The following is a 57,671-nucleotide window of genomic DNA, read 5'->3' as shown; positions in this document are numbered from 1 at the left end:
GTGCAGGATATTGCCACGCGCAAAATTGCCGAGGAGCAGCCCTATATTTTCCGCCTGACCCGATTGGGTCAAGTGGCGGCGCGGCGCGGCAAGAGCCTGGCCTTTTGCGACGAAGTCTCACGGCTCATTTGGGGTGGCGCAGAAAATTGGCATGAGGGCGACCATTTGGCCGGCGCAGCGATGCGTGCGGGGTTAGATTTGGCAGAACTGGATGCCGAAGCGATCAACGATGCAGAAGCGCTTGACGCAGAAATCGCGTCCAACCAAGCGGCACTTGAGGCAGCGGGGCATTGGGGTGTACCAACTCTGGTTTTCGATGGCGAACCCTTTTTTGGGCAGGATCGTATCGATATGGCGCTGTGGCGGATGGAGCAAAAAGGGCTGACAAAGCGCCCCACATAGCGGTCAGTCTGCCATAGTTGCTTCTTGTCCCGGCGCAACTCTGCCCGGTTTCAAAAAGAAAACCAGCGGGCTGACGATGATCAATATGAGCATCATCAGTTTGAAGTTGTCGAGATAGGCAATCATGGCGGCCTGCCGGTTGATCTCCAAGTTAAGCATCTGCATCGCGGTTTCGCCCAGCGCGCCCAACCTGTCCGCCGTTGACGGGTCAATGGCGCTCATTGATGAGGCCGTGACATGTGATGCGAGATCTTCGTGGCTTGTCTGCATGTTGCGGGCGAGCATCGTGGTCATAACAGATATTCCGAAGCTACCGCCTAAGCTTCGGAACAAATATAATAGGCTTGAGCCATCGGTCCGCATCCGCATCGGCAACGTGGAAAATGCGACGCCATTGAGCGGGATGAAAACCAAGCCCATGCCAAAACCTTGGAATAAGCCCGTGTAGACGATCCAATGCCAGTCCATGTTCAAGGACCATCTGGTCATGATCCACATGGATGCAGCGGTCATCAGAAAGCCGATAAAGATCAAGATACGCGGGTCGACCTTTTTTGCCAATTTAGCAGAGATGAACATGGCAAATACTACACCCACTCCGCGCGGCGCGAGCAGCACGCCGGTGTCGTAGACGCTATATCCATATAGATTCTGGAGCATAGGTGGCAGCAGAGCGAAAATGCCGAACATCATCATGCCCACCAACAACATCATGTTCAGCGAAATAAAGAAGTTGCGGTCGGTCACCAACAGCCGCTCAAACATTGGACGACGCGTTGTCATCTGGTGAACGGCAAACATCCAAAGTGCCGTCAATACGATGATCAGCTCGATAATGATTTCCCAACTTTGCAGCCAATCCTCTTTCTGCCCGCGATCAAGCAACAACTGCAGGGTCGCCAAGCCAATCGCCAGCATAGCAAAGCCGAAGCGATCAAGTTCGCGGCGGTTGATCGGGCGAGAAGGTAATAGCCACCACAAGATTGCCAAGGTGGGAATGCCGATGGGTAAGTTGATATAAAATACCCAGCGCCAGTTGTAATTTTCGGTCAGCCACCCGCCAATCATCGGGCCCAAGATAGGCGCTATCATGATCCCCATACCCCAGATCGACATCGCCCGCGGTGCCTCCGACGGCTTGTTAATGTCGAGCATGATAGTTTGGGAAAGCGGACCGATGAACGCGGCGCATACGCCTTGAAGTATTCGAAATGCCACCATTTCGGATAGGCTCGTTGCGATACCACACAGCATAGACGCCAAGATAAATCCAGCCACCGCGCCCAGAAACAGATTTCGCGAACCGACCCGGTCGGCAAGCCAACCCGTGATAGGCATCGCAACGGCGCTAGCCACAATATAGCTGGTCAGGACCCAAGTGATGGTATCCATCGTCGCGCCAAGGCTTGTTTGCATATGGGGTATCGCCACATTGGCGATGGTCGAGTCCAATATCTGGATAATCGTCGCACCCATGACGGCAAGCGTCAGCAGCGCCTTGTGCTTGACCGGATAGGCCGGTTGATCGAGCGGATTACTTATCGGTATCGATGCGGACATGTGCCGACAGCCCCGCAATCATTGCACGCTTTGGCTTGTCGGTAATGGCGATCCGCACAGGCACGCGCTGCGTTACCTTCACCCAATTACCATTGGCGTTCTGCGCAGGCAGCATCGAGAATTCCGACCCGGTCCCGGCACCAATGCTCGATACTTTACCGCGAACTTTCAGCTCCGGATACGCATCGAAGGTTATTTCCGCAGGCTGCCCAACCCGCATATGGGCAAGGTCGGTTTCTTTGAAATTTGCCTCAATCCAGCTTTTATTGCTGGCAACGATGGTCAGCCCGGGCAGGCCCTGAACCATCATCTGGCCAAGCTGTAAACGGTCGGCCTGACTTACCACGCCGGACACAGGCGCGCGCACTTCGGTACGCGCAAGGTTCAACAGCGCTTGTTCGCGTTGCGTCTGACCCGCCTTTATGGCTGGGTTAATTCCAGGTGCGGCAGAACCAGTGGCGAGTGCCGCGCGTGCCTTTGTTGCGATGGCTTGGGCCGATGCAACGCGGCTGCGTGCGTCCGACAATGCGTGTTCAGCCGCCTGCAAACGGGCGCGCGTCGTAAAGCCATTCTGCATCAGCGCGCTTTGCCGCTGATATTCCTTTTCGTAAAATGTAACGTCTTCACGCGCACTTTCGATATCTACGCCAGTGGCCTGATATTCGGTTTTAAGGGACGATACGCGCACTTGTGCGGCCGCAATTGTTGCGTCGGCTTGTTCAATGGCAATGCGGTAGGGCGCAGGGTCAATCCGGAACAAGAGATCACCTGCGTTGACGACATCGTTTTCCTGCACAGCCACATCAATAATGCGCCCGCCGACCTCAGCCGAAATCGAAACCTTGTCCTGTTGAACATAGGCATTGTCGGTCGAAACATAATGGTCGTTCGCAATATAATATGCGGTCGCACTGCCCACTAGCAATATGGGAACCGAACCGAGCAGGGCCAAGCGCGCGAAACGGCGGGGCTTGGCCGGGATGTTTGTTCTGACGTCAATGTGCGGGTCAGCGTCAGCCATGCGACACATCAAGCGGCTTGCGGGTCAAATTCGCCCGAATAATATTCAACATGGCTTCCAATTCCAAACGTTTGGCCGCGTCCAGTCCAGCCAATGCGTCGTCAAACAGGGCAAGGGCGGTTGGACGCAAAGCCTCAATTTTTTCCTCGCCGGCCGGGGTTAGATGCAGCCGCCAACTCCGGCGATCTGCTGGGTCCGCTCGACGCTCCACCAAGCCCGCATCCTGCAGCCGGTCAACCATTCTGCCGAGCGTGATGGGTTCTACATCCAGCATGTCCGCGACGGTTACTTGCGTGCTGCCATCGAAACGCTTCAACAACGCAAGCACGCGCCATTGGGGGCGTGTCACCCCCATGACCCGCGCCCGTTCGTCAAACGACCGGCGCAGCAAGCGTGCGGCATCACCCAAGAGAAAACCAAGATCGTCGCTCATGCTTAGCACATAATAGCTATGCTTATTATATGCAAGGCGATTAGAGGCATAAGGCGCAATCACCGGAAAAAACTTTCCTGACAGAAATGCGCGTGCCAATAGAGCAAGGTCAAATCCGAAAAGGCAAAGCAGTAGCTGATGATTATATCTAACAGTTTCCAAGCCGCTGATGGTGTCGAGATCGCGTGGCGCGAGACGGGGCAGGGGCGGCCATTGTTGCTCATACATGGTTTCATGTCCGAAGCGGATACGAACTGGATAAAATATGGCCATGCCGCTGCGTTGGCCGATGCGGGATACCGCGTCATCATGCCGGACCTGCGCGCGCATGGTTTGAGCGCCAAGCCCCATGACCCGGCGCATTATCCGCGCGATATTTTGGCGGATGACCAATTTGCGTTGCTTGGGTATTTGGATATCACCGATTATGACCTTGGCGGTTATTCGCTTGGTGGGCGGACGGTTTCGCGGATGCTCGCGCGTGGCGCAGCACCTGGTAGGGCCGTTATCTCGGGCATGGGACTAGAGGGCCTCACGCAGACCGGAAATCGGGGCGCGCATTTTCGTAATGTCTTCGACAATTTGGGGCAGCATGAAAAGGGCTCGTCTGCATGGATGGCGGAGGCGTTCCTGAAAACCACGGGCGGTGACCCAGCGGCATTGCGGTATATCTTGGATAGCTTTGTCGATACCGATGCGGCAGTGATTGCGGGTTGGACCCTGCCAGTTGCTGTTGTGTGTGGTGAACAAGATGACGATAATGGCTCCGCAGCCGACCTCGCGGCGCTGTTGCAACATGGGAAACTGTGTACGGTGCCAGGCAATCATATGAGCGCGGTAACTAAGCCAGAGCTAGGGCAAGCCTTTGTTGCGGCACTGACGGGTGACCCATGGTGACGTTGCCGCCTTTCGACATTCAGCCGGTATTGATGGGCGAACGCGTCATGCTGCGGCCTTTGTTGGCGGCGGATTATGACGGGCTCTATGCCGTGGCGTCTGACCCGGAAATTTGGGCGATGCATCCGTTTCGTGATCGGTACAAAAGGGAAGTTTTTGACGGCTTCTTCGCGGATGCCATGGCATCGCGGGGCGCCTTTGCCATTTTGGATCGCGCGACAGATGAAATCATCGGCGGCACGCGCTTTGCCAGTTATGATCCGATAACGGAAGAAATAGAAATCGGCTGGACGTTCTTTGCGACCGCATATTGGCGGACAGGCATCAATCGCGAGGTAAAGGCGCTGATGCTAAGGCATATATTCCAATTTGTGCGCATTGTTGTGTTTCAGGTTGGCGCAGATAATTTCCGGTCACGCACGGCGGTGGAGCGTTTAGGCGGCAAGCTTGTGCTAGAATATAAGCGCCATCATGGCGGGCAAGTGCATGACTATACAAGCTATCATCTAACGCGCGAGGATGCCCTGTCAGGGGCGTTGGCGACCGCTTTGCAGCGTGTGTAGCCATGCGCGGGGAAACTGCTCTGGAAAGGCGTTTTTGGAGGTTCTGGCTGTCCGGCATTTTGTTGCTTGCTGCACAAATTGTTACCAATGTCTGGTTGGTCACTGAAGCCACACCATTGGACATGAGCGACCATCAGGCAGCGGGAAATGCGGTGCGCGTGGAAGCCATTCATGCGGGTTGGACGGCCACAGGTGTCATGGACTTGGCCATCTACAGCATGGAGTTGGACCTCATCTTTATCGCAGTTTATGCATGGGGCGCTTTTGCAGGCGGGCGGATGTTTGCCGCGTCGTCGCACGCCATGCTCGCGCGGCTTGGTAAGGTCATCATGGTCGCAGCCTTAGGCTTTGCCCTTGCCGATTATGCTGAGACCATAAGCCAACTCATTCAGGCGGCCGTTACCGGCGGGCATGATATGCTTGCAACTGTGGCGGCTGCGGCGCGGCCTATAAAAATGATATTGTTTTTGGTGACATTCTTCGGCGTTCTGGTCGCCTTGGCCATTCGAAGCTTGAAAAGCCGTGCGGCTTGACGCGGAAGACCGGAAGTTTCACCATCGCGCCTCATTACCTGTCAGGACCTTAATATGAAAAATCTTGTATCCATTGCCGCTTTGGCATTCGCCACGCTTTCCGTGCCCAGCCTAGCCATGGCGAAGGATGCTCCGGCGACTGCATCTGCACCAACGGTATCTGATGCAGATGCCTTTGTTGCCCGCGCCGAAAAGGATCTGTTTGATTTCTCCGTCGAGGCTGGCCGTGTCGCGTGGATTAATTCCACCTACCTGACCGATGACACAGATGCTGTCGCGGCACGTTACGGCGAGATCGGCACAGAAAAGGCAGTTGGTTATGCGCTTGAAGCTGCTAGATATCAGGGGCTTCCTGGCCTGTCTTATGACACAAAGCGCAAGTTGGATATCTTGCGCGGAGGTATAGTCTTGCCCGCGCCGACGACGCCGAACGCGGCGGCGGAGCTCGCGACCATATCAACTAAGTTGCAGTCCGCTTATGGCAAGGGCCGGGGCACATTGCGTGGCAACGCCATAAATGGTTCGGATATTGAGGCCGAAATGGGTTCGAACCGTAATCCTGAAGAGTTGAAGGAAATGTGGGTAAGCTGGCACGACAATGTCGGCGCCCCCATGGGACCCGAATACACGCGCATGGTAGAAATAGCCAATCAGGGCGCAACCGAACTTGGCTATGCCGATGTGGGCGCCATGTGGCGGTCTGGCTATGATATGCCCGCGGATGACTTTGCCAAGCTGACCGACACATTATGGCTTGAGGTAAAACCGCTCTATGACGAGTTGCACACCTATGTCCGCACGCAGCTGAACAAAAAATATGGCGATGCCGTCCAGTCTAAAACCGGACCAATCCGGGCAGATTTGCTTGGTAATATGTGGGCGCAGGAATGGGGTAATATCTATGACGTTGTTGCGCCTGCAGGGGCTGGCGACATCGGTTATGACATTGGCGAATTACTGGTAGCCAAGGGTTATAAGCAAAGCGACATGGCGGATTTCAGTGCCAGTCGTGGCAAAGCCGAAAAAGACATGGTGAAGGTTGGCGAAGGCTTCTTTTCGTCGCTGGGTTTTGCGCCATTGCCAAAGACCTTTTGGGATCGCGCGCAGTTTATCAAGCCCGCCGATCGCGAAGTTGTTTGCCACGCTTCGGCTTGGAATGTGGATAATGTCGATGATCTGCGGATCAAAATGTGCATCAAGGTGAACACTGGCGATTTTGTGACTATCCACCATGAACTTGGGCATAATTATTATCAGCGTGCTTACAACAAGCAGCCTTATCTATATTTAAATGGTGCCAATGATGGTTTTCACGAGGCGATTGGCGACGCCATCGCTTTGTCGATAACGCCCAATTATCTCGTCCAGATCGGATTGCTGGATCCGGCCAAGGTTCCGGGTGCAGACAAGGACAATGGCCTGTTGTTGCGTCAAGCCATGGACAAGGTCGCGTTTCTGCCATTTGGTTTACTCATCGATAAATGGCGTTGGGACGTGTTCAATGGGGCAATCGCGCCTGCGAACTATAACAAAGGCTGGACTGATTTGCGCCTTAAATATCAGGGTATTATTCCACCTGTTGAACGCCCGGCCGACCGTTTTGATGCGGGGGCCAAATATCATATCCCCGGCAACACGCCATATACGCGCTATTTTCTTGCCCGCATATTGCAGTTCCAGTTTTACAAGGCCGCTTGCGATATTTCCGGATGGAAGGGGCCGCTGCACCGTTGTTCGTTTTACGGCAACAAGGATGTTGGAACACGGTTGAACGCAATGCTCGAAATGGGGGCGTCGAAGCCGTGGCCAGATGCGCTTGTGGCCTTTACCGGCACGCGCGAAATGTCAGGCAAGCCGATGCTTGAATATTTTGCGCCGTTGATGAAATGGCTCAAGACGCAAAATAAGGGTGTTAAAAAGGGCTGGTAGCTAAAAATAGCCCCGCCGCACAGCGCGGGGCCATTTGCATTATTTCTTTTAGGCGGTCGGTTTTGCTGCGGGTTTCGCTGCAGGTTTCGCTGAAGTCGGCTTCTTTACGGCTGGCTTGGCCCGCGTTGCAGACTTTGCAGCAGCGGCAGGCTTTGCAGCGGCAGCAGGCTTCACCGCTGGCTTCTTTACAGCCGTCTTTTTAACAGCAGCTGTTTTCGCCGCGGGCTTCTTTGCCGCAGGCTTTGCATTGCTCGCAGTCTTGCGCGCATATGCTTTCTTGCCAGCAACTGCAGCGGCGGCGGCCGTTGCAATAACAGCGCCAGCCACGGCAACGGACTTGCCCGGATTTTCCTTAATGATTGTGCCTGCGTTGGCGGCGGCAGTAGAGGCGGAATCGACGGCTGACTTGGCGGTGGTAGACGCAGTCTCCGCCGCCGAACGCGCCTTACCGGAAAGGGTATCGGCCAGATCGCGCAAACTGGTCACAATCTTGTTGAACACACCATCTGTTTCGGGCTTGCTTGGCATAAGCCGTTCCTCCTTGGGTTGTAATACAATGATGATAATCGTTTGGAGCCGCGTTCGTTCCTGCGTGCTTATCGGAATGGTGGTTCGTTGAATGCGCGTAACTTGCGGCTGTGTAAGCTATTTCCAGCCTCACGAAGCAACTCACATGTTTGAATGCCGATCTGTAAATGTGCGGCAATCGCCTCTTCGTAAAAACGGTTTGCTTGACCGGGTAACTTAATTTCGCCGTGCAGCGGTTTGTCGGAAACACATAATAATGTGCCATACGGTACGCGGAAACGATAGCCCTGCGCCGCAATCGTTGCGGACTCCATATCGATGGCAATCGCGCGGCTTTGCGAGAAACGAAGCGCCGAGGCGGAATAACGCAATTCCCAATTGCGGTCGTCGGTGGTGACAACGGTGCCCGTGCGCATCCGCCGTTTCAGATCCGCGCCGCTGGCGCCTGATACGTCCTCCGCTGCGCTCGCCAAGGCTTGCTGCACTTCGGCAATGGGCGGGATGGGGATTTCAGGTGGCAGAACTTCGTCCAAGATATGGTCATCGCGCAAATAAGCATGGGCGAGGACATAATCGCCAATCCGCTGAGTTTCACGCAGGCCGCCGCAATGACCAATCATCAACCAAGCTTCGGGCCGAAGCACCGCCAAATGGTCGCAAATCGTTTTGGCATTGGATGGCCCAACGCCAATATTGACCAAGGTTATACCCGAACGGTCCGGCGCGATCAGATGATAGGCCGGCATTTGGTGCCGACGCCATGTGCTGTCGGCGACAAGCTGCGTTGCATTATCCGTTGGCTGATCCACATATAGGCCACCCGCACCAGACAAAGCGGTATAGCGGCCATTACCGACCTGCTTACATGCCCAACTGACAAATTCATCAACATAACGGTGGTAGTTGGTAAACAGGATATAATGCTGCACATGCTCAGCAGGCGCACCCGTATAATGGCGCAAACGGGCCAATGAGAAATCGGTGCGCAGACCATCAAACAAAGCGAGTGGCGAACTACTGTTGCCCTTCACGCGCAAAAGGCCGTCAGCGATTTCGTCGCCAATATCGGCTAGCTCCGTGGTAGGGAAATGACGCGCAAGTTCGTTCGGACTAACGGTCCCAAGATCCAGATCGGCCGAACCATCGAGAACATAAGGGAAGGGTATCTCTTGGCGACTGCGGCCAACTGAAATCTCAAGTTCATATTGCTCATTCAAAAGGTCGAGCTGCACGCCAATATAATCGGCAAAAAGATCGGGCTTGGTAAAGGTCGTCCGGAACGTGCCGATCTTCTCCAGCTTGCCAAATGCGAGGTTCGATTTGGTCTCGCGCGTTTTGCCGGCATAAGTGATGATGAGTTCGGGATAGCAAAAGTCATTGCTGGCGCGCTGATCCGCGCTTGGGGGAACCCTGTCCTTCAAATAAGTCGCAAGCGCGGATTGAAGCCTTTTTACCGAAGATTCATATTCAGTAACGAGTTGATTAATTATGTTTTGAGCATGTTCACTGGGCATATGCTCGCTTCACCGAATTTTACGATTTTGGCAACAAAAAAGGGAGAGTTGCCTCTCCCTTTCAAATGTCGCTTGGGTAAATCTAACCGAGAATTAGGGTCAGGACCTAGATCTGGCCGAGCATATATTCTGCTGAACTTACATTGAAATCGCCCGGTGCCTCGACATTCACATGCTCAACCACACCGTTGTTGACGACGAGCGAGAAGCGCTGCCCGCGCTTGCCCATGCCATATGCGCTGCCGTCCATTTCAAGGCCGAGCGCAGCAGCAAAATCGCCATTTCCGTCGGCGAGCATTGTGATTGCGTCCGAACCACTCGACTTGTTCCAAGCGCCCAAAACAAACGCATCATTGACAGCGGTGCAGGCGATTTCGTCGATGCCCTTGGCAGAGAGTTCCGCAGACTTTTCGACATAGCCAGGAAGGTGGCGTGCCGAGCATGTCGGTGTGAATGCGCCGGGTACGGAGAATAATGCAACGCGCCGCCCAGCGAAATATTCGGCGGACTGAACGGGTTGAGGGCCTTCGGCTGTTGCCTTGACCAGTTTGACGTCAGGGATTTTGTCGCCAACAGAGATGCTCATGAGAAATTTCCTTTAGCAAGAGGGATGCTACTTCATCCGGGACGCGCTTTACCAAGTCAAGTAGCCTATGTTTAACGGCCCATTTTTTGCGGTTAATGGGATGTGAAAGCGTTACGTTTCTGACAGCGCACCTTATTAGAAAAGCATATAAAGCAATCTTTATATTTGATTTCTAAAAAAACCACAGCTATGGGCGGAATTATCTAGAACCTCCCGGAGAATAAGCCTGTGGCTTTTAACGATTATGTCATTGCCGATATAGGCGAGGCCGATTTTGGCCGTAAAGAAATTAACATTGCTGAAACCGAAATGCCCGGCCTGATGGCGTTGCGCGACGAATTTGGGGCGTCACAGCCGTTGAAGGGTGCGCGCATTGTTGGTTCACTGCACATGACGATACAAACCGCAGTGCTTATCGAAACGCTGACGGCGCTTGGCGCGGATGTGCGTTGGGCAACCTGCAACATTTTCTCAACACAAGACCATGCCGCCGCCGCCATTGCGGCGCAGAATATTCCTGTGTTTGCTGTCAAGGGCGAAAGTCTTGCAGATTATTGGGATTATGTCGGCCGCATCTTTGATTGGGGTGACGATACCACTGCGAACATCATCCTCGACGATGGCGGCGACGCAACCATGTTCGCTTTGTGGGGCGCAAAGCTTGAGCGTGGCGAAAGCTTTGGTGAACCAGAGAATGAAGAAGAAGTCGAATTCCAGCGCGCGTTGAAGGCATTTGTCGCCAAAAAGCCGGGTTACCTCACGCAAACGGTCAAGAATTTGAAGGGCGTTTCGGAGGAAACGACCACGGGCGTTCACCGCTTGTACGAAATTGCGAAGAAGGGCGAGCTGCCATTCCCCGCAATCAACGTCAATGATAGCGTTACCAAGTCGAAGTTCGACAATTTGTACGGCTGCAAGGAATCGCTGGTCGACGCCATTCGTCGCGCCACCGACGTCATGCTCGCCGGTAAGGTCGCATGCGTTGCTGGCTTTGGGGACGTTGGCAAGGGCTCGGCGCAGTCGCTCCGCAATGGCGGCGCGCGTGTCATGGTCACGGAAGTAGATCCGATCTGCGCATTGCAGGCCGCTATGGAAGGTTTTGAAGTTGTGACAATGGAAGAGGCCGTGCAACGCGCGGATATCTTCTGCACAGCAACTGGCAATGCCGACGTTATCACGGCTGAGCATATGATGAACATGAAGCCCATGAGCATCGTGTGCAACATCGGTCACTTTGACAGTGAAATTCAAATCGCCGCTTTGTCAAACTATAGCTGGACTGAAGTGAAGCCAGGAACCGATCTCGTTCAGTTCCCAGACGGAAAGCAGATCATCGTCCTTGCAAAGGGCCGCTTGGTGAACTTGGGTTGCGCAACCGGACACCCAAGTTTTGTGATGTCGGCAAGCTTCACCAATCAAGTGCTCGCGCAAATCGAGCTTTGGACAAATGGCGACAATTATAATAACCAAGTCTATGTTCTGCCCAAGCATCTCGACGAGAAAGTCGCGACGCTGCATCTCGAAAAGCTCGGCGTGAAGTTGACCAAGCTGACGGACAAGCAAGCCGGATATATCGGCGTCTCGACCGAGGGGCCATTCAAACCCGACCATTATCGTTATTAATCGCATTTCATTTTGTGATGAACAGAAAGCCTGCTGCGGAAACGTAGCGGGCTTTTTTCGTTGCGTGCGCAGCGCCAGAGTAGGTCGACTTTGCCGATGACGGCATGTTCCAAGTCGCGATTATGCCGCTGCCCGAGGGCAACATGCTGTTCAATATGCTAGAGTTGTCCTAAAGGGCAAAGAGTGATTAAGGGCAGATTTTCGGCGAAATGACGCGCTTGCCGCTGGCACGGTAAATAATTGAATTGCATGGTGGCGCTTTTCATTTTCATTCTGCAAAAGGAAAGGGAACCACAATCACAATGGCGCTACCGAAGAAATGATTATTGCAACAGATGCGGATATGCGCGCCTTTGGTCATGCGCTCGCTCAAGACCTAAAGCCTTCTGATTGGGTCGCGATTAATGGCCCGCTTGGTGCAGGCAAAACCGTATTGTGCGCGGGGATATTATCGGGCCTTGGTTTTGAAGGCGAAGTCGCCAGCCCATCTTACGCCATTGTCCACAGCTATGAACCGCCAGATGTTTTGGTTGCCGTTGCCCATGTCGATTTGTATCGGCTTGATAATGCTGACGAACTGGACGAATTGGGGCTAGCGGACGAACGCAGTGAACGCATCACATTGGTTGAGTGGGCCGAACGCTTTGGTTCCGCTTATGTGGTAGCAAGCCATAGGATCGACATAGCACCACAATCGGACGGAAGCCGAATACTGACTGTGAAAATGGATAATGATGACACAAGCAATTAATATGGCGCCGCCCGCTGGCTTGGACGCATTTCTCAGGTTGCATGGCTGGGAAGGCGCGCAAGTGTCGCCTGTTGCGGGCGACGCGTCTTTTCGCCGCTATTTCCGCGTAGAGTCCGCCGCGCGCGGCAAGGCGATTTTGATGGATGCGCCGCCGCCGCATGAGGATCCGCGCCCATTTATTCATGTTGCACAATATTTGAACGGACATCAATTTCGCGCGCCCGAAATTTTTGCCACTGACCTGACCCGCGGCCTGTTGCTGATGGAGGATTTTGGCGACCGGCGGATGCGGGAGCATTTGGACGCACATCCTGAAGACGAGAACGCCGTCTATCGCGCGGCCATTGATGCTATCATCATGTTGGCGCAGACACCTCCTGTGCAATCGCAAGGCTATGACATGGCGACTTACCTGCGCGAAGTGCAGTTGTTGTCCGAATGGTTTATGCCGGCCATGGGGTTATCATATGATGCGCGCGAATTTGATCGCATCTGGACCGAAGCGCTGGCCCCGCTTGCGGATTATCAGAAAGTCACGGTGTTACGGGATTATCACGCCGAAAACATCATGCTGCTGGACGATGGACAGCAAGGGATTATTGATTTTCAGGACGCTTTGGTCGGCCATCCGGCCTATGATCTGGTGTCCTTGCTGCAAGACGCACGCCGGGACGTTTCGCCCGCGCTTGAGGCGGAGATGCTGGCCTATTATCATGATGCGGCAAAACCCGGAGCTGATTTTGACGCACATTATGCCTTGTTAGGCGCGCAGCGGAATACCAAGATTATCGGTATATTTACTCGGCTATGGAAGCGCGATGGCAAGGAACGTTATTTGTCGTTCCTGCCCCGCATGTGGGAGCTGCTGGAACGCGATTTGGCCCATCCGGACCTTGCGCCGATCAAAATTTGGTTCGACACGCATATTCCTTCGAATATACGCCATAAAATGCTGTCGGATTTAAACGTCGATGGTTAAGCATGTGGACACAGCGATGATCATGGCGGCGGGGAAGGGGACGCGCATGATGCCCCTGACCGCTGACCGACCAAAGCCCCTGATCGAAGTAAGCGGCATTGCCTTACTCGACCATGTGCTTGGCCATTTGCGCGATGCTGGCATCGGCAAGGTCGTCGTCAATGTTCATTATCGCGCAGAGCAAGTAGAGCAACATTTGGCAGCTTCAGCGGCTGACTTGGATGTGCGTATCTCCGACGAACGTGATCTGTTGCGCGACACAGGCGGCGGTTTGGTGCACGCCTTGCCACTCATTTCGGATGACCCCTTCATTTGCGTCAACGCCGATAATTGGTGGACCAATGCGGGCGAGAATGCGATCTCGCAGCTTATGGCGCATTGGGATGATGCCCGCATGGACGTTCTCATGCTCCTCATTCCGTTAGAGGCCGCGTATAACAGCCAAGGCATTGGTGACTTTAACATGGATGCAGACAGACGCCTGTCGCGCCGCGAAGGGGACGCGCCAGCGTCTTATGTGTGGACCGGTATTCAGATGCTGTCAAAGCGCCTCATTGTCGATCCACCTTCGGACGTGTTTTCAACCAACATATTCTGGGACCGCGCTATAGCCCAAGGGCGTTGCATGGGTATCGTGCATGAGGGCCTGTGGTTCGACGTCGGCTATCCAGCCGCAATTGCGGCAACTGAAGCGAAGTTGGCGGAACAATAAGGTGGATAAAGGCTCCGCCCCGCGTGCCCATATCTTCAATGTGCCGCTGGGCAATGACCTATGCGATGTAACCGCGCAATGGATATTGCAGTCGGCGGGCGCAGATCCGCTTGCGATCAGCAACAACTTACTCCTCCTGCCGAATAACCGCGCAATCAAAGCAATGACGGAGGCGTTTGTCCGGCAGGCGGCACCCGGTATGCTTTTGCCGCATATGGTTGCCGTTGGCGACATGCAATTGGACGAAGCTTTGGGACCGATGCTTGATCCTATTGACGCGGACAGCGCAATATGGCCGGCGATTGCTCCGTTTGAGCGGCTGATGCTGTTGGCTAAGCTCGTCAAAGACCAGCAGCGCGGTGACACCCCAGTTTCGCCTGCGGAAGCGTTGCGACTTGCACGCAAATTGGCAGAATTGATCGACGCGCTTGAGGTTGATCTGGTTGATTTTAGCCATTTCGTCGACATCAAAATCGAAGCGGATTTGGCCGGACATTGGCAAAGCGCATATGGCGCGCTTTTGCAGATCTTGCCCGCATATCGGGCGGCATTAATTGCGCGCACATTAATGGGGCCAGCCGAGCGCCGGAACCATTTGTTGGCGGCGCTTGAGCAGCGTTTGGCACAAAATGTGGGTACAGATCCCATCATAGCGGTGGGAATAACGACCTCTGCAAAGGCTGTGGCCCGCTTGCTGCGCCGTGTGGCACTTATGCCGAACGGGCAGGTCATCTTACCGGGGGTTGACCTTAACCTGTCTGACGCGCGTTGGGATGATCTATCACCCTCCACCGACGATGGCGCAGGCCTTTGGCGCCGCCATAATGTCGAGGTCCATCCGCAGTTTCATTTGAAGCATTTGTTAGAACTCATGGGCGTCGACCGCAGCGAGATTGACGTCCTCCCGACCGCCAGAGCAGAGCCAGAAGCTGCGGCGATTTCCGATATTTTCTGCCTGCCGGAACATAGCATCGATTGGCAGCAGTTGTCACCGCAGCGCAAAAGTCTTCCGCAGGCTAAATGGCTTGAGGCAGAAGACAGCGCGCAAGAGGCGAAGGCAATCGCTGTGCGCATCAGGGGCGCGCTGGAAGTTGCCGCAAAGCGCGTTGCCCTCATTACGCCCGATCGCGAATTGGCCGTGCGGGTGGCTGGGCAGCTACGCCGCTGGGGGATCGATGTTGACGACAGCGCAGGCATACCGTTGCTGCAAACACCGCCGGGCACGCTTGCATTGGCGCTGGTGGACGCCATTTGGAGCCGCTTTTCCGCGTCGAGCATATTGGCGATTGCCAAGCACCCTTTAGTGTTTGCTGGTCCACAAAGGCTCGACTGGCTGGACCATGTACGGCAGCTTGATCTTGCATTGCGCGGCACTGCCAGCGGCATTGGGCTTGCGGCGATCACGCGGCGGCTACAGACGGCGCGCAAACCAAATGAAGCGCTTATCGCATGGTGGTCTGGCGTTAATACGCTGTTGTCACCGCTAGAGAACGCGGATGGTCAGCCGTTTGACGATGTTCTTGCCACACTGCGCGATGTTGCGACGGCGCTTACCGATGGTGGCATTTGGCGTGGCGCAAGCGGTCGCGAACTGGGACGAAATTGGGAAGATGTAACCGCGAGCAATCTGTCCACCCTTGGCCGTGTCGATGCAACGGGCTTAGTTGCAACGTTCAAGGAAATTTTCTCCGGCGCGGTTGTTCGCCCCCCTTATGGTGGGCACCCCCGCGTTGCGATTTACGGTTTGTTAGAAGCGCGCCTGCAACAGGCGGACCTGTTGATTTGTGCAGGCTTGAACGAAGGCACATGGCCGCAAATTGCGCAGCCCGATCCTTGGCTGGCCCCTGCCATAAGGCGCCATTTGAAATTACCGACATTGGATCGGAATATTGGCCTTTCGGCGCATGACTTGGCGACGGCGTTGGGCGCGCAAGAGGTGTTGCTGACGCGCGCGCGGCGGGATCGTGGCGGGCCGACGGTCGCCTCGCGCTTTCTGTTGCGGATCAAAGCGTTGATGGGGGAGGCGCTGGCGGTGGACGATCAGCTGTTGGCATGGGCCGACGCGCTGGATCGTCCTGCTGAAAAGGAGCCTTTCGCTTCGCGGCCATTGCCAATGCCGAATGCGGAGCAGCGTTTGGTCTCCTTGTCCGTCACCGATTTCGATCAGTTGAAATCTGACCCTTATTCCTTCTACGCCAAGCGTATCTTGGGACTTCCCGTGCTGGAAAAGGTCGATGCCGAACCCAGCTACGCTTGGCGCGGGAGCCTGGTGCACGACATATTGGAAAAATGGTTTACGCACGACGATTGCGCGGTCGATAAGCTCGTCGCGCGAGCCGATGCGTTGCTGGCGCAGGAGGCGAGCGATCCCTTACTGCGCACATTATGGCAGCCGCGCATTGCCGCCGGTTTACGTTGGGTGGCCGATGAAACCAAACGCCTGATGACGGAAAAAGGCCGCGTCGTGGCGGTTGCCGAGCAACCCGGCACCGTTCATATCAAAGGCATTGCCGTCAGGGGGCGGGTCGACCGTATTGACCGAACCGCAGATGGTGACTTGGTCATCATAGATTATAAAACTGGCGCGCCGCCATCGACCAAGCAGATTAACGCGGGCTTCGCGCTACAACTGGGCCTTATCGGTTATATGGCGGAAGAGTTGGCTATTAAGGGCGTGTCAGGCACGGCGAGTAACTTCGAATATTGGAGCCTTGCCAAGAAAAAGGATGTTTTCGGCCATATTGCTGTGCCTACAAGTAAAAGCGCGGCGGATAACAAGCCGGAGCGCGCGGACTTCGTTGCCTTTGCCGTTGAACAAGCAGAGGTCGCGATCAGCAAATGGATATTGGGTGACGCGCCCTTTACCGCAAAGCTGCACCCTGAATTCGCTTTTTATGGCGATTATGACCAATTGATGCGCTTGCAAGAATGGAATGGGCGTCAGGCAATTTCAGAGGACCCGGTATGAGTGCGGAACCCAAAAAGCTGCACCCGTTGATACCGGCGCAAAGCGACGCCGTTATGCCGCGCGACAATATCTGGCTGAGCGCATCGGCAGGAACAGGCAAAACGCAAGTGCTCACCGCGCGCGTCATTCGGCTGTTGCTGGAAAATGATGTCGAACCAGAAAATCTGCTGTGCATCACCTTTACCAAGGCTGGTGCGTCCGAAATGGCCGACCGCATTAATCAGCTTTTGGCGACTTGGGTGCAGATGGACGGCACGGCGCTTGGCGAGGACCTCAAAGCAATCGGTGCAGATTATAGTCCTGACGCCCGCAAGAAAGCCCGGCAATTGTTCGCGAAGGTTCTGGATGCGCCCGGCGGCGGGTTGCAGATTTTGACTATCCATAGCTTCTGCCAATCGTTGCTCGGCAGCTTTCCGCAAGAGGCGGGATTGGTCCCCGGCTTTAAGCCAATTGAAGGCCGCGAGCAGCGGGAGTTGCTCGACGCGGCGCTTGCGAACTTGGTCCTTGATGCCGAAGCGCGCGGTGACGACAGGATCATTGCCAATTTGCAGGAATTGAGCCTGAACATGGGTGAAGAGGCGGCCCTGCGCTTCTTACACCGCACGGCCGCTGCGCCGGACGTGATGGCGTCTATCCCTGATGACGCAGGCGCGGTGGTTTGGGCGCGGCGTTTGGCGGACGTTAGCTTTTCGGGTTCCGTGGAAGACAATTTGGAGGAAGCGTTTGCCGACGCACATATTCCGCGCGCGGACCTGCAATCCATTATAGACGCCAATCTTTTGTGGTGCGGGAATAAGGCTGACAGCCGCGGCGGCAAGCGTGCGGCGGTGCTTCAGAACTGGCTGTCTTGTTCTCCGGCCGAGCGGGCAGCTTCATTCGCAGAGCTGCATAGTTGCTGGTCAACCAAGGACGGCGAAATGCAGAATTCGTCTCGGAACTTCACCCCAATGTCGGATGCTTATGCAGCACAAGCGTTGGAGATGTTCCAATGGACTAACCAGTTGGTGGGTCAGGCGGCGCGCGCGCAATATGCCGACAGGCTGGCGCGGGCCTTGTTGGTGGGCAAAGAATTTGCGGCCCAATATAGCAAGGCGAAGCACGCGCTTGGCGCGGTGGATTTCGACGACCTGATCCGGCGCACGGCGGCGTTGCTGCAACATGGTCAAATGGCGGATTGGGTGCGGTTTAAGCTGGATAGGCAGATCGATCATATATTGGTCGACGAGGCGCAGGACACTAACGCCGCGCAGTGGGATATCATCAGCGCACTCAGCGATGATTTTTACAGTGGCATGGGTGTGAAGCCCGACAGAATACGGACTTTATTCTCCGTTGGCGATTTCAAACAAGCTATTTACGGTTTTCAAGGGACCGCCCCCGAACGCTATGAAGCAGCCGGTGCCGATTTCGCCAAGCGTATCGGTGACGCTGGATCGGAGCTGAACCAACTTACTTTGTCGCAAAGCTTCCGTTCGACTCCACCAATCCTTGATTTCGTGAATGCCGTTATCGAAGAAGCTGGACCCGAGAGTTTTGGTATAAAAGGTGAAATCGCCGCGCATTATGGCGACAAGCCGCATGTCGGCATGGTCGAGCTTTTAGAGCCTATATCCGCCAAACCCAATGGGCAGAATGACAGTGTTTCGGACGACGAAGAGGATTGGTTCAGCGACGAAAAACGCGCGCTGGCCGAAAGGCTGGCGGACCATGTCAAGGCGCTGATTGACGCAAAACCGTGGTTGGTCAGCAAGGATCGCCCCCTTGAACCGGGCGATATCATGTTTCTGTTGCGCAGCCGTGGTGACATGGCGTCGATGCTGGTGGCCCAATTGCATGAACGCAATGTGCCCGTTGCCGGTATCGACAGGCTTCGATTGTTGCAGCCTTTGGTGGTGCAGGATTTGCTGGCCGCGATAAAATTTGTGCTTCAGCCCAATGATGATTTTAGTCTGGCATGTTTGCTGGTTTCGCCCATTATTGGCTGGTCTCAAGAAACGTTGCTTCAATATGGCTATGTCGGCGACCGCAAGGGTAGCCTTTGGCAGCATATTCGTGATCGACCTGAGCTTGCGCAGCAGATCGCCCCGCTGCGCGACATGCTTGCCATGGCCGATTTCACGACGGTCTATCATTTCCTGGAGCAAATATTGTCAGGCCCCATTGCTGCGCGGCGTAAATTCACCGCGCGGCTGGGCAATGAGGTTTTGGTACCCATTGAAGAAATGTTAAATTCCGCGTTGCAATTTGAACAGCAACACAGCGGGGGCTTGCAAAAATTCATTGCATGGTTTGACCGTGGTGACGCCGAAATCAAACGCGAGGGCGACAGCAGTAGCAGCAAGGATGTCAGGATTATGACTGTCCATGGTGCAAAGGGGTTGCAAGCCCCCGTGGTCATTTTGGCCGATATTACATCTGACCCGACCAAAAAACCGGACCAGTCTGTTGAACTGTTGATGGACGAGGGGCATCGCACGCCATTATTGCCGATCCGCAAGGCCGAACAATCCGGACGGTTGTTAGACATTATCGACATGCAAAAGACCCGCGAGTTGCAGGAGCATAAGCGTTTGCTCTACGTCGCGATCACGCGTGCTGAGGAGCGGCTCATTATGGCTGGGTCTTTGGGCATTAGCCGCAAAGGCGTGCCGCCAGTTGAAAGCTGGTATGCGCTTGTGCAGCGGGGCATGGTGGCGCTTGGGTGCGATTGGGAGGATGACGCGCGCTGGGGCAGGGTGATGCGTCATGTTGGACGACAAGGTGCTTCCTTGGCGTCCCCAGAGGGCAGCATAAATACCACTGCGCTAACGGAACCTTTGGTTGCCGCACCGCATTGGCTTTTCGCGCCAGCGCCAGCCGAGCAACGGCCGCCGCGTCCTTTGGTCCCGTCGCGTTTGGACGATGACGATTATGGTGACGCGCCAGCCCCTTCGGCCATGCGCAAAGCGGCGGCCCGTGGCAAGCTGATCCATGCTTTATTAGAGCGCATTACGGACAATGTATCGCTGCAAAAGGCGGAGCAATATTTGGCGGCGCAGACGCCTGATAATGATATTGACCAAGCTGACCTTATCGCCGAGGTTCGCGGTATCGTGAACAACCCGCAATGGGCCCCGTTTTTTGGCCTATCCGCACGCGCGGAGGTGCCATTGGTTGCCGTGGTAGGCGAAATGGTCATCAATGGACGGATTGACCGGTTGTTGGTTGAACCCGGTCTGGTGCGTGCCATTGATTTCAAAACAGGTCGGCAGGTGCCGCAAGATGAACGCGGTGTTCCGGTCCCGCATTTACGGCAAATGGCGCATTATCGCGCCGCATTGCAGACGATTTTCCCGGCTTCGCGGATTGAAGTATCATTGCTGTTCACCCACGCGCCGCATTTCATCACGCTTTCAGACGCTATGTTGGCACCCTATTACCCCGCCTCTTGACGCTTCAAGCAAAACTATTGCGCATGGTCCTTGTCAGTCCTTGGCGGGGCGAATACATGGGGTGTAACAAAGGAGATTGACATGGCTACCAAAACCGTTGGCGATAATGACTTCGCCGCAACCGTGCTGGCATCAGGCAAACCCGTATTGGTCGATTTCTGGGCCGAATGGTGCGGCCCATGCAAGATGATTGGCCCAAGCCTTGAGGAAATCAGTGAAGAATTGGTCGGACAGGTCGAGATTGTGAAACTGAACATTGACGACCATCCCGATACGCCCGCCAAATATGGGGTGCGCGGGATTCCGACGATGATCCTGTTCAAGGGCGGCGAAATTGCGGACACTAAGGTCGGTGCAGCGCCCAAGGCACAATTGAAAAGCTGGCTCGAAGCCGCGCTTTAACTGCGATAATCGGCGTTGATGCTTATATAACCGTGGGTCAGATCGCACGTCCACACTGTGGCGTGCCCTGATCCAAGGCCTAGATCGACGCCGATCTCGATTTCTTTTTGCTGTAAATGGCGCGCGACTGGCGCTTCATCATAATCTGCAACCGCAAGGCCGTTGCGCGCGACCAATGTCGCGCCAAAGCGGATGGAAAGCGTGTCGCGGTTTGCCGGTTCGCCGGCTTTACCAACCGCCATAACGACGCGGCCCCAATTGGCATCCTCACCCGCAATCGCCGTTTTGACCAAGGGCGAATTGGCGATTGCTAACCCAACGCGGCGTGCGCTGTCGTTGTTGACGGCCCCCGTCACCTGAATTTCAATAAATTTCTGCGCCCCTTCGCCATCACGCACCACGAGATGCGCCAATTGGCGACAGACATCATTCAGCGCCGCTGCAAAGGCGTCGGCCCCAACGTCTTCAAACGAGGTCAACCGCGCATTGCCTGCCTTACCAGTGGCAAAGGCCAGCACTGTGTCGCTGGTGGAGGTATCGCTGTCCACGGTAATGCAGCTAAAGCTTGCTTGATTGGCAGCGGACAAAAGCTGCTGCAAAAACGCCGCGTCGACGGCGGCGTCGGTGAAGATATAACCCAACATCGTGGCCATATCGGGCGCGATCATGCCAGACCCCTTGATAATGCCGACAATCTGCACCTTGCGGCCATCGACCATCGCGCTTGCCGTTGCGCCCTTGGCAAAGGTGTCGGTGGTGCCGATACCATGCGTGAGATCTTCCCAGCTGCAGGATGCAGCATCAAAAGCCGCCTGAAGCCCGGCCTGCGCCTTATCAATCGGCAAAGGCTCGCCAATGACGCCCGTTGAAGAGACGAATATCTCCGTCACGTCGCAATTCAAATGGGCCGACACTTGGCCGACAATCGCGTCCACTGCATCTTTGCCCCGCCGCCCCGTGAAGGCGTTGCTATTGCCCGCATTCACCACCAACGCGCGCGCACGGCCATGCGGCAAATGCGCGCGGCACAGATCAACCTCGGCGGAACAGCACAGATTTTGCGTGGTGACGCCCGCAACCGTGGTGCCCGCATCAAATGTCACATAGCTGAGGTCACACCGGTCCCATTCCTTATACCCCGCGCGCGCAACATATGGTGTCGCCCCCGCGATGTCGGGCATGACTGGAAAAGGAACGACGAGTGGAGAAGTGCTGGACAAGTAACTGGAACCTTGTAATAATTTCAGAAATTTCTGGAGGGCATGTAAATGGTGTATTTCGTTTATCTGTTGGCCGCAATTGGCGCAACTGGCAATGCACGCTAGGCAGGGCGCTTCGGGATAGACGCGCAGGCTTTGTGTCCCTATAGGTCTCTGCGCACCTAACAGGGCCCTATATGCGCATATTGATTTATCTACTGGCGATGATGAGCGGATTTTCCGCTGCGGAGGCGGCGCGTCCGGTTTCGTCGTCGTCCGCATCAGTGGATATGGCGGTTGCGCAGGCTTATGTTGCGGCTGCGGCGCTTGAAGCTGTTGCCGCTTGCGAACCCGTGGTCCGTGAGACCCATAAGGCGCAGGCGTCGCTTGCGCCCGCCATTGGCGAAGCCACCTCGGTTGGCGCAACGCCAGATACGCCGGTTGACCGGCATGATGTCATTTTAGGTTAAGCTTTCTGCGCCCTTTGGGGTGCGTCCAATAGCTACCTACCGCGCGCCGTTCGTGCGCGTCCCATAAATATTTTGAAGGAATTATCCATGCTCGGCGGATTTGCCAAAGCCTTATTCGGGTCGTCGAACGACCGTTACGTTAAATCGATTATGAAGATCGTTGAAAATATCAACGCGCTTGAAGTCGACATCGCCGCCATGGACGATGAACGTTTGAAACGTCAAACACAGCTATTTCGCGATCGTTTGGCGGCTGGCGAGACACTCGACGATATCCTGCCTGAGGCCTTTGCCACGGTGCGCGAAGTATCAAAGCGCGTGATGGGTATGCGCCATTTCGATGTGCAAATGGTCGGCGGCATTGTGCTGCATCGCGGTGAAATCGCCGAAATGCGCACAGGTGAGGGTAAGACCTTAACCGAAACATTGGCATGCTATCTCAATGCGCTAGAAGGCAAGGGCGTCCATGTTGTGACCGTCAACGACTATCTGGCCCGCCGTGACGCGGAATGGATGGGCCGGATTTACGGTTTCCTTGGCCTTACGACGGGGGTCGTCGTTCCAAGCATCGCTGAATATGAACGGCGCGACGCGTATAATTGCGACATTACTTACGCGACGAACAATGAACTTGGCTTCGATTATTTGCGCGACAATATGAAATATGAACGCGCGCAAATGGTGCAGCGCCCTTTCAACTTTGCGATTGTCGATGAAGTCGATTCTATCTTGGTCGATGAAGCCCGGACGCCGCTGATTATTTCGGGGCCGACCGATGACAAGTCTGAATTATATATGCAGGTCCACGCCGTAGTTCTCCAGTTGGACGAAGGTGATTATGAGAAGGACGAGAAGAGCCGCAACGTCACCTTGACTGAAGATGGCACTGAGAAAGTGGAACGCCTGCTTGAGGACGCTGGCTTGCTGACCGGCTCTAATCTGTATGATTATGAGAATACCCTGGTCGTGCATCATCTCGACCAAGCCCTTAAAGCTAATGTCATGTTCAAACGCGACATTGATTATATCGTCAAGGATGGCAAGGTCATCATCATCGATGAATTCACAGGTCGCATGATGGACGGGCGTCGCTGGTCCAACGGCCTGCACCAAGCGATCGAGGCCAAAGAGGCTGTGGATATTGAGCCGGAAAACCAGACGCTGGCGACCATCACTTTCCAGAATTATTTCCGCATGTATCCCAAATTGTCCGGGATGACGGGTACGGCGGCTACCGAAGCGGGTGAGTTTCATGAAATTTACAAGCTGAACGTCGTCGAAATACCGACCAACTTACCCGTTAAGCGCGTGGACGAGGACGACCAGTTCTACAAAAACACGCAAGATAAATTCGGTGCTATCGCCAAGACCATCAAAGAAGCCAATGATCGCGGCCAGCCCGTTTTGGTTGGAACAGTATCGATTGAAAAATCCGAATTACTGGCTGAATTTTTGGAAAAAGAAGGTGTCCAGCACAGCGTCCTGAACGCTCGCTTCCATGAAAGCGAGGCACATATTGTAGCGCAGGCCGGGCGTTTGGGCAGCGTCACCATCGCCACCAACATGGCGGGTCGCGGTACGGATATTCAGCTGGGCGGCAACTTTGAATTTCGGTTGAATGACGAATTGCGCGATATGCCCGAAGGGCAGGCGCGCGATGCCGCCATTGCGGCTTTGCAAGCCGAGATTGCGGAAGAAAAAGCCAAGGTCATTGAAGCCGGCGGATTGTTTGTCCTTGCTACAGAACGCCATGAAAGCCGCCGTATCGATAATCAGTTGCGCGGCCGTTCGGGGCGTCAGGGGGATCCTGGACTTTCCCGTTTCTATTTGTCGCTAGACGACGATCTTTTGCGTATTTTTGGGTCCGAAACCCTATTCTCCAAAATGATGAACTCCAGCCTCGAAGACGGGGAAGCCATTGGCGGCAAATGGCTGTCCAAAGCGATCGAAACCGCGCAGAAAAAGGTGGAGGCGCGCAATTACGATATCCGGAAACAGTTGGTCGAATATGACAATGTTATGAATGATCAGCGCAAGGTCATTTATGAACAACGCAGTGACATCATGGATGCGCAAGCCGTAGACGACATCATTGACGATATGCTCAACGATACCGTCAATAACCTTGTTGGTGACCATTGCCCGGAAGGTACCTATCCTGAGCAGTGGAATGTGGAGGGCCTCAAGCAAAAATGCGCTGAGGTGCTTGGCCTTACGCCCGATATTGACAGTTGGTTGCAGGAAGACGGGCTTGAACCTGAATTCATCGAAACCCGCATTGCCGAATTGACGAGCGCCAGGTTCAAGGCGAAGGGCGCTGCGCTGGATGAAACCATCTGGCGTCAGGTCGAAAAAAGTATCTTGCTGCAAACGCTCGACCATCATTGGAAAGAGCATTTGTCCACGCTCGACGCCCTGCGTCAGGTGATTTATCTGCGCGCTTATGCGCAGAAAAATCCAGTCAATGAATATAAGCAAGAAGCATTTGGCCTGTTTGAACGTATGTTGTCGGCCATTCGTGAAGGCGTGACCAAAACCATCGCCACCAATGATTTCCGCGCCGAAGAAGAATTCGTACCCCAAGACTTGCCCGAACTGCCCGATTTTCTGACCACGCATATCGATCCCCTTTCGGGTGCAGATAATAAGGACGCCAATGGCGGCGCTGCTCTCGGGTTGGTGACAACGACTATCCCGCGCGTTGCGGCTCCATCGGGTTTCAACGACCCATATGCAGGCGATCCTGATCTGCGCCGCAACGACCCATGTCCGTGCGGTTCGGGACAAAAATACAAACATTGTCACGGCGCTTATTGATGATGTGATGCGGGGAGGACGAAGATGATCTGGCTAGCCGGCCTCTTTGCTCTTGTCGCATTTGTCTATGCGTCGGTTGGCTTTGGTGGCGGGTCCACTTATACCGCGCTTCTTGCTTTGTGGGGGGTGGATTACCGGCTGATCCCGGTGATTGCACTTGTCTGCAATATCATCGTCGTTACCGGCGGCAGTATTCGCTTTGTGCGCGCTGGTTTGGTGTCTTGGCGGCAAGTTCTGCCATTGCTGATAGTATCAGCGCCGCTCGCCTTCTTAGGCGGGCTTGTGCCGCTGAAACAAGTCGTGTTCCTCACCATATTGGGTGGCACATTATTGGCGTCTGCAATCGCCCTATTTCTCCAAGCGGACAAGATGACGCCACGCGCAGTTCCCAAGCCTGTATTGCTGGCGCTGTCGGGTGGGGTGGGCTTGCTCGCGGGGCTGTCGGGCATTGGCGGGGGCATATTCATGGCACCGGTCTTACACCTGATCCGTTGGGCAGAGGCACGCCGGATTGCCGCCTTCGCGTCGCTTTATATATTGATTAATTCGGCGGCGGGCTTGTTAGGCCAAATACTGAAATCAGGGGCGCATTCGCTTGCGGAGCCTGCGCTGCAATATGGTCTGCTGCTCGGCGCTGTGTTGGTTGGCGGGCAATTGGGCAGCCTGTTCGGCATGCGCTATCTCTCACCGCGTGTGTTACGGGTGCTCACGGCATTGCTGGTAGGTTATGCCGCGCTTCGACTACTCTGGCAGGCGCATTCCAGATTAGCGGCTTGATAGCGTTCCACTGCTCCAGCATCTTCCAGCCGTGTAGCCTTTAGGGAACGCTTTAGCTGTTGCGGGGTGTTGATGATATGCGGCTGGAGGTCTGCCGGATAGACTCGGCGGTAGCTTAAGAGACCTGTTTTGGTATTTCGGTGAACATATTTTAGCGCCACGGCCATAAGCCTCTTTGTACCTTCCGCTGTACCCGATAGGGTCCTGTGATTGGCGGAATTCCGTAGGTATTAGAGTTTCTGCGGTGTGTAAAAATGTTGGCTCCCCGGGAGGGATTCGAACCCCCGACCAATTGATTAACAGTCAACTGCTCTACCACTGAGCTACCAGGGAACAGCCCGATATGTTCGGGCAGAGGCGCGCGTATAGCAGCGCTTTTTTGCTTTTGGCAAGCGCCCATTGCCCGTTCAGACAATAAATTGTTCCATCGCAATGCGATCATCCAAAGCATGTTCCGGATCAAACAATAAAGTGAGCGCACGGTTGCGGTCCAAGGACACTTCGACATGCGCAATATCCCGGATTTCGCGTTGATCTGCCACGGCGCTAACCGGCCTTTTACTGGCCTCTAAAATTTTGATCCGGATAACATAGCGGTCGGGCAATATTGCGCCTTTCCAACGTCGCGGACGAAACGGGCTGATGGGCGTCAAGGCGAGCAGCGAAGAGTCCAAAGGCAAAATTGGGCCATTGGCGGATAAATTATACGCAGTGGAACCAGCGGGCGTTGAGACCAATATGCCGTCGCAAATGAGTTCGGGGATGGCTGCTCTGCCGTTGACGGAAATCTCCAGCTTCGCCGCCTGACGGGTTTCGCGCAGCAGCGACACTTCATTAATGGCGGGCAAGGTGAATTTTTGACCGCTGATTGTGGTTATGTCCGCCGTCAACGGACGGACAGAAAACGACTTGGCGCGTTGAAGGCGTCTGGGAAGGTCATGCACGTCCCAGCTATTCATCAAAAAGCCTATGGTGCCGCGGTTCATGCCATAAGCGGGAATGTCGCGGCGGCTTTCCAACAACTGATGCAAGACCTGAAGCATGTACCCGTCGCCACCAAGCACAATGACAGCATCGGCGGTGTCGAGCGGCACAAATTCATGCACTTCGCGCAATAGTGCCTCGGCTTCACGGGCTTGCGGGGTTGCCGACGAGATGATCGCAAGTTGCATATTTTGGTTCATCCACCTGTTGCGTTCATATGCCGCGCGAGCCTGAGATCAGGCTGCGCCAGCTGTGTTTCGAATTCATGGCGCTGGGGCTTAAGCCGCAAAGCCTTTTGAAGCAAATAATCGACATCTGTAAGCGTGTCCTCACGCAGTGCCTTGCGCAAATCGACGTGTAGTTCCGAGCCAAGGCACATATAAATCTTGCCGTCGGTGGTGAGGCGGATCCGGTTACATTGGTCGCAGAAATTATGGCTCATGGGTGTGATGAGGCCAAGGCGCAGGCCCAATGGCTCGACGCGCCAATAACGGGCAGGGCCAGCGCTCTTATGCGCTAAAGGATGGAGTTCATAAAGTTCACGTAAAGGTGCGGTGAAGTCGTTGAGCGCAATATAGCTCTCTTCGCGTTCCGCAACACCAGCGCCCAAGGGCATGGTCTCTATCAACGTGAGATCAAGCCCATGTTCTGCGCAGAAATGCGCCATGGGTAACAGCGCGTCTTCATTCTGCTGCTTCAACGCGACCATGTTGATTTTGACAGCCATGCCGTGCGCGCGTGCGGCGTATATGCCGGCCAACACCGTGTCGAGGTCACCACCCCGGCTGATCCGGCGACAGGCTTCTGCGTCCAAGGTATCGAGGCTGACATTTATCCGCTTCATGCCCGCTGATGCCAATAAGGGCGCAAACTGTTCCAATCGGCTGCCATTGGTTGTCATGGTCAGTTCTTCGAGAGCGCCGCTGCGCACATGCCGACCAAGCGCCTCAATCAAGATATGGATATCGCGCCGCACAAGGGGTTCGCCGCCGGTAAGGCGGACTTTGCGGATGCCATGCGCGATAAACCGCTCCACCAAAACTAGGATTTCGTCATAGGTGAGGAGGTCGCGGTGCGGCAAAAAGCTTTGCTGTTCCGGCATGCAATAGGTGCACCGAAAATTGCAACGGTCGGTCACCGATATGCGTAAATAGTCGATATTGCGTCCGAAACCGTCGATCATTTTCGCGATGTAAGCGCAAAACCGTGCGGACGAAAGCTGAATTCAACAGCGGCAAGGGGAAGGGGCGGATTATCCGTGTCGCGCTTTACCCCCATCCGCTGTGAGGCTTTGGCCCGAAGCTGGGTTTAACCCGTTTTACGCGCCAGGCTGGCGAGGCCGCGTGACAGTTGTAAGCATCCGTTCAACCGGGCCACAGGGTCGCCCCAAACGCGGTTGATCACCAACTTGCTGTCGGGGCGTAACTTTGCTGTTTGGCCAAGCTTGTCGACATAAGCGAGTAATCCGGTGACATTGGGCGGCGTATCCTGATGGAAACTGACCAACGTCCCGCGCGCACCGACCTCGATCTTCGCAACCTGAGCGATGAGTGCGTTTTGCTTGATCTGGATAAGCTTGAGCAGATTCTGCGTGGGTTCGGGGATCGGACCAAATCGGTCGGTCATTTCCGCAGCAAAGCCTTCGACGTCTTGGCCCTCTTCGAGATCGTTCAGGCGGCGATACAGCGCCATACGGACCGAGAGGTCGGGGACATACTCTTCGGGAATAAGGATTGGCGCATCGATGGTGATTTGCGGCGAGAAGCTGCCACGTGGTTTGGCCAGCCCTTGCGCGCCTGCACGGGCCTCCAAAATCGCTTCTTCGAGCATCGATTGATATAATTCAAAGCCGACTTCCTTGATGTGGCCCGATTGCTCGTCACCCACCAAATTACCGGCGCCGCGAATGTCGAGGTCATGGCTTGCAAGCTGGAAACCGGCACCAAGGCTATCCAGATCGCCAAGCACCTTCAGGCGTTTCTCCGCTGTCTCCGTGAGCACACGGTTTGGTTCGTGCGTCAGATACGCATAAGCGCGCGTTTTTGACCGTCCAACGCGTCCACGTAGCTGATATAATTGCGCAAGGCCGAACCGGTCGGCGCGATGGATGATCAGGGTATTTGCGCTGGGGATATCAAGGCCGCTTTCCACGATCGTGGTCGACAGCAGAACATCATACCGCTTTTCGTAGAAAGCGCTCATGCGCTCCTCAACTTGTGTGGGCGACATTTGGCCATGCGCCGTGACATATTTCACTTCGGGTATTTCGGTGCGCAGATATTCCTCGATCTCGGTCAAATCTGTAATGCGCGGCACAACGAAGAAGCTTTGCCCGCCGCGATAATGTTCGCGCAGCAGGGCTTCGCGCAGCACGACCGGATCCCATGGCATAACATAGGTGCGCACGGCCAAACGGTCGACCGGTGGTGTTTGAATGACCGACAATTCACGCAGGCCCGACATGGCCATTTGCAATGTGCGCGGGATGGGGGTCGCCGTGAGCGTGAGCATATGCACGTCTGTCTTGAGCGCCTTCAACTGCTCCTTGTGATTAACGCCAAAACGTTGCTCTTCGTCTACAATGACAAGCCCAAGGCGTTTGAAAGCGAGCGACTTTGCCAGCACGGCATGCGTCCCGATCACAATGTCCACGGTCCCATCGGCAAGGCCTTCACGCGTTTGCGCGGCTTCTGCAGCAGGCACAAGCCGCGACAGGCGACCCAGTTTCAAAGGCAAATCACGGAAACGTTCGGCAAAGTTCGCATAATGCTGCCGCGCCAGCAGGGTTGTTGGCGCTATGACGGCGACCTGAAGCCCCGCCATTGCCGCGGCAAAAGCGGCGCGCATCGCAACCTCGGTTTTACCAAAGCCGACATCGCCGCACACCAGACGATCCATAGGCTTGCCAGCGGACAAATCCTGAAGCACTTCTTCAATCACGCGGAGCTGATCTTCGGTTTCCTCATAAGGGAAGCGGTCCACGAAGCTTGCATATGCAGGGCCATCAACCTCAATTACGGCACCTGCCCGCAATGCGCGTTCGGCAGCGGTTTTGAGCAGCTCGCCGGCAATGGCGCGGATGCGTTCTTTCAGCTTTGACTTGCGCCGCTGCCATGCTTCGCCGCCCAATTTGTCGAGCGCGACATGCTCGCTGTCTGAACCATAACGGGACAGCATATCGATATTTTCAACCGGAACATATAATTTGTCGCCGCCCGCATAAGTAAGGGCGACGCAGTCGTGCGGGCTGTTGCCGACGGGGATGGATATCAGGCCATCATATCGTCCGATCCCATGGTCTTGGTGGACAACGAGGTCACCCGGTGTCAGTGCGGCCAATTCGGCTAGAAAAGCGTCTGCAGACTTGCGCCGCTTCTGACGCCGTACGAGGCGGTCGCCCAGCATATCCTGTTCGCTCAGCACCACAAGGTCAGGCGTAGTATAGCCATGGTCCAGCGGCAGAACGACAATGGCGGTTTGTCCCGCCGCGACGCCCAGGGCTTGCTGCCAACTATCGACCGCTACAATCGTCGGTGCCTTATGCTCCGCCAGTAATCCCTTCAACCGTTCGCGCGCGCCACCTGAGTAGCTGGCGATGACCGTCTTGGTTTTGGCGGCATGAAGCGATTTAAGATGCGCGGCAACCGCCTCATAGACATTTGCCTTTTGCGCCCGTTCCGGCGCAAAGTCGCGCGCGGCGCCAATGCCGAAGTCGATAATGCTTGCCGAGTCCGGCTGCGCAAAGGGTGTGACGAGATGCGCGGCATTATCTGCAAATAATTGGTCGAGCTCATCGCCGTTCAAATATAGCATTTCCGGCGGGAGCGGGCGGTAGCTTCCGGGCTCCGCCGCCTGTGCTTTCACGCGGTTTTCGTGATAGTCGCTGATGGCGTCGAGCCGTGACTGCCCCGCCGCAATCGCGCCGCTATCTCGGATAATCAAGGCGTCCGTGCCAACATGGTCGAATATCGTCGCCATCCGTTCTTCGAACAAAGGCAACCAATGGTCCATGCCGGACAGCCTGCGGCCTTCGGACACCGCTTGATATAATGGGTCGCCCGTTGCGGTGACGCCAAATCGCTCGCGGTAACCCATACGGAAGCGTTTGATGGCCTCTTCGTCCATTAAAGCTTCTACAGCGGGTAAGATGTCGAAATGCTCGACCTGATCAATGCTGCGTTGGTCCGATGGGTTAAAGCGGCGGATGCTTTCAATTTCATCGCCAAAGAAATCGAGGCGAAGGCCGACTTCGCTGCCAGCGGGAAATAGATCGACAATACTACCGCGGATGGCAAATTCGCCTGCGTCGGCAACCGTGTCCACGCGGAAATAGCCGTTCGATTGCAGCAAGGACGCAAGCCGTTCGCGGCTGACTTCGCGACCAGCGGTTAATCGCTCGCCTGTCTGACGAATACGGAACGGCGTCACATATTTTTGAATAACCGCGCCGATGGTCGTAACCACAAGCTGCTTTTTTTTTGTTGGCTGCTGCAATGCTTGCAGCGTCGACATGCGCTGCGAGGTAACGGCGACGGAAGGCGAAGCGCGGTCGTAAGGAAGGCAATCCCAACCCGGCAGAATCAGGATTTCGATTTCAGGTGCAAAAAAGGGCACGGCATCTGCAATCGCGCGCATCGCGGACTCATCGGGCGCAATATACAGCGCGCGCGTTTTAGCCGCCCGCGTCAGGTCCGCCAGCAACAACGGTGCAAAGCCATTTGGCACCGACGCAAGCGTCAACGCTTGGCGGCTGTTTATGATACGCTGCAGGTCAATCATCACTTATGCGTGCTAAGCCCTTCAGGAAGCACAATGAAGTCCAATCGCATCATCTGGTCCATCAATGGGCCAGCAAAGGCCGGGTCAGGCTCAGCAGTGCCAAGCGCCCATGCCATGATGTCAACATCCTGTTCATCTAACAGGCGCTCGAACCATTCATACTCAACCGCGCCCCATTCCGAAGAGCAATGATCGAAAAATCCACCGACCATAGCATCGGCTTCCCGTGTGCCACGATGGTGCGCGCGATAATGCAGTTTGCGACGATAGGGGTCAGCGTCCATTGCGCGTCCTTTAGCTTCTGGTGGAATTTGATTATCGGGTTATAAGCGGCCCTAGTCATGCGCCCCGATATACTCAATCCGTTATTTGCAGACATTCGTGCCTTAAAAGGTGTTGGCCCTGGTCTTGCCAAGCCGTTGGAGCGGCTTGGGCTGGAGCGGGTGAAGGACGTTCTGTATCATTTTCCCAATAGCTGGACCTATCGCAAAGCGGTGTCCTGTTTGGATGTGGCCGATGTTGGCCGGAATATCATCCTAACCGTTACGGTCATGGATCACCGGGGTGGAAGCAGCCCGCGCGCGCCCTTGCGCATATTCGCGGCGGATGCTGGAGGTAATTACATCACGCTGACATTTTTTGGCAGAAATGGCGGTTGGGCGCGTAAGCAGCTTCCGGTTGGCGAAATGCGCATCATATCGGGCAAACTTGACCGTTATGGGGACGAACTTCAGATGGTGCATCCCGACCATGTGGTGCCCATCGGTAGCGATACTTCGCCGGGGTTGGCCGAGCCGATTTATCCCTTGTCCGACGGCCTAACTAACAAGCGTATGGGGCAATTGGTGGCGACATCGTTGCAAGATGTGCCTGATTTGGCGGAGTGGATTGAGCCGACCTTGGTGTCCAGTCGTGGGTGGTTCAGTTGGTCGAAGTCTATCAACCTACTGCACAACAAGGATGACCAAGACGCGCGGGATAGGCTGGCTTATGATGAGCTATTCAGCAACCAACTTGCGATGCGGTTAATCCGCGCGGCGATGGACAAACGCGCCGCTGTGCCGATACGCGGTGACGGCTCTTTGGTGTCAAAGCTGACATTGCCCTTTGCGCTCACAGGCGCGCAGCAGCGCGCCATTGCGGAGATTGAGGGCGATCTTGCGCAGTCGCGGCCCATGCTCCGCCTGCTGCAAGGTGATGTTGGCGCTGGAAAGACGATGGTCGCGCTGATGGCATTGTTGCGCGGCGTTGAGGCAGGGATGCAGTCCGCGATGCTCGCGCCGACAGAAATCCTTGCGCGGCAGCATTATGCCAGCCTGCAAAAATTACTCTCTGGCTTACCCATCAACATTGCGATTCTTACTGGTCGCGAAAAAGGGAGCTTGCGTGAGGCAACTTTGATGGGGCTTGCCGATGGATCAATTCACATACTTGTTGGCACCCACGCGATATTTCAGGAGGCTGTGACCTATAAGGCGCTCGCAGTGGCGGTGATTGACGAGCAACACCGCTTTGGCGTTTCACAAAGGCTGATGCTGTCCCGCAAGGGCAGGGGCGTGCCGCATTTGTTGGTTATGACTGCAACCCCGATACCACGGAGCCTTGCGCTCGCGGCGTATGGTGAAATGGATAGCTCGATCTTAGACGAGCTTCCTCCGGGACGGACGCCGGTTGAAACCCGCGTGATGTCACAGGAGCGGCTGGAAGAGCTGGTTGAAGGCGTTGCCCGGCATTTGGCTGCGGGAAAGCAGGCATTTTGGGTCTGCCCTCTCGTTGAGGAGAGTGACAAAAGTGACCTTGCCGCCGCTGAACAACGTGCTGAACAGCTTCGTCTGCGCTTTGGTGATCAGGTTGCGTTGGTGCACGGCCGGATGCGCGGCCCGGAAAAAGACGCCGTTATGGAACGCTTCGTAGCAGGCGAAACCCGCTTGCTGGTTGCAACAACGGTGATTGAGGTTGGCGTGGACGTCCCCAATGCCAGCCTTATGGTGATTGAGGCAGCGGATCGCTTTGGTCTTGCCCAGCTCCACCAATTGCGCGGGCGGGTTGGCCGTGGTTCGGAAAAATCCGTCTGCATATTGGTGCGGAGCACGCACATTGGAGAAACTGCGCGGGCGCGGTTGGCGTTGATGCGCGAAACGAACGATGGTTTTCGCATTGCGGAGGAAGATTTGAAACTGCGCGGCGCGGGCGAATTGCTTGGCACAAGGCAATCGGGCGAAAACCCGTTTCGAGTCGCCACGCCTGAACAGGTCCGCGCGCTAATTGGTGTCGCCGCAGATGATGCGCGGTTGCTGCTGGACCGCGATGGCGGGCTTGATGGCGCGCGCGGTCAAGCGGCGCGGATGGCGTTATACTTGTTTGAAAGAGACGCAGGTGTAGCGACGTTGCGCGGCGGTTAGCAGCTGCGGCTTATATGAAGTTAATTAAACCGTGCTTTTTCTTTCCTGCTGAGATTTTGACAGGGGTTGCTTGAACCGAAATAACTGCGTCTTCGTCTGTCATGGCGTCGCCATCCACGCGTGCGCCGCCGCCTTGGATCATCCTGCGTGCTTCTTTCTTTGAAGCAACAAAGTTCAGGCCAACCAATGCGTCAACGAGTGAAATGTCGCCCGAAGCGTCAAAGCTAGGTAGATCACCGCCGCTTGTGCCTTCTTCAAACGTCTTACGTGCAGTTTCTGATGCAAGGGTTGCGGCGTCCGCGCCACGGCACAATTCGGTCGCGGCATTGGCCAAGGCGATCTTGGCCGCGTTGATGTCCGAACCGCCGAGTGCTTCAAGCCGTTCAATTTCGTCTAGCGGGATATCGGTGAACAAGCGCAGAAAACGACCCACGTCACGATCGTCCGTATTCCGCCAGAATTGCCAATAATCATAATCCGGCAATTGTTCACGGTTCAGCCAAATCGCGCCAGAGACCGATTTGCCCATCTTTGAACCGTCGGCTTTGGTAATCAGCGGGGTCGTTAGGCCAAACACGTCAGCGCCGTCCATCCGGCGGGCAAGCTCCATGCCGTTAATGATGTTGCCCCATTGGTCGGAGCCACCCATTTGCAAGCGAACGCCCATAGTCTTGCTCAAATGACGGAAGTCATAGCCTTGCAGGATCATATAGTTGAATTCGAGGAAGGTCATCGGCTGCTCACGCTCAAGGCGCAGCTTCACCGAATCGAATGTCAGCATGCGATTGATGGTGAAATGCGTGCCAACCTGCTGCAGCAATTCGATATATCCCAACTGTCCAAGCCAGTCATGATTGTTGACCATCACCGCGTCGGTCGGGCCGTCGCCAAATGTCAGGAATTTTTCGAACGCCGTTCGGATCGAATGGATGTTCGCTTCGATCGTCTCGTCCGTCAGCATTTTGCGGACTTCGTCCTTGCCCGTTGGGTCGCCAATCCGCGTCGTTCCGCCGCCCATGACCACTACCGGCTTATGGCCCGCTTGCTGCAAGCGGCGCAGGAGCATGATCGAGACAAGATTGCCGACATGAAGCGATGGCGCGGTCGCGTCGAAGCCGATATAGCCAGGAACAATCTCTTTGGATGCCAATGCGTCAAGCGCAGTGGCATCGGTCGTCTGGTGAATATAGCCACGTGCATCGAGCAGGCGGAGGAGATCGGATTTATAAGCGGTCATAACGCGTCCGCGTCTAGCATGGAGTTTCGACAATGGCCAATATTTCAATGACTGAAGTGGCGTTGATCTGCCACGCGCAGTCGTTAGCCGGCTGTATTGAGCGCATCGGTGCTACGATTGCGCGTGGGACCAGCGGCGAAGTTACGGTGACCTATCGCGTGTCTGCCGAAACAGGCACTCTAGAAATTCCGGCCCGATTAACACCGTTTCGCATTGACGGACTATGGAAAAGTACATGTTTTGAATTATTTATAGGTAATTTTGAAGATGAAAGCTATTTAGAGTATAATTTTGCGCCGTCGCTGCAATGGGCAGCGTATGAGTTTGCGGGCTATCGTTCGGATATGGCTGAGTTGGAAACAAACGCTCCAAACATTAGAGTCGAGCAAGATACCGACATTCTCATGCTGTTCGTAACGCTTCAGTTGCCCAATGCTTGGCGGGCGCGCAGCCTGCAGGCAGGCATCAGTGCGGTCATCGCGCAGAAAAACGGAGATCTTTCCTATTGGGCAGCGGCACACCCTCCGGGCAAGCCAGATTTTCATCATAAGGATTGCTTTGCCGTGCAACTGGAGGCACGACGCGCGACATGAAATTTGGAATTGATCGCCTTTTGGCAGAGCCTGAACTTCGCGCCCCCCTTAGGGGTAGGCGCGTTGCTTTATTGGCGCACCCCGCTTCCGTAACAGCGGACCTTACCCATTCGCTGGACGCACTCGCGGCTTTAGGCGACGTCAATGTCACCGCAGCGTTTGGCCCCCAACACGGCCTGCGCGGTGACAAGCAGGACAATATGATGGAATCGCCGGATTTCATGGATCCAGCGCATGATATCCCCGTGTTCAGCCTATATGGCGAAGTCCGCCGCCCGACCGCAGCGTCTATGGAGACTTTCGATGTCATCCTCATCGATCTGCAGGATCTGGGTTGCCGCATTTACACGTTTATCACGACGTTGCTGTACATATTGGAGGCTGCTGCGGAGCATGGAAAGGCAGTTTGGGTATTGGACCGATCAAACCCCGCCGGACGCCCTGTGGAAGGGCTCACGCTGCGTTCTGGATGGGAAAGCTTTGTAGGTGCAGGTCCTATGCCTATGCGGCATGGCCTGACGCTGGGCGAGATGGGGAAATGGTTCATCGATCATTATAAAATTCAGGTCGATTATCACGTGATCGCGATGGAGGGCTATGCCCCTGACGCTGCGCCTGGCTTCGGTTGGCCGACGGACCGGCTTTGGATAAACCCAAGCCCCAATGCGGCAAACATCAACATGGCGCGCGCGTATGCGGGCACCGTTTTGCTTGAAGGCACAACTTTGTCGGAGGGCAGGGGCACGACGCGCCCGCTCGAGATATTCGGTGCGCCTGATATCGACGCACGCAAGATCATCGCCGAAATGCAAAACTTCGCGCCTGCATGGTTGAAGGGCTGCAGCTTGCGTGAAATCTGGTTTGAACCAACATTCCATAAACATGTGCATCAGCTTTGCCATGGCGTGCATATCCATGCCGAAGGCCCCAGCTATGACCATCAGGCGTTCCAGCCATGGCGGTTGCAGATATTGGCGTTCAAGGCGATCCGGCGGCTGTACCCGGATTATGATCTGTGGCGTGATTTTCCCTATGAATATGAATTAGGCAAGCTCGCCATTGACGTTATCAACGGCGGACCAGCGTTGCGCGAATGGGTTGACGCCGCCGACAGCACGCCAGAGGAATTTGATGCAATGACGTCCATCGATGAGCAGGCTTGGGCCGAAGAACGGCGCAAACATTTGCTATATTAATGTCCGTGCTTGCGGCTTAATTCGCGCATAGCGTCATCCAGACCTTCTAACGTCAACGGATACATGCGGTCGTTGACCAGTTCCTTGATGATCTTGGTCGACTGCGAATATCCCCATTGCTTTTCGGGCACGGGGTTCAGCCAAACCGTTGCCGGATAGGTGCTGGTGATACGGTTCATCCACACCGCGCCTGATTCTTCGTTGAAATGTTCAACCGAACCGCCGGGATGGGTGATCTCATAAGGGCTCATGGAAGCATCGCCAACCATCACAACCTTATAATCGTGTGGGAATTTGTGCAGCAGATCCCACATCTGCGTGCGCTCGCTAAACCGGCGCTTATTGTCTTTCCACACGCCTTCATATGGGCAGTTGTGAAAATAGAAAAATTCCAAATTTTTGAATTCGCTTGTGGCAGCACTGAATAACTCTTCACAAAGCTTGATGAATGGATCCATCGATCCGCCAACGTCCAACATCAACAGCACCTTAATGGCATTACGCCGTTCAGGGCGCATTTTGATGTCCAGCCAGCCTTGGCGCGCCGTGCCGTTGATCGTGGCGTCAATATCCAGCTCTTCCACCGCACCGTCGCGGGCGAACCGGCGCAATCGGCGCATTGCGATTTTTATATTCCGTGTACCCAATTCTTTGGTGTTGTCGAGATTCTGAAACTCGCGCTTGTCCCACACTTTGACGGCGCGCTTATGCTTCGACTCGCCCCCAATCCGGACGCCTTCGGGGTGATAGCCCGAATTACCATAAGGCGAAGTGCCGCCAGTACCGACCCATTTATTGCCGCCTTGATGGCGCTTTTCCTGCTCTTCGAGACGCTTTTTCAACGTCTCCATCAATTCGTCCCAGCTGCCCATTTTTTCGATCTTCGCCATTTCCTCGGGCGATAGATATTTTTCGGCAATGGCTTTCAACCAATCCGCCGGAACATCGACGGGATTTTGTCCATATTCAGTGAAGATGCCCTTGAATACCTTGCCAAACACTTGGTCAAAGCGGTCAAGCAACGCTTCGTCTTTCACAAGTGTCGCACGCGCCAGATAGTAAAATTCTTCAGGGCTTTGATCAATGACATCAGCGTCCAAAGCGGCAAGTAAAGCCAGATGCTCCTTCAGCGATGCCGAGATGCCCGCAGACCGCAACTCTTCCATGAATGAGAAAAACATCGGCTGGTTCCTGTATAAAGTGACCGATTAAGCTTTTGGCGAATGAGCGGTTCTGGAGGTAAAAAGCGAGCGGACGAATTCTAGCTGGTCGGGCGACGCGCCATGAAGGCGAGGCGTTCGAACAACATGATGTCCTGCTCATTTTTCAGCAGCGCGCCGTGCAATGGAGGGATAGCCTTGGTTGGGTCACGCGATTGAAGCACGTCCAATGGCATATCTTCATGCAGCAACAGCTTCAGCCAATCGAGTAATTCGCTCGTGCTTGGCTTTTTCTTGAGCCCCGGAACGTCGCGCACTTCGTAGAAAATATCCATGGCCTTTGAAACCAGCATTTTTTGAATGCCGGGAAAGTGGACATCGATAATTGCCTGCATCGTCGTACGATCTGGGAATTTAATATAATGGAAGAAACAACGGCGCAGAAACGCGTCCGGCAGTTCTTTCTCATTGTTTGAAGTGATGATGACGATGGGGCGCTCGACTGCTTTGATCGTCTCTTGCGTTTCGTAAACGAAGAATTCCATCCGATCGAGTTCTTGTAACAAATCGTTCGGAAATTCGATGTCGGCCTTGTCAATTTCGTCGATCAACAACACGGGCAATTGGGGGGCAGTGAAAGCTTCCCACAGCTTGCCTTTTTTGATGTAGTTTTTGATGTCATGCACGCGCTCATCGCCCAATTGACTGTCGCGCAGGCGGGCAACGGCATCATATTCATATAGGCCTTGATGCGCCTTGGTCGTGGACTTGATATTCCATTCGATGAGCGGCGCACCAAGCGCGGTGGCTATTTCTTGCGCAAGGACGGTCTTACCGGTGCCTGGCTCACCCTTGACCAGCAAAGGCCGACGCAACTTAGTGGCGGCGTTAACCGCGACCTTCAGGTCATCAGTGGCGACATAATTATCGGTGCCTTCAAAGCGCATGAACAAACCCTTTTAGTTAATCGAACAATTAATTCGTTAAGTGGACCAATCGGGATATGCAACATTATATTACGCAAGACAGCGCGCTGCGGAGCAACGGCGCGTGCGTCAGCCCTAGACATAAAAAAGGGCCCCATCCTGAATTTCGGAAGGGGCCCTTTTCCCAAAATGTGATGCGATGTTATTGGTCGAGGAAGCTGCGCATTTTGCGGCTGCGACTTGGATGCTTGAGCTTGCGTAACGCCTTGGCTTCGATCTGGCGAATACGCTCACGCGTCACACTGAATTGCTGCCCAACTTCTTCAAGCGTGTGGTCGGTGTTCATCCCAATGCCAAACCGCATACGTAATACGCGTTCTTCACGTGGCGTAAGCGACGCAAGAACACGCGTTACCGTTTCCTTCAAATTGGCCTGAATTGCGGCATCCACAGGAATGACCGCGTTTTTGTCCTCAATGAAGTCGCCCAAATGGCTGTCTTCTTCGTCGCCAATTGGGGTTTCAAGGCTGATCGGTTCCTTCGCAATTTTCATCACCTTGCGCACTTTTTCAAGCGGCATGGAAAGGCGTTCGGCCATTTCTTCCGGTGTGGGCTCGCGCCCTTGTTCGTGCAGGAACTGGCGGCTAGTGCGCACCAATTTGTTGATCGTTTCGATCATATGCACGGGGATGCGGATGGTCCGCGCCTGATCGGCAATCGACCGCGTAATCGCCTGACGGATCCACCATGTTGCATATGTGCTGAACTTGTAGCCACGGCGATATTCAAACTTGTCGACCGCCTTCATCAGGCCGATATTGCCTTCCTGAATAAGATCAAGGAACTGCAAACCACGATTGGTGTATTTCTTCGCAATGGAAATAACGAGGCGTAAATTCGCCTCAACCATTTCCTTTTTCGCGATGCGTGCTTCGCGCTCGCCCTTTTGCACCATGTTCACGATACGGCGGAATTCGCCAAGTGACATGCCGGTATTGGCTGCGATGTCAGCTATCTCGCTGCGAATGCGCTCGACGCTCTCGGCTTCGGTCGTTGCGAAGGCCGTCCATTTCTTGTCGATGTTGGACACTTCGGCGAGCCAGTTCTCATCCAGCTCACGACCCATATAGCTGTCAAGGAACGCCTTGCGGGGAACCTTGTGCCGTTCGGCCAAGCGCAGCATCTGTCCACCAAGAGCAGTCAAACGGCGGTTGAATGAGTATAATTGATCGACCAGATATTCGATCTTGTTCGCATGGAACTGAACGCTTTCAACCTCTGCGGTCAATTCTTCACGCAATTTGTGATATCTGTTTTCCGAAGCAGTGGAAAAATCTTCCCCGGCGTTCAGTGCGCGCATGCGCTCAAGCTGAATGTTTGAGAATTTCTTGAACAGTGACGTGATTTTGGCGAAGCGCTCAAGCGCCGCTGGCTTCAACGCTTCTTCCATTTGCGCCAGGCTGAGGGTGTTATCTTCTTCCTCTTCCTCGACAGGACGCGAGCGCCGCTCTGTCATATCCTCATCATCGTCGCTTGCCGCTTCGGGTTCGTCTTCGACTTCATCTTCCTCTTTATAGGAAGGACCAGCGGTCTTCTCGCTGATTTCGCCGTCGCCTTCTTCTTCACCATCTTCCGTCAGCGATTCAGGGGCAGGCTCTTTCGAGAGCATCGCGTCGAGGTCAAGAATTTCGCGCAGCTGCATTTCGCCGTCATTGAGCGCATTGGACCAGTCGATTATCGCGTGGAAAGTGATCGGGCTTTCACAAAGGCCCAAAATCATGGTGTCGCGACCAGACTCGATTCGCTTGGCAATAGCGATTTCGCCTTCGCGAGAGAGCAATTCCACCGCGCCCATTTCACGCAAATACATGCGGACGGGGTCATCGGTCCGTTCGCCAGTGCCCGTTTTCTTGATAGTGTTGGTTAGCGAGCGGGGATCATTTTCGGAAATATTGTCGATGGTTTCGACTTCTTCCTCGGCCTCGTCCTCATTATCGTCGCCAGCTTCGTCATTCTCGACGATTTGCACGCCCATATCGTTGATCGCCGACATGACGTCTTCAATTTGTTCGGACGACATCTGATCCTGCGGCAGGGCCGCATTCAGTTCGTCATAAGTCAGAAAACCCCGGCGCTTGGCCTTGGCGAGCAGTTTTTTTACGGTCGCGTCATTCAGGTCGATCAGCGGTGCATCACCGTTTTCGCCGATATCTTCTTCGTTTTCATTTGCGCGACTTGCCAAAATAATTCCCCGATAAACTTATAAACTATCCGCATCACGCCGAAAAAATTCGATGATACGATCGTCAAATGCCTTTTTTTCGTGTCGCAACCTTTGCTGTTCGGCAAAAGTCTCTTCAGTCATCTCCAAACCCGCCAACCGCGTGGCGCGTTCCAGAGCTTCTTCCAGCGCCGGGCGCTGCTTCATAAGCCTGATTGCTTCACCCAAATTTTTTGAAGCGTTAGAAAATCCGTCGCCTCCCGAACCGAACTCTCCGCGGTTAAAGGGAAAAACCTTACCATTGCTGTGGAGCAGTGTCGACGCGACATTATACAACTTCTCGCCCAATATGGTAATTAGCCCCTCGGTATCAAGCGTTTCTTTGTTAAAAGATTGGTTGAGCATCACGGTAAGCAAAGCCGCATGATTCGGGTCGGACGGAACGAAGTGGCTTAGCGCTTCATGATGTTGGGCAATAAGGGCGGGGTGGCGCAATAAAGCGGCAAGTATACCTTGGATCAAAAAGTCCGAACCCTTGGCGTTGAAGCTTTTGGTTTCCGCGCCCGGCGGTAAAATGGGCGGCTTACGCCAATCGCGCTTTTGCCCGCGCACAAAAGGTGCCGATGGCGTAAACGGCGCGCTGCGTCGCTGCGCGAATAGATTGTCGAACCGCTCACGAAAGGCATCGGCATAATGGCGGCGAATTTCTCCATCCGCGATATTTGCCATATGCGCCCCTAGTCGTTGTTTAAGCCCTGCACGATCCTCAGGTGTGTCGAGTGGCCCTGCAGACATCTCTGCCCTCCATAACCTCTCTACGAGCGGCTGAGAGGCTTCTAGAAGCTGCGTGAGTGCGGCGGCACCCGATGCCTTCACAAGATCGTCAGGGTCTTGTCCTTCGGGCAAGGTCACAAACTGAAGACTATGGCCGGGTTTCAACAATGGAAGGGCGCGTAAAGCCGCGCGGATGGCGGCCTTTTGACCTGCAGAATCGCCATCAAAGCATAACAACGGCTTCTCCGTCATTCGCCAAAGCATTTGGATCTGCTGTTCAGTCAGCGCGGTTCCTAGAGGCGCCACCGCATCAGCAAAGCCCGCCTGCGCGAGGGCAATGACGTCCATATAACCTTCGACCACAATCACGCGGCCTGTCTGGCGCGAAGCAGGGGAGCATTTTTCCAGATTGTACAACACACGGCCCTTGTCGAATAAGGGCGTGTCGGGTGAGTTGAGATATTTGGGTTCGCCTTCGCCCAATATACGCCCGCCAAAGGCAATCACGCGGCCACGCGGATCACGGATCGGGATCATCAGCCGACCGCGAAACCGGTCATAGGGCGCTTTCCCGTCGACGGATATTAGCAGCCCTGCCTCAATCAAGTTCGGTTCACCAAATTGCTTAAGTGCGGTTTTTAGGCCCGTGCGATTGTCGGGCGCGAGGCCGAAGCCAAAGTCGCGGATCGTTTGCTCGGTAAACCCGCGTTGTTTGAGATAACCCCGCGCGGCGGAGCCCTCAACGCCAAGCAATTGCGTGACAAACCAGTCCTGCGCCGCCGTCATGACGTCATATAGGCTGTTTGCCTTCTCCGCGCGCTGCGCTGCCTTAGGATCAGCGGCAGGGACCTCCATCCCGGCCTCTGCCGCCAGTTCCTTAATCGCATCCATGAAAGACAGGCCGCGCTGGTCGGTCATCCAGCGAATGGCATCACCATGCGCGGAACAGCCAAAACAATGGTAAAAGCCCTTTTCATCGTTGATCGTGAAGCTGGGTGATTTTTCGTTATGGAACGGGCAGCATGCCTTAAACTCGCGGCCTGCCTTTGTGACCTTAACGGTGCGTCCGATCAACGCGGAAAGCGTGATCCGCGCGCGTAATTCATCCAGCCATTGCGGGGTAAGGGTCATTGGGCCTTCATCCTCGAAGCCCACCCCCGGCTCCTCCCGCCTGCGGGAGTGGAGTAGAATGACGATATAACTTGTGCGGGACTTATCTTCACCTGTTCCCCTCCCGCAGGCGGGAGGGGTTAGGGGTGGGCAGCGACATATCGGTCAAAACCTCACCGATCATCACAAGCACCCCTTCCAAATTCTGCATCACATCCCCATTCGTAAATCGGATCAGCCGATACCCTTGCGCTTCAATCCACTCGGTACGGACGCAATCATACTCAACCTGCACGTCATGGGAAGGGCCATCAATTTCGACCACGAGCTTTGCAGACCGACACACAAAGTCTGCGAAATAAGGGCCGATGGGTATTTGGCGGCTAAACTTAAATCCATCCAATTGGTTTTTTGACAAGCTTTGCCACAACTTGGTTTCAGCTGGTGTTGCTTGCTGTCGCAGATCACGCGCGCGTCTTGTGTTTCTTGGTTCGAACGGTCTTTCCATTGCTGCTGGATGCCCACCCCCAACCCCTCCCGCCTGCGGGAGGGGCCAATTTTAACCCAACGCTGCCTTCACAAGGCCACTGGCCTTGCTCATGTCGAGTTGTGGGCCATGACGTTCTTTCAGAATGGCCATGACGCGGCCCATATCCTTCAGGCTCTCTGCGGCCAGTTCAGCCTTAATGCCCTCAATCGCCGCGCTGGTTTCCGCGTCGCTCAACTGTGTGGGCAGGAAATCTTCGATGATTGTCAATTCAGCCGCTTCAACCGCAGCAAGTTCCGCACGGCCACCTTGTTCATATAACGCGATCGACTCGCGGCGTTGCTTGATCATTTTCTGCATGACCTCAACGACCATCGCGTCATCATCGGGTTGCTGGGATGCGGTACGCAGTTCGATGTCGCGGTCTTTAATCTTGGCGAGAATTAGGCGCACGGCGGCCAGACGGTCTTTTTCGCCTGCCTTCATAGCGGTAATCTGGGCGGCTTTGATGGTGTCACGAATCATGATGTTCTTTCCAAACTAAGGTAATCCGCGGTGATAGCCAATCCGCGTCAAACCGTCACCCTGAACTTGGTTCAATGGTCTATCACGCCCCATGAGCAGGGATTGAGAGAATAAATAGACCCTGAACCAAGTTCAGGGTGACGTTAGAAAGAGAATAGCGTAAACATTCCACAGCTTTCTTGATTTCCGCATTGACGCTTTGGGTCACCATCTCTAGGCGCAATGCCTTAGCGACATTGCTGTATTCCGTTTAACAGGAGCGACCCCATCATGGCCGACCCCAAATCTTCGCGCGCGCCTTCTGGAGCGACGGGGGTATTGGTTTTAGCGTCCGGGGAAGTGGTCTGGGGCAGGGGCTTTGGCGCAGAGGGCCAAGCGGTTGGTGAAGTCTGCTTCAACACCGCAATGACCGGTTATCAGGAAGTGATGACTGATCCGTCCTACGCTGGGCAAATCATCAACTTCACCTTCCCGCATATCGGCAATGTCGGCACGAACCCCGAAGATGTCGAGGCACTGAACCCGCATGCTTTGGGGGCGATTGTGCGGCAAGATGTAACCGACCCATCCAATTTCCGCAGCACGCAGCATTTTGACTCATGGATGAAGGCCAATGGCCGCATCGGTATCTCCGGCATTGATACCCGCGCGCTGACCCGGCTGATCCGTGTAGCCGGCGCGCCAAACGCCGTGATTGCACATTCGGCAACCGGCGATTTCGATCTGCCTACATTGTTAGCGCGGGCAAAGGCGTGGGCTGGATTGGAGGGCATGGACCTCGCCAAGGATGTGACAACGCTGCAAACTTATGGTTGGGATCAAGGGCTTTGGACGCGGGGTTCGGGCTATGCCGTCCCAGCCAAGGGCAGTAAAAAGGTCGTCGCCGTTGATTATGGCATCAAACACAACATCCTGCGCAACCTTGTCGATGTGGGCTGTGACGTGACCATTGTGCCGGCCACCGCAAGCTTTGAAGACATCATGGCCCACGCGCCCGATGGCCTCTTCTTGTCGAACGGCCCCGGCGACCCCGCCGCAACGGGCGTATATGCCGTGCCGGTGATCAAGCAATGGCTTGAAACCAAAAAGCCCTTGTTCGGCATCTGCCTTGGCCACCAGATGCTTGGCCTCGCGGTCGGCGCGAAGACAGAGAAAATGCATCAGGGGCATCGCGGCGCGAACCATCCGGTCAAGCGCCTGAGCGACTGCACAGTCGAAATCACCAGCATGAACCACGGCTTTGCAGTGGACGCCGCAACCTTACCCGCCAACGCGGAGGCGACGCATATCAGCCTCTTCGACGGCAGCAATTGCGGCTTCGAACTCGCCGACCAGCCCGCATTTTCGGTGCAATACCACCCCGAAGCCTCACCCGGCCCACAGGACAGCCATTATTTGTTCGAGAAATTCGCGGGGATGATGGGATGAGCACTCCGTATGTCCCTATGAAATGGGAATATATCGTTGTGAAATATGTAGGCAGCATTTGGAGTAGTAGTGGTCAATGGGATCGCCCAGAGCTGGAAAACATGTCCACAGAACAAATGCTAAATCATTATGGTGTTTTGGGTTGGGAATTAATCAAAATTGGTCCCGTGCATGAAACCAGCAGCGCGCCCTCTGCGGCTTATATTCTCAAGCGGCGAGTAGCATAATGCCCAAACGTACTGACATCAAATCCATCCTCATCATCGGCGCTGGCCCCATCATCATTGGGCAGGCGTGCGAGTTTGATTATTCGGGGACGCAGGCGTGTAAGGCGCTGCGCGAAGAGGGTTATCGCATCATCCTCGTCAATTCGAATCCGGCGACGATCATGACCGATCCGGATATGGCTGACGCGACTTATGTCGAGCCGATCACGCCCGAAATTGTTGCCAAGATCATCGAAAAAGAGCGCCCTGACGCGGTGTTGCCGACCATGGGTGGGCAGACGGCGCTGAACGTCGCTTTGGCCTTGTTCAACGATGGTACGCTGGCGAAATATGGTGTCGAGATGATCGGCGCGGATGCCGAGGCGATTGATAAGGCTGAGGACCGGATCAAGTTCCGCGACGCGATGACCAAAATCGGCCTGGAATCCGCGCGTTCAGGTATTGCGCATTCGTTGGAGGAGGCGTTGGATGTGCTGGAACGCACGGGCCTGCCATCGATCATTCGTCCAAGCTTTACCATGGGCGGCACCGGCGGCGGGATTGCTTATAATCGCGACGAGTTCATCAAGATCGTCACGGGTGGGCTGGATGCATCGCCAACCACCGAAGTGTTGATTGAGGAATCTTTGCTCGGTTGGAAAGAGTTTGAGATGGAAGTCGTGCGCGACCGCGCCGACAATGCTATCATCATTTGCTCCATCGAAAATGTAGACCCGATGGGCGTGCATACCGGCGATTCCATAACCGTTGCGCCTGCGCTGACGCTGACTGACAAAGAATATCAGATTATGCGCAATGCGAGCATCGCGTGCTTGCGTGAAATTGGCGTAGAAACAGGTGGTTCCAACGTACAGTTCGCAGTCAATCCCGCTGATGGTCGCCTGATCGTCATCGAAATGAACCCGCGCGTGTCGCGTTCTTCGGCGCTGGCGTCAAAGGCGACGGGCTTCCCCATCGCCAAGGTTGCCGCGAAACTGGCGGTTGGCTTTACGCTCGACGAAATCACCAACGACATTACCGGCGCAACGCCTGCGTCGTTTGAACCGACGATTGACTATGTCGTCACCAAAATCCCGCGCTTTGCCTTTGAAAAGTTTAAAGGCGCCGAGCCATTGTTGCATACTGCCATGAAATCGGTTGGCGAGGTTATGGCGATTGGCCGCAATATCCACGAAAGCATGCAAAAGGCGCTGCGTGGGCTTGAGACTGGGTTGTCTGGTTTTAATTACATCGATGCGCTCAAGGGGGCATCTAAGGACGAATTGTCCGCCGAACTCAGCCGCGCGACTCCCGATCGCCTGCTGGTTGCAGCACAAGCCCTGCGTGAGGGCATGACCGTAGCCGAAATCCATGCCATCGCGAAGTTCGACCCATGGTTCCTCGAACGGCTACAAGAAATCATTGCCGCCGAGAATGATGTTAAAACAAATGGTCTGCCCAATAATGCAGAGGCGCTGCGCCGTTTGAAGGCCATGGGCTTCTCCGATAAAAGGCTCGCTTATCTGGCGGTGGAGTCGGTCCATTTGCGGCCCGGAATGGAAACGGCAGTCCGCCGCGGTTCGGGCATTGCGATGCAGGCTGCCCGCGCGATGGCAGGTGCTGTGACTGAAGATGAAGTGCGTGCGCTGCGTCACAAGTTGGGCGTCCGTCCGGTGTTCAAGCGTATCGACACCTGTGCTGCGGAATTTGAGGCAAAGACGCCCTATATGTATTCCACTTATGAGGCACCAAGTTTTGGTACGCCGGAGTGTGAGAGCGCGCCTACGGATCTCGAGAAAATCGTCATCTTGGGCGGCGGACCAAACCGCATCGGGCAGGGAATCGAGTTTGATTATTGCTGCGTCCACGCCTGCTTTGCGCTCGCTGATGCGGGCTATGAAACGATTATGGTCAACTGCAACCCAGAAACGGTGTCGACGGACTATGACACATCCGATCGTTTGTATTTCGAACCGCTGACCGCTGAGGACGTGCTGGAAATCCTGCATGTCGAGCAACAAAATGGCACGCTAAAAGGTGTTATCGTTCAGTTCGGCGGGCAAACGCCGCTGAACTTGGCAAAGGCCCTCGAGGCGGCGGGTATTCCTATTTTGGGAACGTCACCCGATGCTATCGATTTGGCCGAAGACCGCGAGCGCTTTGCCGCGCTGATTAACCAGCTTAAGCTCAAGCAGCCCGAAAACGGCATCGCGCGCAGCCGCGAAGAGGCGATCAAGGTCGCCGAAAATATTGGCTACCCTGTGCTGATGCGCCCGTCTTATGTGCTTGGCGGCCGCGCGATGGAAATCGTCGATACCCAGGCGCAGTTGGAAAATTACATCCAGACAGCGGTAATAGTATCGGGCGATTCGCCAGTTTTGATCGACAGCTATTTGCGCGATGCGATTGAGGTTGACGTCGATGCCTTATGCGATGGCGACGATGTGGTGGTTGCTGGCATCCTGCAACATATCGAAGAAGCAGGCGTGCATAGCGGCGACTCTGCGTGCACTATCCCGCCATATAGCCTGCCTGCAGACATTATTTCTGAAATCCGCCGTCAGACGGAATTGCTTGCAGTAAACCTGCATGTTCGCGGCTTAATGAACATCCAATTTGCGGTGAAAGACGGGGAAGTTTACCTGATTGAGGTCAACCCGCGTGCCAGCCGCACCGTGCCTTTTGTGGCCAAGGCCATTGGCGCGCCCATCGCGAAGATCGCCGCGCGCGTTATGGCGGGTGAGAAATTGAAGGATTTGCCGCCGATCAATCTCGATATTGATTATATTGCGGTGAAAGAGGCGGTGTTCCCGTTTGACCGCTTCCCCGGTGTTGATCCTGTGCTGTCGCCCGAAATGAAGTCAACCGGCGAAGTCATGGGCATTGATCGTGATTTCGCGACGGCCTTTGCCAAATCCCAAATAGGCGCGCGTATGCCACCGCCGATGAGCGGGAAGCTGTTCGTATCGGTCAAAGATACCGATAAGGCCGTTATTGTTCCTGCGGTCCGGCAAGCTATCGCATGTGGTTTTACCGTATGTGCGACCGGTGGCACTGCCGATTATTTGTTGGCGCAGGGCATAGAGGTTGAGCGCGTGAACAAGGTTGCCCAAGGCCGCCCGCACATTGTCGACAAGATCAAAGATGGCGAAATCCAGCTTATCTTCAACACGACCGAAGGTTGGCAAAGCCTGAAAGACAGCGAAGAAATCCGCCGTTCCGCGCTTGCGGGCAAGGTTTCTCAATATACGACGGCTGCGGGAAGTTTGGCGGTTGCGCAGGCGATTGCCGCGCTCCAACAACGGCAACTTGAAGTTCGGCCACTTCAAGACTATTATTAAAACGCGCAGTATCTTTCCCCGACTACTGAACTGCATATCGGATGGGTGGTTAGCACCCGTCCGGTCGGGATATTTTTGTGACGAAGGGTTTTTGCCTGATGGCGAGTTTTGAGAAATATCCGATGTTGGCCGAAGGCTATGAAAAGCTGACGACCGACTTGAAGCGCCTTCGTGACGAACGTCCGTTGATTGTGGAAGCAATTGAGGAAGCGCGCGCGCATGGCGATCTGTCGGAAAATGCCGAATATCACGCCGCGAAGGAACGTCAGGGCCAGGTTGAAGCCGCGATTTCGGAAATCGAGGACAAGATTGGTCGTGCGCAGATTATAGACCCTTCAACCCTTTCGGGCGATAAAATTGTATTTGGTGCGACCGTTAACTTGTTGGACGAAAATGATAAGCCCGTGCGCTATCAGCTTGTTGGCGAGACTGAGGCCGATGCAAAAGCGGGCCGCATTTCGTACAACTCGCCATTGGGCCGCGCGCTGATTGGGCGTGTTGTCGAAGACGAAGTTGAATTGACTGTGCCGTCCGGCGACAAATATTATCTTGTATCGAAAATCGAGTTTATTTGATTATGCGCTTTGGTGAGAGGCGTCAGACGGACTAATATGCAGTTTCCGCGTGGCCCTGTTACCAATGCATTGGTGGTCATCAATCTGGTGATCGCGGCAATATTGCTAGTTCCGTCTTGGTGGCAATATTCGGTGATATCGGGCGGGCTGTTCCCGATCCGCTTAAGCAGCGGTAGTGCGGCATTTTCTGATGTCGGGGTCTTGGTACCAGCGTTTTTGACGCCCCTATCTGCTGCTTTTCTGCATGGCGGTGTCGCGCATGTCGTGATGAACATGCTGATGCTTTTACTTATCGGTAAGATGGTGGAGCGCGTATTGGGCAGTGGGCTCTATCTCGCGCTTTACATCGGGTCGGCTTATATTGCCGCAGCTATGGAGTGGCTCGCGTCATTCATGGCTTGGCCCATGTCTGTGGACATGATGGCGCCAGCCATTGGTGCAAGCGGCGCAATCTCGGGCGTTATAGGTGCTTATGTGCTGCTCTTTCCAAACAAAAAACCGAAGTCTTGGGGACCGATCTCGGCTGAATATGCCCGGCTATTTCATTTAACTATCGCCTGGGCGGGGTTAAATCTTGCGCTTGGTTTTGTGGGGCCTAGCTTGGGAATCGCTATCGCAATATGGTCGCACATGGGCGGGTTTGTCGCCGGATTATTGTTGGCGCGGCCATTGTTGTTATGGCGGTATCGGCGCGCCTAATCAGCGCGGCGAGCCGTTATCAGCTTTCGGGTTGCAAAAGCTTGTGCAAATGCACCACAACATATTTCATTTCGGCATCATCGACTGTGCGCTGGGCCGCCCCGCGCCATGCTTCCTCAGCACTGGCATAATCGGGAAACATGCCGACAATGTCCAAATTTTCGAGGTCGGTAAATTTTAACGTTTGCGGGTTGTCTACGCGGCCACCAAAAACGAGATGTAATTTCGTATCGTTCAAACGACTATCCTTAACTTTTTTCCTTAGCCGCATCTGTAGCGGCCTGACCCGCGGCCTTTACAGCGAGAGCGGCCTTGTTAACAAGCTCCCTAAATTGCGCACGCATTGCTTCGCCATTTAACCCAAGCGTATCGACTTGGCTCATGCCAGCGACTTTCGCAGCGTCGGCTATTTTACGCGCTTTTTTGTTCAATTTCTTGCCCGCCTTGCCCAGCACTTTGGTCTCGCGTTCGGTCCGCGGCAAAAGCGCGCCGACGATCGCGCCAATGGCAATACCGCCTAGCACGATGGCAAGCGGGTTTTTATCAATACCGTCGCTCGTCTTTGCTTTTGCTTTGCGGGCCATTTCCTTCGATTGCTCTAAGCCTGTGGCGGCAGCATCTTTGCTTTTCTCCAATGCGGCCGCAGCCTTCTGACGCGCCGCAGCGGTCGAACGTGTGGTTTTCGCTTTCGCGCTATCAGCTGCGGATTTGATGCTGTCGCCAATCTTGCTCATATATTGTTCCTATATCATTTGCTGGAGGGCGTTTTGATTTTACTCTGTCGCCGCGTCGAAATCCAACGCGTAATTGGGCCGCGCATCACAATTAACAAGGCACTTGCCCCTATAACACCAATTATGGGCGCGTTGTACTTTGCAATTTGAACTGTCTCGTCTGCGATCTGCTTGGCTTGGGTGGTTTGTCGTTCAACGAACCGCCTGAGTTGATTGCGTGGATTAAGGATATCACGCGTGACGGCCAAGCTCCCTTGAAACTTGCGCCGCAAATACCGCCGCTCAGCGTTCGACAAAATCACGCTATCACGGTCAGTGACAACAGGTTCTTCAGGTAAGATCGTCGACATTTTTCTGCATTTCCGGAAAGTAAACTTTCCGCATCCATTTTCGGGCCAATGCCGCGAAAAAGATACCGATGATCACAAAGCTTATGGTGACGAGCAAGGTTGCCGCCAATGGGCCAATTATTGGCGAAAGTGAGAGGACCAGGCCAAGCACCAGCGCAATGGAAGCTCCACCAAATGCGCATGCCGCGACTGCACCATAACGGAATGACCAGAGGAATACATGGCGTGTGTAATCTAACCGCGACCGATGATAGCGCATTTCTGCCTTCACCATCGCCCGCAGATCCTCCATCACCAACGCTAGCTGTTCGCTCGCGCTTGGCTCAATCGGAGGCTCTAAGTGTTCCGACGCTTCATGCTGAGGTTCTTCGATCTTTATCATACCCGCTTATCGGTCATTAGCGACATTTTGCAATGCTGCCTGTGTTGCTACTCAAGCGTCTTTGCCACCAGAACGCACAAGACGCGCCAAAACAAAGCCTATTGCAGCAGCGGCGCCAATAGCGACGGCGGGGCTTTTGCGAACGAATTGTCGAGCATCTTCTGCCAATGCATCCACATCCTTAGCGTCCATTTTGCCGGCAAAACCTTCAACCATGTCGGCTGCGCTACGGGCATAGTCGCCATATTGTTTGCCAACATTATCGTCGATGGTACCAGCGCTGTCGCGGATTAGCTTGCTAATGCTGCCAACCGCTTCGGTGGCGCGATCCTTGCCTTTGGTTGCCGCCGCGCGGACGGTATCGGTGGCTTGGGCCTTAAAATCATTCATGTCGGTCTTGACCTTTTCCTTGACGTTTTCGGTCTTGCCTTTGGTTGGTTGCGCCTTTGCCACAGCCTTTGGTGCAGCGGTCTTTGCCTTGCCTACTGCCTTAGCGGCAGGCTTGGCTGCTGCTGGCTTAGTGGTTGCTTTCTGGGCTGCTGCGGGCTTTTCGGTTTCGGCCATAACAATGTATCCTTTTGAACAACTGGGGCGAAAGAAATTGTCTTGCTATCCGTGAATATTTGTATTGCGCGTGCCTTAGTCAACTATAGCACCGCAAATTTAGTTTTAAAATCGATATGTCGGTGCGTCGTTGCCAAATCCCGATCACAAGGATAGACGCGCTGACATAACGCCTCACACGCACGAATGGACCCTAGTTATGACAGCTATCCTTGATATTCACGCTCGCCAGATTCTCGACAGTCGGGGCAATCCGACGGTTGAAGTCGATGTCGTGCTAGAGGATGGCAGCTTTGGTCGCGCCGCCGTGCCATCTGGTGCATCCACAGGCGCGTATGAAGCCGTTGAAAAGCGTGATGGCGACATGTCCAAATATATGGGCAAGGGCGTGCTCCAAGCGGTTGACGTCGTCAACGGACCAATTTTTGAAGCCTTGGTTGAACTGGACGCGGAAGAGCAGGAAAATATTGATGCGGTCATGATTGACCTTGATGGCACGGACAATAAATCGAACCTAGGCGCGAATGCCATTCTGGGCGTCAGCCTTGCGGTAGCAAAAGCTGCGGCGGATGCACGCGGGCTTCCGCTGTATCGCTATGTTGGCGGCGTAAATGCCCATGTCCTGCCAGTGCCGATGATGAATATTATCAATGGCGGGGAGCATGCAGACAATCCGATTGATTTTCAGGAATTCATGGTCATGCCCGTCGGCGCTGGCTCAATTGCGGAAGCTGTCCGCTGGGGTTCAGAAATATTCCACACGTTGAAGAAGGGTCTGCATGAGAAGGGTCTGGCAACCTCGGTAGGCGACGAAGGTGGCTTTGCCCCCAATTTGGCGTCAACCCGTGATGCGTTGGATTTCATCATGACGTCGGTTGAAAAGGCAGGATTTAAAGCAGGGGAAGATGTCGTCTTGGCGCTGGATTGCGCGGCAACCGAATTCTTCCGCAACGGTAAATATGAAATATCAGGCGAAGGACTTTCCCTGACGCCGCACCAAATGGCCGATTATCTTGCCGCGCTTTGCAAGGATTATCCGATCCTGTCGATTGAAGACGGCATGAGCGAAGATGACTTTGAGGGTTGGAAGGCTATCACGGACAAAATTGGTTCTGAGGTGCAATTGGTGGGTGATGATTTGTTCGTTACGAACCCAGAGCGCCTGTCGATGGGTATCGGCAAAGGACTTGCAAACTCCTTGCTGGTTAAGGTCAATCAGATCGGTACTTTGACAGAGACGCTGGCCGCCGTTTCTATGGCGCACCGTGCGTCCTACACAGCCGTAATGTCGCACCGTTCGGGCGAGACCGAAGACGCGACGATTGCCGACCTTGCTGTGGCAACCAATTGCGGCCAGATCAAAACCGGAAGCCTTGCCCGTTCGGACCGGCTGGCCAAGTATAACCAGCTTATCCGAATAGAAGAAGAGCTTGGCGCTTCTGCGATTTATGCCGGACGGGGTATTTTCCGCTGACCGTGATATCCTTGCCAAATCGTATAAACTATGATTCTATCTGAAAATGGTTCGAAGCAATAAAAAACCGCAATATATGAAGTCAGTGGTTGGGCCTGCTTTAGGGCTTTTCGCTTTGCTCGGGATCGCGTCTTACGCATTGCTGGGTCCGACGGGAATTATTGCATGGACCGACTATCGCGCGGCGTTGAGTGAGCGTAAAGTTGAGCTGGCAAAGTTGCAAAAGGAACGGGACGCTTTGCGTAACCGGCAACTCCTGCTGGACCGAGACAATGTCGACCCGGACCTTGCGGGCGAACTGATGCGCAAAGAATTGAACGTCGTTGCCCCTGACGAAGTTGTCGTTCCGTTAAAGTAAGGCGTTAGCCACCCAATGAATCACTACGCAGTGATTTCCGTTGCGGAAAAGCGCTTTTCACCTTTGCCAATTTTGGCTAGGCGCCGGTGCACGCGCAAATAAAAATTCCATTAAAGGAAATAATTTTGGCAACCACTCCAGCGAAAAAATCTGCTTCCAAGAAGGCAAGCGTCAGCGAAGATGCGGCGCGCGCCAACAGGGAGCGACCGACCGAGCCGGTTCCGTATAAAGCGACTAAGGAAGAGCTTTTGAAGTTCTACCGCGACATGTTGTTGATCCGGCGCTTTGAGGAAAAGGCGGGGCAGCTTTATGGCCTAGGGCTGATCGGTGGTTTTTGCCATTTGTATATCGGGCAAGAAGCGGTCGCGATTGGCCTGCAATCCGCGCTGACACCGGGCAAAGACAGCGTCATCACCGGCTATCGGGACCATGGCCATATGCTGGCTTATGGCATCGACCCAAATGTCATTATGGCCGAACTGACTGGCCGCGCTGCCGGCATATCAAAGGGCAAGGGCGGGTCGATGCACATGTTCTCGACCGAACATAAATTTTACGGCGGACACGGGATTGTCGGCGCGCAGGTATCGCTCGGCGCGGGCCTTGCCTTTGGGCATAAATATGCGAATGATGGCGGCGTGTGCCTTGCCTATTTTGGCGACGGCGCATCCAATCAGGGGCAGGTCTATGAAAGCTTCAACATGGCGGAGCTTTGGAAGCTGCCCATCATCTTCGTGATCGAAAATAACCAATATGCCATGGGCACCAGTGTCAACCGCGCTTCGTCCGAAGATCAGCTTTATCGCCGCGGTGAGAGTTTCCGCATTCCCGGCATTCAAGTCGACGGCATGGATGTCCTAGCCGTTCGCGGCGCTGCCGAGGTTGCGTTGGATTGGGTACGCAGTGGTAAGGGACCTGTATTGTTGGAAATGAAAACCTACCGTTATCGGGGCCATTCCATGTCCGACCCTGCTAAGTACCGCAGCCGTGATGAGGTCCAGTCTGTTCGCGACAACAGCGACCCGATTGAAGGTTGCAAAGCCTATCTCGCGGAAATGGGTGTGGGTGCAGACGTGCTGAAGGTCATTGAAAAAGAGATTCGGACGATTGTGAACGAGTCCGCGGATTTTGCTGAAACCTCGCCAGAGCCCGATCTTGCTGAACTATATACTGACGTGCTGGTGGAGCAATATTGATGGCAATCGAACTTAAGATGCCCGCGCTTTCGCCAACGATGGAAGAAGGCACCTTGGCCAAATGGCTGGTCAAAGAGGGCGATAGCGTCAAATCTGGCGATATTCTTGCAGAGATCGAGACCGATAAGGCGACTATGGAATTTGAAGCTGTGGACGAAGGCGTGATTTCGTCGATTACCGTTCCCGAAGGGACCGATGGGGTCAAAGTTGGCACGGTGATTGCGTTGATTACGGGTGAGGGAGAAGAAACTGCGCCTGCGGCTTCCCCAAAACCAGTCGCATCGAGCCCTGTCGAGACACCGGCAAATAATGCGCCAGCCCCAATTGTGTCGAATAAGCTCGATACAAAAGGGAAGGGGGACGCCACGCCTGCCAAATCTCAGCCAGTCGCTATCGCGAGCGGCAATATGCAATCCGTCACCTTACGCGAAGCCTTGCGCGATGCCATGGCGGAGGAAATGCGCCGCGACGACCGCGTGTTTGTCATGGGTGAGGAAGTCGCTGAGTATCAAGGGGCCTATAAGGTGACGCAAGGCCTGCTCGAAGAATTCGGCGCGCGCCGGGTTATCGATACGCCTATCACGGAATATGGCTTTGCTGGCGTTGGTACCGGGGCCGCAATGGGCGGCTTACGGCCCATTATTGAATTCATGACCTTTAACTTTGCCATGCAGGCGATTGATCACATCATCAACTCAGCAGCCAAGACGAACTATATGTCGGGCGGCCAAATGCGTTGCCCTATCGTGTTCCGTGGTCCAAACGGCGCCGCTGCGCGCGTGGGTGCGCAGCACAGCCAGAATTATGCACCTTGGTATGCTAGTGTCCCCGGGCTCATTGTGATTGCGCCATATGACGCCGCCGATGCCAAGGGATTGTTGAAGGCGGCCATCCGTTGTGAGGACCCGGTCGTATTCCTAGAAAATGAATTACTTTATGGCCGCAGCTTCGAAGTTCCCACTGGCGACGATCATGTCTTGCCCATCGGTAAAGCGCGGGTCATGCGCGAAGGAACCGACGTAACCATTGTCAGCTACTCCATCGGCGTTGGGCTATCACTGGACGCCGCGAACAGATTGGCCGAAGACGGAATTAGCGCTGAGGTCATCGATCTGCGCACCATTCGTCCTCTCGACAAGGCGACGGTTTTGGAAAGTCTTGCAAAAACCAATCGCTTGGTTGTCGCCGAGGAAGGTTGGCCAACTTGTTCGGTCGGCAGCGAAATTGTGGCGATATGCATGGAAGAGGGTTTCGACGATCTAGACGCACCAGTTTTGCGTATCACGAACGAAGATGTTCCAATGCCTTATGCGGCAAACCTGGAGAAGGCGACGTTGGTAAACGCGGATAAGATTGTCGCTGGTGTTCGCAGAACGCTTGGAGTCTAATCCCGCGGTGACCAGATTGTCGCAGGTGCGCAGATGACGGTGGATACTGCTTTGGAACTATCTCCGCCTACGCGGTTGGCAGTTGCCTATGCTCCGTACGATCTTCGGTCAGCATTTGCGCTGATGCTGCACATCGACAACCGATTTGCTGACATATTGCGCAATGCGCGCGATCCGATGATCGCGCAAATCAAAATGGAGTGGTGGCGCGAAGCTTTTGCAAGTGCATCTGACGCACGACCGAAGGGAGAGCCACTGCTGCAGGCGCTCAACGAAGTGGGCGACCGCATCCCTTCAAGCGCATTGGAGGCGCTGGCTTCGGCGTGGGAGCATTTGCTGGGTAATGAGCAGTATAGCCAAGAGATCATCGACACCCATGCCGAATTGCGCGCTGAGGCGATTTTTGCAACCTATGCAAATTGGATGGGCAGCGCGCAGGATATGCGTCCCATTGGACGGAGCTGGGCGCTTGACTCTTTGCGCATTG

General features: G+C 54.7%; 50 protein-coding genes and 1 tRNA gene (1 of these 51 running past the window's edge). 28 read left to right on the top strand and 23 right to left on the bottom strand.

The features are described from left to right. On the top strand, positions 1 to 402 hold the 3' portion of the coding sequence (locus Q0O07_RS09115) for a 2-hydroxychromene-2-carboxylate isomerase (RefSeq protein ID WP_295492731.1). Its footprint begins 252 nt before the window's first position; 402 of the gene's 654 nt are visible here — the last part of the coding sequence; its start codon lies off the left edge, out of view; it ends in the stop codon at positions 400 to 402. Between the two features lie 3 nt (positions 403 to 405). Here the strand turns inward: Q0O07_RS09115 and Q0O07_RS09110 are convergent, their stop codons facing one another. The 3 genes from Q0O07_RS09110 to Q0O07_RS09100 are packed head-to-tail and all read right to left on the bottom strand — an operon-like array spanning position 406 to position 3,416. Continuing rightward, complete coding sequence (locus Q0O07_RS09110) at positions 406 to 1,962, bottom strand: DHA2 family efflux MFS transporter permease subunit (protein WP_295492729.1); 1,557 nt, start codon at positions 1,960 to 1,962, stop codon at positions 406 to 408. Continuing rightward, complete coding sequence (locus tag Q0O07_RS09105) at positions 1,937 to 2,983, bottom strand: HlyD family secretion protein (protein WP_295492727.1); 1,047 nt, start codon at positions 2,981 to 2,983, stop codon at positions 1,937 to 1,939. The genes Q0O07_RS09110 and Q0O07_RS09105 overlap by 26 nt, the downstream gene beginning before the upstream one ends. Next, complete coding sequence (locus Q0O07_RS09100; protein WP_295492725.1) at positions 2,976 to 3,416, bottom strand: MarR family winged helix-turn-helix transcriptional regulator; 441 nt, start codon at positions 3,414 to 3,416, stop codon at positions 2,976 to 2,978. Before Q0O07_RS09100 ends, Q0O07_RS09105 begins: the two co-directional genes overlap by 8 nt. Positions 3,417 to 3,554: 138 nt before the next feature. Here Q0O07_RS09100 and Q0O07_RS09095 point away from each other — a divergent pair, with 138 nt between their 5' ends. The 4 genes from Q0O07_RS09095 to Q0O07_RS09080 are packed head-to-tail and all read left to right on the top strand — an operon-like array spanning position 3,555 to position 7,338. Further along, positions 3,555 to 4,313 carry an alpha/beta fold hydrolase gene (locus Q0O07_RS09095; RefSeq protein ID WP_295492723.1) on the top strand — a complete coding sequence of 253 codons (759 nt, stop codon included), beginning with the start codon at positions 3,555 to 3,557 and terminating at the stop codon, positions 4,311 to 4,313. Then, positions 4,307 to 4,876, top strand: a complete 570-nt coding sequence (locus Q0O07_RS09090) for a GNAT family N-acetyltransferase (RefSeq protein ID WP_295492721.1) — start codon at positions 4,307 to 4,309, stop codon at positions 4,874 to 4,876. Before Q0O07_RS09095 ends, Q0O07_RS09090 begins: the two co-directional genes overlap by 7 nt. A gap of 2 nt (positions 4,877 to 4,878) precedes the next feature. Next, entirely contained in the window at positions 4,879 to 5,409 is a 531-nt protein-coding gene (locus Q0O07_RS09085; RefSeq protein WP_295492719.1) for a hypothetical protein, read from the top strand. Positions 5,410 to 5,463: 54 nt separating this feature from the next. Beyond that, positions 5,464 to 7,338, top strand: coding sequence for a M2 family metallopeptidase (locus Q0O07_RS09080; RefSeq protein WP_295492717.1), 1,875 nt, complete (start codon positions 5,464 to 5,466; stop codon positions 7,336 to 7,338). A gap of 48 nt (positions 7,339 to 7,386) precedes the next feature. Here Q0O07_RS09080 and Q0O07_RS09075 read toward each other — a convergent pair whose 3' ends face one another. From Q0O07_RS09075 to Q0O07_RS09065, 3 genes are all read right to left on the bottom strand, one after another. Continuing rightward, positions 7,387 to 7,866: a hypothetical protein gene (locus Q0O07_RS09075; RefSeq protein WP_295492715.1), complete on the bottom strand. Its 480-nt coding sequence runs from the start codon at positions 7,864 to 7,866 to the stop codon at positions 7,387 to 7,389. A gap of 68 nt (positions 7,867 to 7,934) precedes the next feature. Further along, a complete protein-coding gene (locus tag Q0O07_RS09070) occupies positions 7,935 to 9,380 on the bottom strand; it encodes an AMP nucleosidase (RefSeq protein WP_295492713.1) in 1,446 nt (481 codons plus the stop codon). 106 nt (positions 9,381 to 9,486) lie between these two features. Further along, positions 9,487 to 9,966 carry a peroxiredoxin gene (locus tag Q0O07_RS09065; RefSeq protein ID WP_295492711.1) on the bottom strand — a complete coding sequence of 160 codons (480 nt, stop codon included), beginning with the start codon at positions 9,964 to 9,966 and terminating at the stop codon, positions 9,487 to 9,489. A 228-nt stretch (positions 9,967 to 10,194) separates the two neighbouring features. On the opposite strand from Q0O07_RS09065, the gene ahcY reads away from it, so the two are divergent. From ahcY to trxA, 7 genes are all read left to right on the top strand, one after another. Continuing rightward, positions 10,195 to 11,589 (top strand): adenosylhomocysteinase, encoded by a 1,395-nt coding sequence (ahcY, locus tag Q0O07_RS09060; RefSeq protein ID WP_295492709.1) that lies wholly within the window; start codon positions 10,195 to 10,197, stop codon positions 11,587 to 11,589. A 319-nt stretch (positions 11,590 to 11,908) separates the two neighbouring features. Further along, positions 11,909 to 12,340 (top strand): tRNA (adenosine(37)-N6)-threonylcarbamoyltransferase complex ATPase subunit type 1 TsaE, encoded by a 432-nt coding sequence (gene tsaE, locus Q0O07_RS09055; protein ID WP_295492707.1) that lies wholly within the window; start codon positions 11,909 to 11,911, stop codon positions 12,338 to 12,340. Position 12,341: 1 nt separating this feature from the next. After that, positions 12,342 to 13,319: a phosphotransferase gene (locus Q0O07_RS09050; protein ID WP_295492705.1), complete on the top strand. Its 978-nt coding sequence runs from the start codon at positions 12,342 to 12,344 to the stop codon at positions 13,317 to 13,319. Then, positions 13,312 to 14,031 carry a nucleotidyltransferase family protein gene (locus tag Q0O07_RS09045; protein ID WP_295492703.1) on the top strand — a complete coding sequence of 240 codons (720 nt, stop codon included), beginning with the start codon at positions 13,312 to 13,314 and terminating at the stop codon, positions 14,029 to 14,031. Before Q0O07_RS09050 ends, Q0O07_RS09045 begins: the two co-directional genes overlap by 8 nt. Before the next feature lies 1 nt (position 14,032). Then, positions 14,033 to 16,999, top strand: coding sequence for a double-strand break repair protein AddB (gene addB / locus Q0O07_RS09040; protein WP_295492701.1), 2,967 nt, complete (start codon positions 14,033 to 14,035; stop codon positions 16,997 to 16,999). After that, entirely contained in the window at positions 16,996 to 20,430 is a 3,435-nt protein-coding gene (gene addA / locus Q0O07_RS09035) for a double-strand break repair helicase AddA (protein WP_295492699.1), read from the top strand. The genes addB and addA overlap by 4 nt, the downstream gene beginning before the upstream one ends. Before the next feature lie 81 nt (positions 20,431 to 20,511). Next, positions 20,512 to 20,832 (top strand): thioredoxin, encoded by a 321-nt coding sequence (gene trxA / locus Q0O07_RS09030; protein ID WP_295492697.1) that lies wholly within the window; start codon positions 20,512 to 20,514, stop codon positions 20,830 to 20,832. Here trxA and argJ read toward each other — a convergent pair. Further along, a complete protein-coding gene (argJ, locus tag Q0O07_RS09025; protein WP_295492738.1) occupies positions 20,829 to 22,013 on the bottom strand; it encodes a bifunctional glutamate N-acetyltransferase/amino-acid acetyltransferase ArgJ in 1,185 nt (394 codons plus the stop codon). The genes trxA and argJ overlap by 4 nt on opposite strands. A 215-nt stretch (positions 22,014 to 22,228) precedes the next feature. Between argJ and Q0O07_RS09020 the strand changes: the two genes are divergently transcribed. The 3 genes from Q0O07_RS09020 (at position 22,229) to Q0O07_RS09010 (ending at position 26,095) form a co-directional block, all read left to right on the top strand. Continuing rightward, on the top strand, positions 22,229 to 22,501 hold the full coding sequence (locus Q0O07_RS09020) for a hypothetical protein (protein ID WP_295492695.1): 273 nt from the start codon (positions 22,229 to 22,231) through the stop codon (positions 22,499 to 22,501). A gap of 87 nt (positions 22,502 to 22,588) precedes the next feature. After that, positions 22,589 to 25,318: a preprotein translocase subunit SecA gene (secA, locus tag Q0O07_RS09015; protein WP_295492693.1), complete on the top strand. Its 2,730-nt coding sequence runs from the start codon at positions 22,589 to 22,591 to the stop codon at positions 25,316 to 25,318. Positions 25,319 to 25,342: 24 nt separating this feature from the next. Next, entirely contained in the window at positions 25,343 to 26,095 is a 753-nt protein-coding gene (locus tag Q0O07_RS09010; RefSeq protein ID WP_295492691.1) for a sulfite exporter TauE/SafE family protein, read from the top strand. Between the two features lie 258 nt (positions 26,096 to 26,353). Here Q0O07_RS09010 and Q0O07_RS09005 read toward each other — a convergent pair. The 5 genes from Q0O07_RS09005 to Q0O07_RS08985 all read right to left on the bottom strand — a co-directional run bounded on the left by Q0O07_RS09005 (position 26,354) and on the right by Q0O07_RS08985 (position 32,142). Then, positions 26,354 to 26,428: transfer RNA gene (locus Q0O07_RS09005), tRNA-Asn, on the bottom strand. Between the two features lie 74 nt (positions 26,429 to 26,502). Beyond that, the gene (locus Q0O07_RS09000; RefSeq protein ID WP_295492689.1) at positions 26,503 to 27,279 is read right to left on the bottom strand and encodes an NAD kinase; all 777 of its coding nucleotides are present in this window, start codon (positions 27,277 to 27,279) and stop codon (positions 26,503 to 26,505) included. After that, complete coding sequence (gene moaA / locus Q0O07_RS08995; protein ID WP_295492687.1) at positions 27,276 to 28,262, bottom strand: GTP 3',8-cyclase MoaA; 987 nt, start codon at positions 28,260 to 28,262, stop codon at positions 27,276 to 27,278. The genes Q0O07_RS09000 and moaA overlap by 4 nt, the downstream gene beginning before the upstream one ends. A 125-nt stretch (positions 28,263 to 28,387) precedes the next feature. Then, positions 28,388 to 31,858: a transcription-repair coupling factor gene (mfd, locus tag Q0O07_RS08990; protein WP_295492685.1), complete on the bottom strand. Its 3,471-nt coding sequence runs from the start codon at positions 31,856 to 31,858 to the stop codon at positions 28,388 to 28,390. Next, positions 31,858 to 32,142, bottom strand: coding sequence for a succinate dehydrogenase assembly factor 2 (locus Q0O07_RS08985; RefSeq protein ID WP_295492683.1), 285 nt, complete (start codon positions 32,140 to 32,142; stop codon positions 31,858 to 31,860). The genes mfd and Q0O07_RS08985 overlap by 1 nt, the downstream gene beginning before the upstream one ends. A 57-nt stretch (positions 32,143 to 32,199) precedes the next feature. Here Q0O07_RS08985 and recG point away from each other — a divergent pair, with 57 nt between their 5' ends. After that, on the top strand, positions 32,200 to 34,260 hold the full coding sequence (gene recG, locus Q0O07_RS08980) for an ATP-dependent DNA helicase RecG (RefSeq protein ID WP_295492681.1): 2,061 nt from the start codon (positions 32,200 to 32,202) through the stop codon (positions 34,258 to 34,260). A 10-nt stretch (positions 34,261 to 34,270) separates the two neighbouring features. On the opposite strand, the gene tyrS is transcribed toward recG, so the two are convergent. Then, entirely contained in the window at positions 34,271 to 35,497 is a 1,227-nt protein-coding gene (tyrS, locus tag Q0O07_RS08975) for a tyrosine--tRNA ligase (RefSeq protein ID WP_295492679.1), read from the bottom strand. A 32-nt stretch (positions 35,498 to 35,529) separates the two neighbouring features. On the opposite strand from tyrS, the gene Q0O07_RS08970 reads away from it, so the two are divergent. Next, positions 35,530 to 36,090 carry a DOMON-like domain-containing protein gene (locus Q0O07_RS08970; RefSeq protein WP_295492677.1) on the top strand — a complete coding sequence of 187 codons (561 nt, stop codon included), beginning with the start codon at positions 35,530 to 35,532 and terminating at the stop codon, positions 36,088 to 36,090. After that, complete coding sequence (locus Q0O07_RS08965; RefSeq protein ID WP_295492674.1) at positions 36,087 to 37,286, top strand: DUF1343 domain-containing protein; 1,200 nt, start codon at positions 36,087 to 36,089, stop codon at positions 37,284 to 37,286. Before Q0O07_RS08970 ends, Q0O07_RS08965 begins: the two co-directional genes overlap by 4 nt. On the opposite strand, the gene Q0O07_RS08960 is transcribed toward Q0O07_RS08965, so the two are convergent. The 6 genes from Q0O07_RS08960 to Q0O07_RS08935 form a co-directional block, all read right to left on the bottom strand. Further along, positions 37,283 to 38,467, bottom strand: a complete 1,185-nt coding sequence (locus tag Q0O07_RS08960) for a VWA domain-containing protein (protein ID WP_295492672.1) — start codon at positions 38,465 to 38,467, stop codon at positions 37,283 to 37,285. The genes Q0O07_RS08965 and Q0O07_RS08960 overlap by 4 nt on opposite strands. 80 nt (positions 38,468 to 38,547) lie before the next feature. Then, the gene (locus Q0O07_RS08955; RefSeq protein ID WP_295492670.1) at positions 38,548 to 39,393 is read right to left on the bottom strand and encodes a MoxR family ATPase; all 846 of its coding nucleotides are present in this window, start codon (positions 39,391 to 39,393) and stop codon (positions 38,548 to 38,550) included. A gap of 181 nt (positions 39,394 to 39,574) precedes the next feature. Beyond that, positions 39,575 to 41,614: an RNA polymerase sigma factor RpoD gene (gene rpoD, locus Q0O07_RS08950; RefSeq protein ID WP_295492668.1), complete on the bottom strand. Its 2,040-nt coding sequence runs from the start codon at positions 41,612 to 41,614 to the stop codon at positions 39,575 to 39,577. Between the two features lie 18 nt (positions 41,615 to 41,632). Next, complete coding sequence (gene dnaG / locus Q0O07_RS08945) at positions 41,633 to 43,498, bottom strand: DNA primase (RefSeq protein WP_295492666.1); 1,866 nt, start codon at positions 43,496 to 43,498, stop codon at positions 41,633 to 41,635. Between the two features lie 88 nt (positions 43,499 to 43,586). Next, positions 43,587 to 43,985, bottom strand: coding sequence for an endonuclease domain-containing protein (locus tag Q0O07_RS08940; RefSeq protein ID WP_295492664.1), 399 nt, complete (start codon positions 43,983 to 43,985; stop codon positions 43,587 to 43,589). 51 nt (positions 43,986 to 44,036) lie between these two features. Beyond that, positions 44,037 to 44,489, bottom strand: a complete 453-nt coding sequence (locus Q0O07_RS08935) for a GatB/YqeY domain-containing protein (RefSeq protein ID WP_295492662.1) — start codon at positions 44,487 to 44,489, stop codon at positions 44,037 to 44,039. Between the two features lie 270 nt (positions 44,490 to 44,759). On the opposite strand from Q0O07_RS08935, the gene carA reads away from it, so the two are divergent. The 5 genes from carA to Q0O07_RS08910 all read left to right on the top strand — a co-directional run bounded on the left by carA (position 44,760) and on the right by Q0O07_RS08910 (position 50,738). Then, the gene (carA, locus tag Q0O07_RS08930; RefSeq protein WP_295492660.1) at positions 44,760 to 45,917 is read left to right on the top strand and encodes a glutamine-hydrolyzing carbamoyl-phosphate synthase small subunit; all 1,158 of its coding nucleotides are present in this window, start codon (positions 44,760 to 44,762) and stop codon (positions 45,915 to 45,917) included. Then, on the top strand, positions 45,914 to 46,144 hold the full coding sequence (locus Q0O07_RS08925) for a DUF4177 domain-containing protein (RefSeq protein WP_295492658.1): 231 nt from the start codon (positions 45,914 to 45,916) through the stop codon (positions 46,142 to 46,144). The genes carA and Q0O07_RS08925 overlap by 4 nt, the downstream gene beginning before the upstream one ends. Then, positions 46,144 to 49,464, top strand: coding sequence for a carbamoyl-phosphate synthase large subunit (carB, locus tag Q0O07_RS08920; protein ID WP_295492656.1), 3,321 nt, complete (start codon positions 46,144 to 46,146; stop codon positions 49,462 to 49,464). Before Q0O07_RS08925 ends, carB begins: the two co-directional genes overlap by 1 nt. 98 nt (positions 49,465 to 49,562) lie before the next feature. Next, positions 49,563 to 50,039 (top strand): transcription elongation factor GreA, encoded by a 477-nt coding sequence (greA, locus tag Q0O07_RS08915; protein WP_295492654.1) that lies wholly within the window; start codon positions 49,563 to 49,565, stop codon positions 50,037 to 50,039. A 36-nt stretch (positions 50,040 to 50,075) separates the two neighbouring features. Beyond that, positions 50,076 to 50,738 (top strand): rhomboid family intramembrane serine protease, encoded by a 663-nt coding sequence (locus Q0O07_RS08910; protein ID WP_295492652.1) that lies wholly within the window; start codon positions 50,076 to 50,078, stop codon positions 50,736 to 50,738. A 19-nt stretch (positions 50,739 to 50,757) separates the two neighbouring features. On the opposite strand, the gene Q0O07_RS08905 is transcribed toward Q0O07_RS08910, so the two are convergent. The 4 genes from Q0O07_RS08905 to Q0O07_RS08890 all read right to left on the bottom strand — a co-directional run bounded on the left by Q0O07_RS08905 (position 50,758) and on the right by Q0O07_RS08890 (position 52,768). Then, positions 50,758 to 50,976: a DUF4170 domain-containing protein gene (locus tag Q0O07_RS08905; protein ID WP_295492650.1), complete on the bottom strand. Its 219-nt coding sequence runs from the start codon at positions 50,974 to 50,976 to the stop codon at positions 50,758 to 50,760. Positions 50,977 to 50,986: 10 nt separating this feature from the next. Continuing rightward, a complete protein-coding gene (locus tag Q0O07_RS08900; RefSeq protein WP_295492648.1) occupies positions 50,987 to 51,472 on the bottom strand; it encodes a hypothetical protein in 486 nt (161 codons plus the stop codon). A gap of 330 nt (positions 51,473 to 51,802) precedes the next feature. Continuing rightward, positions 51,803 to 52,204: a hypothetical protein gene (locus Q0O07_RS08895; RefSeq protein ID WP_295492647.1), complete on the bottom strand. Its 402-nt coding sequence runs from the start codon at positions 52,202 to 52,204 to the stop codon at positions 51,803 to 51,805. A gap of 51 nt (positions 52,205 to 52,255) precedes the next feature. Beyond that, positions 52,256 to 52,768, bottom strand: coding sequence for a hypothetical protein (locus Q0O07_RS08890; RefSeq protein WP_295492645.1), 513 nt, complete (start codon positions 52,766 to 52,768; stop codon positions 52,256 to 52,258). 199 nt (positions 52,769 to 52,967) lie between these two features. On the opposite strand from Q0O07_RS08890, the gene eno reads away from it, so the two are divergent. The 5 genes from eno to Q0O07_RS08865 form a co-directional block, all read left to right on the top strand. Further along, the gene (eno, locus tag Q0O07_RS08885; protein ID WP_295492642.1) at positions 52,968 to 54,242 is read left to right on the top strand and encodes a phosphopyruvate hydratase; all 1,275 of its coding nucleotides are present in this window, start codon (positions 52,968 to 52,970) and stop codon (positions 54,240 to 54,242) included. Positions 54,243 to 54,318: 76 nt separating this feature from the next. Then, positions 54,319 to 54,600 (top strand): septum formation initiator family protein, encoded by a 282-nt coding sequence (locus Q0O07_RS08880; protein ID WP_295492641.1) that lies wholly within the window; start codon positions 54,319 to 54,321, stop codon positions 54,598 to 54,600. A gap of 119 nt (positions 54,601 to 54,719) precedes the next feature. Next, complete coding sequence (gene pdhA, locus Q0O07_RS08875; RefSeq protein ID WP_295492736.1) at positions 54,720 to 55,796, top strand: pyruvate dehydrogenase (acetyl-transferring) E1 component subunit alpha; 1,077 nt, start codon at positions 54,720 to 54,722, stop codon at positions 55,794 to 55,796. After that, positions 55,796 to 57,184, top strand: a complete 1,389-nt coding sequence (locus Q0O07_RS08870) for a pyruvate dehydrogenase complex E1 component subunit beta (protein ID WP_295492639.1) — start codon at positions 55,796 to 55,798, stop codon at positions 57,182 to 57,184. Before pdhA ends, Q0O07_RS08870 begins: the two co-directional genes overlap by 1 nt. A gap of 33 nt (positions 57,185 to 57,217) precedes the next feature. Next, a partial coding sequence (locus Q0O07_RS08865) for a squalene/phytoene synthase family protein (protein WP_295492637.1) occupies positions 57,218 to 57,671 on the top strand: 454 nt, incomplete at its 3' end.

Source organism: Sphingorhabdus sp. EL138 (assembly GCF_945890115.1).
Lineage (GTDB): Bacteria > Pseudomonadota > Alphaproteobacteria > Sphingomonadales > Sphingomonadaceae > Sphingorhabdus_B.
The sequence above is the reverse complement of the archived record's forward strand: the minus strand, read 5'-3'. Positions and strand labels throughout refer to the sequence as shown.

Excerpts from the sequence above, each read along its gene's own strand:
- Q0O07_RS09110 (WP_295492729.1), bottom strand. The coding sequence starts at position 1,962 with ATGTCCGCATCGATACCGATAAGTAATCCGCTCGATCAACCGGCCTAT.
- Q0O07_RS09105 (WP_295492727.1), bottom strand. The coding sequence starts at position 2,983 with ATGGCTGACGCTGACCCGCACATTGACGTCAGAACAAACATCCCGGCC.
- Q0O07_RS09100 (WP_295492725.1), bottom strand. The coding sequence starts at position 3,416 with ATGAGCGACGATCTTGGTTTTCTCTTGGGTGATGCCGCACGCTTGCTG.
- Q0O07_RS09095 (WP_295492723.1), top strand. The coding sequence starts at position 3,555 with ATGATTATATCTAACAGTTTCCAAGCCGCTGATGGTGTCGAGATCGCG.
- Q0O07_RS09090 (WP_295492721.1), top strand. The coding sequence starts at position 4,307 with ATGGTGACGTTGCCGCCTTTCGACATTCAGCCGGTATTGATGGGCGAA.
- Q0O07_RS09085 (WP_295492719.1), top strand. The coding sequence starts at position 4,879 with ATGCGCGGGGAAACTGCTCTGGAAAGGCGTTTTTGGAGGTTCTGGCTG.
- Q0O07_RS09080 (WP_295492717.1), top strand. The coding sequence starts at position 5,464 with ATGAAAAATCTTGTATCCATTGCCGCTTTGGCATTCGCCACGCTTTCC.
- Q0O07_RS09075 (WP_295492715.1), bottom strand. The coding sequence starts at position 7,866 with ATGCCAAGCAAGCCCGAAACAGATGGTGTGTTCAACAAGATTGTGACC.
- Q0O07_RS09070 (WP_295492713.1), bottom strand. The coding sequence starts at position 9,380 with ATGCCCAGTGAACATGCTCAAAACATAATTAATCAACTCGTTACTGAA.
- Q0O07_RS09065 (WP_295492711.1), bottom strand. The coding sequence starts at position 9,966 with ATGAGCATCTCTGTTGGCGACAAAATCCCTGACGTCAAACTGGTCAAG.
- tsaE (WP_295492707.1), top strand. The coding sequence starts at position 11,909 with ATGATTATTGCAACAGATGCGGATATGCGCGCCTTTGGTCATGCGCTC.
- Q0O07_RS09050 (WP_295492705.1), top strand. The coding sequence starts at position 12,342 with ATGGCGCCGCCCGCTGGCTTGGACGCATTTCTCAGGTTGCATGGCTGG.
- Q0O07_RS09045 (WP_295492703.1), top strand. The coding sequence starts at position 13,312 with ATGGTTAAGCATGTGGACACAGCGATGATCATGGCGGCGGGGAAGGGG.
- addA (WP_295492699.1), top strand. The coding sequence starts at position 16,996 with ATGAGTGCGGAACCCAAAAAGCTGCACCCGTTGATACCGGCGCAAAGC.
- trxA (WP_295492697.1), top strand. The coding sequence starts at position 20,512 with ATGGCTACCAAAACCGTTGGCGATAATGACTTCGCCGCAACCGTGCTG.
- argJ (WP_295492738.1), bottom strand. The coding sequence starts at position 22,013 with ATGCCCGACATCGCGGGGGCGACACCATATGTTGCGCGCGCGGGGTAT.
- Q0O07_RS09020 (WP_295492695.1), top strand. The coding sequence starts at position 22,229 with ATGCGCATATTGATTTATCTACTGGCGATGATGAGCGGATTTTCCGCT.
- secA (WP_295492693.1), top strand. The coding sequence starts at position 22,589 with ATGCTCGGCGGATTTGCCAAAGCCTTATTCGGGTCGTCGAACGACCGT.
- Q0O07_RS09010 (WP_295492691.1), top strand. The coding sequence starts at position 25,343 with ATGATCTGGCTAGCCGGCCTCTTTGCTCTTGTCGCATTTGTCTATGCG.
- Q0O07_RS09000 (WP_295492689.1), bottom strand. The coding sequence starts at position 27,279 with ATGAACCAAAATATGCAACTTGCGATCATCTCGTCGGCAACCCCGCAA.
- moaA (WP_295492687.1), bottom strand. The coding sequence starts at position 28,262 with ATGATCGACGGTTTCGGACGCAATATCGACTATTTACGCATATCGGTG.
- mfd (WP_295492685.1), bottom strand. The coding sequence starts at position 31,858 with ATGATTGACCTGCAGCGTATCATAAACAGCCGCCAAGCGTTGACGCTT.
- Q0O07_RS08985 (WP_295492683.1), bottom strand. The coding sequence starts at position 32,142 with ATGGACGCTGACCCCTATCGTCGCAAACTGCATTATCGCGCGCACCAT.
- recG (WP_295492681.1), top strand. The coding sequence starts at position 32,200 with ATGCGCCCCGATATACTCAATCCGTTATTTGCAGACATTCGTGCCTTA.
- tyrS (WP_295492679.1), bottom strand. The coding sequence starts at position 35,497 with ATGACCGCTTATAAATCCGATCTCCTCCGCCTGCTCGATGCACGTGGC.
- Q0O07_RS08970 (WP_295492677.1), top strand. The coding sequence starts at position 35,530 with ATGGCCAATATTTCAATGACTGAAGTGGCGTTGATCTGCCACGCGCAG.
- Q0O07_RS08965 (WP_295492674.1), top strand. The coding sequence starts at position 36,087 with ATGAAATTTGGAATTGATCGCCTTTTGGCAGAGCCTGAACTTCGCGCC.
- Q0O07_RS08960 (WP_295492672.1), bottom strand. The coding sequence starts at position 38,467 with ATGTTTTTCTCATTCATGGAAGAGTTGCGGTCTGCGGGCATCTCGGCA.
- Q0O07_RS08955 (WP_295492670.1), bottom strand. The coding sequence starts at position 39,393 with ATGCGCTTTGAAGGCACCGATAATTATGTCGCCACTGATGACCTGAAG.
- dnaG (WP_295492666.1), bottom strand. The coding sequence starts at position 43,498 with ATGACCCTTACCCCGCAATGGCTGGATGAATTACGCGCGCGGATCACG.
- Q0O07_RS08940 (WP_295492664.1), bottom strand. The coding sequence starts at position 43,985 with ATGGAAAGACCGTTCGAACCAAGAAACACAAGACGCGCGCGTGATCTG.
- Q0O07_RS08935 (WP_295492662.1), bottom strand. The coding sequence starts at position 44,489 with ATGATTCGTGACACCATCAAAGCCGCCCAGATTACCGCTATGAAGGCA.
- carA (WP_295492660.1), top strand. The coding sequence starts at position 44,760 with ATGGCCGACCCCAAATCTTCGCGCGCGCCTTCTGGAGCGACGGGGGTA.
- Q0O07_RS08925 (WP_295492658.1), top strand. The coding sequence starts at position 45,914 with ATGAGCACTCCGTATGTCCCTATGAAATGGGAATATATCGTTGTGAAA.
- carB (WP_295492656.1), top strand. The coding sequence starts at position 46,144 with ATGCCCAAACGTACTGACATCAAATCCATCCTCATCATCGGCGCTGGC.
- greA (WP_295492654.1), top strand. The coding sequence starts at position 49,563 with ATGGCGAGTTTTGAGAAATATCCGATGTTGGCCGAAGGCTATGAAAAG.
- Q0O07_RS08910 (WP_295492652.1), top strand. The coding sequence starts at position 50,076 with ATGCAGTTTCCGCGTGGCCCTGTTACCAATGCATTGGTGGTCATCAAT.
- Q0O07_RS08900 (WP_295492648.1), bottom strand. The coding sequence starts at position 51,472 with ATGAGCAAGATTGGCGACAGCATCAAATCCGCAGCTGATAGCGCGAAA.
- Q0O07_RS08895 (WP_295492647.1), bottom strand. The coding sequence starts at position 52,204 with ATGATAAAGATCGAAGAACCTCAGCATGAAGCGTCGGAACACTTAGAG.
- Q0O07_RS08890 (WP_295492645.1), bottom strand. The coding sequence starts at position 52,768 with ATGGCCGAAACCGAAAAGCCCGCAGCAGCCCAGAAAGCAACCACTAAG.
- eno (WP_295492642.1), top strand. The coding sequence starts at position 52,968 with ATGACAGCTATCCTTGATATTCACGCTCGCCAGATTCTCGACAGTCGG.
- Q0O07_RS08880 (WP_295492641.1), top strand. The coding sequence starts at position 54,319 with ATGAAGTCAGTGGTTGGGCCTGCTTTAGGGCTTTTCGCTTTGCTCGGG.
- Q0O07_RS08870 (WP_295492639.1), top strand. The coding sequence starts at position 55,796 with ATGGCAATCGAACTTAAGATGCCCGCGCTTTCGCCAACGATGGAAGAA.